The organism is Mycolicibacterium boenickei (assembly GCF_010731295.1).
Classification (GTDB): Bacteria; Actinomycetota; Actinomycetes; order Mycobacteriales; family Mycobacteriaceae; genus Mycobacterium; species Mycobacterium boenickei.
This window is the reverse complement of record NZ_AP022579.1, coordinates 4,153,693-4,209,825: the sequence shown is the minus strand read 5'-3', so window position 1 is coordinate 4,209,825 and position 56,133 is coordinate 4,153,693. Positions and strand designations below refer to the sequence as shown.

Here is a 56,133-nt window from a genome sequence, read left to right as displayed (position 1 = left end):
TTGCCCACTACCTGGTGTCGGCCGGTCTCGGTGTGCACACCGAGCGCGACGGGTTGGCCGGACACGAATCGGGCCAGGACCACCTCGGCATCTACCTGCGCAACGGCAACGAGTACCTCGAGTCGATGATCGGCAGCTACCGCGCCAGGGTGGCACCGTTCAACGTCAGCTACCGCTACGTGGAGGAGGAACTCCTCTACCTGCTCAAGGATTCGAACGCCCGGGCGGTGATCTACAACGCCGAGTTCGCGCCCCGGGTGGCCGCGATCCGCGACCAGCTGCCGAACCTGCAGGTGCTCATCCAGGTCGCCGACGAATCGGGCAACGACCTGCTGCCCGGTGCCGTCGATTACGAGACGATCCTGAAAACCCCTGCGCCACAGGCAGGGATGCCGGCTCCGTCGGGCGACGATCTCTACGTCCTCTACACCGGCGGGACCACCGGCATGCCCAAGGGCGTGCTGTGGCGCCAGCACGACATCTTCCTGTCCTCGATGGGTGGCCGGCCGTTCGGCAGCGACACCTTCATCGCGTCGTACGAGGAACTCGCCGAGCGGGCCCGCACCGCGGGTGGCGGATTGTCGCTGCTGATGATCCCGCCGTTCATGCACGGCGCCGCGCAGTGGGCCGCCTACAACGCCATCACCATGGGCGGAAAGCTCGTGATTCCCGACGATGTGGTGCGGATGCGCCCCGACAACGTGCTGGAACTGGCTGCGCGCGAACGGGTGCTGAGCATCCCCGTGGTCGGTGACGCGATCGCCCGGCCGCTGATCGACGAGATCGAGAAGGGCGACTACGACCTGTCCGGCCTGTTCACGATCAGCAACGGCGGCGCACCGCTCTCCCCGACCGTGCGGGAACGCATCCTGGCCGCGCTGCCGCACCTGATGCTGATCGACGCGGTCGGCGCGTCGGAGTCCGGCGCCCAGATGAGCACCGCCTCGACCGCAGGCACCGAATCCGAGGCCGCCACCTTCAACGCCCAGTCCGATACCGCCGTGGTCGCCGAGGACCTGTCCCGGGTGCTCGGCCCCGGTGAGGGCGGCGGCTGGCTGGCGCGGCGCGACCTGATCCCGCTGGGGTATCTGGGCGACGAGGCCAAGACGGCGCGCACCTTCCCCACCATCGACGGAGTGCGCTGGTCGGTTCCGGGTGACCGGGCAAACGTATTGGAAGACGGACGGATTCAGCTGCTGGGCCGTGACTCCGTCACCATCAACTCCGGCGGTGAGAAGATCTTCGTCGAGGAGGTCGAGCGGGCGGTCGCCGCACACCCCGCCGTCTACGACGTGGTCGTGGTCGGCCGGCCGTCGGAGCGTTGGGGCAACGAGGTCGTGGCGGTCGTGCAGTTCGCCGAAGGTGCCTCGGCCACCGACGAGGAACTCGCGACGGTGTGTGAGCGGACGATCGCGCGCTACAAGATCCCGAAGGCATTCGTCCGGTCCGAGCAGATCGTGCGCTCCCCCGCAGGCAAGGCCGATTACCGCTGGGCCAAGTCGGTGGCCACCGAGCACGCCGGGGCGGTCAGCGCTTCGTAGCCCGAAGGCTCAGGCCCCGAACAGTTTTCCGATCGCCGCGAGCATCGTGGTGTGGGCGGCGACCGCCTGCCCCACGGTGATCGCCAGCAATGGCCTCGGCGCCGCGATGGTCAAGTCCTCGGTGATCCGGGTTCCGGTCTCGGTCGCGGCGAAGTCGACCCGGCTGTCCAGGCGCACCTGCGGGAACTGCCGGGCCTGGGCGGTCACCGCACCCGCGGCGGGGACGATGAGCCGGGCCCGGTAGGTGATCGGAAGCGTGAATGGCCCCAGCGGGATTCGGTCGCGGACCTGATAGTCCTGCCGGTATCCGTCGGCCAGTTCGACCCGGGACGTGCGGCGCACCCACTGCACCAGGGGATGCACCTGGGAAATGTTGTCCAGATCGACGTAGAACGCCCGCACTTGTTCGGGCGGTGCGGGCACCTCGCCGCTGACGCTGCGCCGGGCCTGTCCGATCCAGATGTTCACGCCGCCCAGTTCACCACAGTCAGTTCACCGAGGCCGGTCAAACTACGATGCGCAGCTGCTCCCAACCGCGCACAGTCGAGGTGGGCGCGAGTTTCGCACTGTCGTAGTCGATCTCCCATTCCGGGAACCGGTTGAGCAGCTCGTCGAGCGCGACGCGGCCCTCCAGCCGGGCCAGGTTGGCGCCCAGGCAGTAGTGCAGACCCTTGCCGAAAGTCAGGTGGCTGAAGGTGGCGCGATGGATGTCGAAGGTGTCGGGGTCGCGGTACCGACGCGGGTCGCGGTTGGCCGCCCCGAACAGCAGCAGCATCGCGCTACCGGCCGGCACCGTGGTGCCGTCGTAGTCGAAATCTCTTGCCACCCAACGTGCCACGTGGGGGCCGGTGGGTTCGAAGCGCAGTGTCTCGTCGACCGCGCGGGTCAACAATGAGCGGTCCTGCTCCACCTCGCGACGCTGGTCGGGGTGTTCGGCCAACACCTTCGCCAGCCAGCCGATGAGCCGTCCGGTGGTCTCGTTGCCCGCGCCGGCGACCACCTGCGTGTAGTGCAGCACCTCCTTGCGCTCAAGCTTTCGGGTTACCCCGCGCTCGTCGGTGAACTCGACGTTCAGCAGCGCCGTCATCAGGTCGTCGGAGGGGTTGTTGGCCCGCCACTCGACGTAGTCGGCATAGATGCGGCCGTCGGCGATGCGGTCGGCCTGCACCACCTTCATCGGCGCACCGGGCTTGGTGCGCAGGTTGGCGTCGTTGGCGTCGCGCACCCCGATCTGCTCGGATTCGGGTATGCCGAGCAACATTCCGATCACCCGCATGGGCATCATCGACGCCAGTTCGGCGATGATGTCGAATCCGCCCGAGCCGACCAGTGGGTCCAGGCAGCGCACACAGAACTGCCGGATCTGATCCTCGATCTCGGCCATCCGCCGCGGTGTGAACACCCGCGACATCAGTCCGCGCAGCAGCGTGTGCATCGGCGGGTCTTCGAACATCATCACGCCCGGCGGCATGTCGAAGTCGGACTTGACCAGCTCGAGGATGTCACTTCGGCTGTTGGAGAAGGTTTCCCAGTCCGACAACGCCCGCTCGACGTCGGCGTGCCGGGACAGCGCCCAGAAGTCGTAACGCTCGTTGTGGTAGATCGGCGCCTCATCGCGAAGGCGGGCGTACACCGGATACGGGTCGGCGACGATGCCGACGTCGTAGGGGTCGTAATAGACGCTCATTTCAGGCAGCTGCCGGCGTCGACAGGGAGGGTGACCCCGGTGATGTAACGGGCCTCGTCCGAGGCCAGGAACAGGACCGCATTGCTGATGTCCTCGGGGGTGACCCATGGGATGGGCAGCATGTGGAAGGTCTGGCAGATCGGCGCGAGATCGTCCGGTCCGGGATTCTCGAGGTCGGGCCGGAACATGCGATAGGTCTTCTCGTTCATCAGCATCGGGCTGTTGACGTGGGTCGGATGAACGGAGTTCACCCGGATCGAGTGCTGGCCCAACTCGACGGCGAAGCTGCGCATCAGGCCCACGACGCCGTGTTTCGCCGCGACATAGTGACCGGTGAACGGGTAGGCCTTTGACCCGGCCACCGAGCTGGTCAGGATGATCGAACCGCCGCGCCCGCCCGCGAGCATATGGGGCACACCGGCTTTCACAGTCTTCCACACCCCGCTGAGGTTGACGTCGATCATCTCCTGCCAGAGATCCTCATCCATCCGGTCCAGCTTCACGCCGGTGGTGCCGATGCCCGCGTTGGCGGCGATGATGTCGAGCCGACCCAGCTGCTCGACACCGCTGTCCACGGCAGCCTTGAGCGCGTCGAAGTCGCGCACGTCGACCTCGGCGGTGACGATACGGCGACCGAGGTTCTTGACCAGGTTCGCGGTTTCGGCGAGATCCTCGGCGGTGGCGCCCGCGGCAGGCGACCGATCGAAGGTCGTGCAGATGTCGACGGCGATGATGTCCGCGCCTTCGTCGGCCAGGCGCACCGCGTGGCTGCGCCCCTGCCCGCGTGCCGCCCCGGTGATCAGTGCGACCTTGCCGTCGACCCGTCCTGTCATGGCCCACCTTCATCGCCGGTGCCGGGTGCCGGCACACTGCCCACTTTGGGCGATCGCCCAATAACTACACTCGGGCCATGTCTAGCAGCCGCCGCCACGCGTGGTCAAGGGTGCGATGAGCGCGCAGAGATCCGCCGGGCAGACCGGCGCCGGCCGCGACTCGACCACCCGCCGGGCCCTGATCCGGGCCACCGCCCAGGTCATGCTCGAGGAAGGCTATGCCGCGGCGACGTCACGACGGGTGGCCGCGCAGGCTGGGGTCAAACCCGCACTCGTGCACTACTACTTCCCCAGCATGGACGACCTGTTCGTAGCGGTGCTGCAGGCCGGCGCCGAGGCGAATCTCAGTATCCAGCAGGATGCCTTCGCCGACGACTCGCCGTTGCACGCGCTGTGGGAACTCAACAGCGCACAGGGTGCGGCGTTGTGGATGGAGTTCATGGCCCTGGCCAACCACCGCAAGGCGATCCGAAGCGAGATCGCCGGTTACGCCGACCGCTTCCGGGAGCTCGAGGAGGCCGCGATGGCCTCGGCGTTGCGGGCCCACGGCGTCGACACCGACATGTTCCCACCCGTGGTGATGTCGATGATCGTGGCGAGTCTGGCGCGAATCCTGGTGCTCGAACAGGGGCTGGGAATCAGCCGCGGCCATGCGCAGGCGCAGGATTTCGTGCGGCGCTATCTGGACCGGTTCGAGCTACCTCCAGGTGGCCGGGAATGACCCTGTTACACGAACTGATCACGGCGGCGGCCGCAGCCGCGCCCGAACGCCGGGCCGTGGTGACCGACGACGGCACCACCGCGACCTTCGCCGAGTTCGATCGCCAGATCCGCGGTGTCGCCGGCTGGGTGGCGGCCAGGACCGCTCCGGGTGACCGGGTGGCCGTGGTCGCCGACAACAGTGCCGCCTACGCCCAGCTGTACTACGCCGTGCCCCGTAGCGGGCGCGTGCTCACACTGATCAACCAGCGCCTCAGCCCGGCCGAGCAGGCCGCACAGCTGGCCACCGCCGCGCCCGCCCTGCTGCTCGGCGACGAGCGCTATCTGTCGGCCCTGGCCGGCATCAGGGCTCCGGTGCAGCAGGCCGTCACGTTCGAATCCGAGCAGTGGCAGGCGGCGCCGACGACCGATCTTCCCTGCACAGACGTCGCGAACCCCGACGATCCGGCCTGGCTGCTGTTCACCAGCGGATCCACCGGCGTGCCCAAAGCCGTTGTGCACAGCCACCGTTCGATACTGACCGCGGTGTGGGGCTCGGTCGCGGGTCGCTCGGTGCCGTCCGGCGGTGTGTACCTGTTGCCGTTTCCGATGTGTCACATCGCCGGTTACAACATGCTGGTCCAGCACGCGGTCGCCGCCACTGTCGTGCTGTGCGCGCAGTTCCGGCCGGAGTCTTTCGCACAGCTCGTCCGCACCTACGGGGTGACCTCGTGTTCGTTGGCGCCGACGATGCTGCACTCCCTGCTGGGCTATCTGGACCACTCCGGAACCGACCTGCCGAGCCTGAGAGCGATCGCCTACGGATCGGCCGCGATGCCGCTGGATCTGCTGCGCCGCGCGATCGACGTACTCGGCGTCGACTTCCATCAGGGTTACGGGATGACCGAAACCGGTGGGAACATCACATTTCTCGGCCCCGACGACCATCGGGCCGGAGCCGCGGACCGACCCGATCTGCTCGCCAGTGCGGGCCATCCGCACCGGGACGTCGAGATCGGTATCGTCGGCCCGTCCGGGGATCTGTTGCCGTGCGGCCAGGTGGGCGAGATCGTGGTGCGCGGCGCGCAGGTGACACCCGGACATCGGCCCGACGGTGCCGGCAGCCAGGACGGCTGGCTGCATACCGGCGACATGGGCCGCATGGACGCTGCCGGCAGGCTGTTCGTGGTCGACCGGCTCAAGGACATCATCGTCACCGGCGGCGAGAACGTGTCCTCGCGCGAAGTCGAAGATGTACTGTCCGGGCATCCCGGGGTCGACCAGGTGGCCGTGGTGGCAGTCCCCGACGACTACTGGGGCGAGACGGTGTGCGCCGTGGTGGTCCCGGTGCCGGGACCGCCACCGACGGCCGACGAGCTCATCGAGCATGTCCGGACAGAGATCGCGGGTTTCAAGCGACCACGCGTGGTGCTGTTCACCGAGGCACTACCGCTGACCGGCAACGGGAAGATCGCCAAGGACCGCGTTCGCGCCTTCGCTCGCGCTGCGGTTCTCGGTGGCGCCGAGGACGCGTGACACGTCCGGTTTCATCCGGCGCAGTTCCTCACCCCAGTAGCCCCAGCTGTGGATGCCGTCCGGGAAGTTGAACACCGCGTTGGTGCCGCCGGCCGCCCGATACGCGTCGGCGAAGGCCCGGTTGGAGGCATGACCACCGAGATCCCGCTTCCGGCATACCAGTCGAAGGCCGAGGTGTTGATGTCCCAGCCGTTGCGATCGTCTCCGGCCTCCATGCTGTCGAGCAGGTACAGCCCGTGCGAACCCGCTCCGCCGCTGAGGAACTCGACATGCACATCGCGCCCCATCGCGGCCGATGGCACGGTGAGAATCTCTATCGGCACGTTGGAATAGGCCTGGGCCGCCGGAAGCGCGACCTCACCGACGAGGACCGACGACACGGCAAGTGCCACTGTGGCGAGGAGTCGCCTCGTGCCCGCCACGATCGTCATCGCTGCCCCATCTCTGGCGCATCGTCCCTGGGGACGGCCGTGGCCAACCCCTCGAACGGCCCCGACACAGCGGACGATACGCCTGGTAGGCATGTTTTCCGCGTTTTCCGCCAAATGCCCCGGCAAATTTGACGTCCCGTCAACATATTTGCCGTTCCGGTAACCCCTGGAGTGCTAGCGTTCCGCGTTACCTGAGAGCGCATTGGGGGTTCAAATTGACCGCAAAAGATCCTGACTGGTCCAAGCCGGCCGCGATGGCCATCCCGCCGGAAGGCTACTTCGAACTGGAGCAGGGCCGCTATGGCCCGACCTACCCCAGAACTCCTGCCTGCCATGGTTTTTCCATCATCGCGAAGGTGAAGGAAGGTCGTGAGGAGGCCATCCGCGCGTACGGCAAACAGATCGAGGAAGCCGTCGCCGCGAGTCCGGAAGTGCTTGCGCCGCTGCGCCTGCACTACTTGCGTTGGCAGCTATTCGATGTCGGTTCGGGCCTGCATTTCCAGTACCAGGGCATCTTCGACACCGACTTCGACAAGTACACCGAAGACGCGGTGCAACTGTTCAGCAGCACCGGTATCACCACGGTGTTCACCAATCTGGAAGGCTTCCCAGAGGATTGGAAGGAGAACCCGGCGGCGTTCATCGAGTTCGTCCGGGCGCATCAGGTGCCCAGCTTCCTGGAATACGGCGAGTACCCGTACGTCACGGCCGACGAGATCAAGAAGGCCCTGCGCCTCAAGACCGCCTTCTCGACCATGCTCGACCAGATGCAATAGCCGTGCTCGAGTTCGACGAGATTCAGCACATCCTGCTGACTCGCACCCCGGCCATCACCGGACGCTACGAGTTCCTGACGTTCGACACTCCCGAGGGTGGCCGGGCCTGGCTGACCGAGCTGCTGGACAAGGTGTCGTCGGCAGCCGACGCGATGGCCACCTTGGCCGAGTCCGACCGGTGGGTCACGCTGGCGTTCACCTGGACCGGGCTGCGCGCGCTCGGCGTCGACGAGGAGTCGCTGGCGAGCTTCCCCGCCGCGTTCCGGGAAGGGATGGCGCGGCGTGCGCCGATCCTGGGTGACACCGGTGAGGCTGCCCCCGAACACTGGTTGGGCGGTCTGGCCGGTGAGGATCTGCATGCGATCGCGATCTTGTTCTCCCGCACCGACGAGCAGTGCCGCCGCTCCATCGAAGAGCACGACAAACTGCTGGACCGCACCCCCGGCGTGCGCAGTCTGTCCTACCTGGACCTGAACGCGACTCCGCCGTTCAACTACGCCCACGACCATTTCGGATTCCGGGACCGGTTGTCCCAACCGGTGATGAAGGGCTCCGGGGAGGCGCCGACACCGGGTTCCGGTGACCCGCTGGAGCCCGGCGAGTTCATCCTCGGCTACCCCGATGAGGACGGGCCGGTCGCCAATCTGCCGCAACCGGAAGTGCTTTCGCGCAACGGAAGTTACCTGGCCTACCGCAGGCTCGAGGAGCACGTAGCGCAGTTCCGGGACTACCTGCGCGAGCGGTCGGATTCACCGGAGGCCGAGGAGCTGCTCGCCGCGAAGTTCATGGGCCGCTGGCGCAGCGGCGCTCCCCTGGTGCTCGCGCCCGAGCACGACGATCCCGAGCTCGGCGCGGATCCCATGCGCAACAACGATTTCAACTACAAGGAGATGGACCCCTTCGGCTACGCCTGCCCGCTGGGGTCGCACGCCCGCCGGCTCAATCCACGTGATACCGCGCACTACATGAACCGGCGCCGGATGATCCGGCGCGGCGCCACCTACGGACCCGCCCTGCCCGACGGCGCACCCGACGACGGCGTGGATCGCGGCATCGCGGCGTTCATCATCTGCGCAGACCTGGTCCGCCAGTTCGAGTTCGCGCAGAACGTCTGGATCAACGACAAGACGTTCCACGAACTGGGCAACGAGCACGACCCCATCTGCGGCACCCAGGACGGAACGCTGGACTTCACGGTTCCCAAACGTCCGATACGCAAGGTACACAAGGGAATTCCGGCATTCACCACCCTCCGGGGCGGGGCCTACTTCTTCCTTCCGGGGATGTCGGGGCTTCGCTACCTGGCCACCGGCGACGGAAAGGCAAACCCATGACCGGTGCCCGCACCTACAACCAGACCCACATTCCGCGCCCGCACGACGGGCGTCGCCGGATCAGCATCTACTGGACGTGGAGTTACCCGTGGGAAGCCCAGCGCAACCCGGCCGCGATGGAGAACCGGTTCTCCACCATGACCGAGGTGCGCAACGTGCTGTGGCCGGCTTACGAGACACCCGAATACGACGAAGCCGCCTTCCTGCAGGGCATCGCAGGCACGCTGGAGTTGTTCCACCGGTCCACCCTGGCCTTCCAGGAGCTGGCGGGCGAGGTCACCGGCCATCCGGTGGCGGTGTTCCAGCGGATCGACCAGGCCGGTTACCGGCTTCCGATCGACGAGCGGATTCTCGACGACTGCGACACGCTGATGGTGTTCGGCCTCGACCACATCCTGTCCGAGCAAGAGGCCGACCCGGCCGAGATCGAGGCGATCCGCCGCTGGCTACAGCGGGAGGGCACCTGCCTGCTGCTCGCGCCGCACCACGATGTCGGCGACACCGACGACTATGCCCGCCGCCAGGTCGAGTACCTGCACCACGGCGATCCGCTGGTGCCACGCCAACAGCGGTTCGGGCAGTACACGCGCTCACTGATGCGTGCGCTCGACGTCCCGGTGCACAACGTGTGGGGGCTACGTCCGGCAGTCGTGGAGGGCACCACCGAGATCGCGCCGTTGACCGCCTCGCGCGATCTGGACTCCCCCGGGCTACTCACCGATGTCACGACCTTCAACTTCCACCCGCACCTGCCGCACTACGAGCTGACCGCGCCGGAAAGCGCGGCGCTGCGCGTGTTGGGACGCCAACTGGTCGACCCGACCCGGCCGCATCCTTTCACCGAGGCGGGCAACACCGCGTTCAACGCACTGATCTGGATGCCCCCGGCGACCGCGCGGGCCGGCGACATCGTGCTGGTCGATTCGACGAACTTCACGACGCTGTTCGGCGGCACGGACAGTCTCAGGCATTTCTGGAACAACCTGGCGACGATGCGGTAGTTCGGCCTGCCCTCTACGGCATCGCGGCGAGCAGCCACCCGCTGATGGGATCGGCCGGGGTTGCCGGCGCCGGTGCCGGTGTCGGCACTGGTGCGGATACCGGCGCGGGCATCGGGGCCGGTGCGAGTGCAGGGGCCGGTGCCGGATCGGCCGCAATGTGGGTCTCGGCGGCGGGCAGGTGCGACTGGGCAGCCGGCAGGTGCGCGGCGGGGACCCCGGCCGGCTGCTGCGCCGGCATGGTCGACGCGACCGGCGCCTGCGCGGGCACGGCCAGCTGAACCACTGAGACCGGCTGGGGTACAACGGTTTGCACCACAGCGACGGGCTGCGCCCGTGGTGCCGGAGCAGCCGGCTCGACGGGCGTCACGTGAGCGGCCACCGCGGGTTCGGCCGATTCGGCGGCAGGTACGTGTTCGACCGCCTCGGCGACCTGTTCCGGGACGCGTACCTCGGTGGGCAGCGCCGTCGCCGCTCGTTCCGACAGTCGCGGCGCGGCGACGGTGACCATCCGCGGCGCCGGGGCCGCCGCCGCGGTGATGTCGCCCTCGTCGGCGGCCGGAATCGGTGTGGGTTCGGTGAACTGCGAGCCGACCGTCAGCATGCCTGCCGCAACCGTCGCTGCCGCGGCGGCCACCACCCGCACCGCACGGTGCCTGCACGGCGCGGGCGGACGGTAACCGATCACCTTGGGTGTCGGGGCGACCGCGTTGGTCGCAACGGCTCGTGCGGCGGCCTGGGCATCGCGCACCTGCGCGTCATCGTCATCGAGCCCGTCGGGTCCGGTGTGCTCGGCAACCACGCGCACATCGTCGAATCCCGCGGCCGCGAGACGATCGAGAAGGTCGGCCAGGGGGTCGCCGTCGTCATCCTCATCGAGCCCATGCCAGGTCACGCCGATCGCGGCCACGTCCTGGCCGCTGGAGGCCGCGATGGCACGCGCACTCCGGGCGGCGGCCGCGGCCCTGGCAGCGAGCTGTTCGGCGAACTCGACGTCGAAGGCGTCGTCATCGAGTGGGGTGACGTCGCCGTCGATGAGCGCCCAAGCGATGCCGTGCGCAGTCACCGACAGCCCGAGCACTGTCCTCACCCTGCGACCTCGATTCCCCTCGTGCGGTCAACACCCGACCGCGATGAGCGTAAGTCGCCTCGCCCGCATCGGCATCTCGTAGAGGAATCGGTAACCGCATGGGCACCGAGAATTCATCTGGGTCAGGGTGCCGGCTCGCCCGCCACACCTGCGGTCAGCAGCCGGTGTGCCGCCGGGTCGCCGTTGAGCAGCCGGCTGGACCGGCGAGTGATCTGCCAGTGTCCTTCGGTGCGGGCAAGCTCGAAGTGGTTTGCCGTCGCCCGCCACACCACGTATTCGGCGGACCCGTCGGGGGTCTCGCGGCGCACCAGCACCAACGATTCGCACACCGCCACCGCGGCGTCGCCGTCGACCGTCACCACGGCAGGTCCGAGGAAGTGGCTGCAGCCCGAGGCCACCAGGGCGCGGTGGGACGTCGAGCTGACCATCGCGTGGACGTCCGCACGGCCGGCCATCGCCCAGCCCTCGACCTCGTAGCGACCGTCGGTTGCCCACAATGCGGCCGTGCCGTCGGCGTCGGCGGCGTCCACCTGCGGGCCGTAGGACGCGATCAACCGGGCGATGTCGCGTTCGTCCTCGAGCCGGCGCAGCCGTGCCTCAAGCGCCGCGATATCGGATGTCATTGCGGTGCCCGGTGATTGATCAGGTTGCGGATGGCGGCGTCGGACCTGAGCACCACCTGCGCGCGATCCGGTGCACTGTTCATCTCGGCGCGTTTCGCGTTGCCGCCTGCCACGTGCACCGGCCCCGCGCCGAGATGCTCCAGGCCTTCTGCGGCCACCTCGGCCGGATCGTTGATTCGCATTCCCGGTGCCTCGAAGTTCAGGCCTGCGCGTTCCATCGCCGGGGTACGGGTCACGCCGAGCACCAGTTCCAGCACGTCGACGTTGTACTCGCGCAACTCCAGCCACAGGCTCTCGGCGAACAGGCGGCCGTACGCCTTCACGCCGCCGTAGACGGTGTGCCGCATCGATCCCGCGTAGCCCGCCAGTGACCCCACCAGCAGGATTCCGCCCCGGCCTCGTGCAGCCATCGGCCGGCCGAAGTGCTGGACCAGCTCCATCATCCTGGTGATGTTGAGGTCGACGACCTTCTGGAAATCGGCCAGCGGCGCATCCAGGAAGCGTTCGCTGCAGGTGTTGGCGCCGGCGTTGTAGATCAGCAGGCCGATCTCCAGGTCGGCGGTCTCCTCCGCGATCCGAGCGGTCGACGCCTCGTCCACCAGATCCACCGCCACCGTGCGCACCTGCACGCCCAGGTCCCGGCAGCGTTGCGCGGTGGCCTCCAGCGGACCGGCCTTACGAGCCAGCAGGACCAGGTTGAACCCGTCCTCGGCGAGCATCCGGGCGAACTCTGCGCCGACCCCCTCGGAACCTCCGGCGATCACGGCCCACGGGCCGTATTTGGCAAGGTCGGTCATGCCTCGGATGCTATCTTTGGCCGCCGGACCGGCCCACGATCGGGCCGCAAGGAGGCGATCATCGGCACTTACGCGGTTACCGGGTCCGCATCCGGCATGGGATTGCAGGCGGCTCAGCGGTTGCGACAGCTCGGGCACACCGTGATCGGCGTGGACCTCGCATCCGCTGAGGTCGCCGCCGACCTGTCGACCCCGCAGGGGCGCCGGGCGGCCTCCGACGGTGTGCTGGCGGCGTGCGACGGGGCGCTCGACGGGGCGGTGCTGGCCGCCGGACTGGGCCCGGGGCCCGGGGCCGACCGGAACCGGTTGATCGCCGAGGTCAATTTCCTCGGCGTGGTGGAGCTGCTGGAAGCCTGGCGCCCGGCCCTGGCCAACGCCGATCGCGCCAAAGTCGTTGTCATATCCAGCAACTCGACGACCACGGTGCCGATGGTCCCGCGGCGGACCATCCGGGCACTGTTGGCGCATGACACCGACAAGGCAGTGCGCTCACTGCGCCTGCTGAGCCGCAACGGGTCGGCGCTCATGTACGCCGCTTCCAAGATCGCGCTCAGCCGCTGGCTGCGGATCCATGCGGTCACCGCGGCATGGGCAGGCGCCGGGATCCGGCTCAACGCCCTGGCGCCCGGCGCGATCCTGACCCCGCTGTTGGAGGCCCAGCTCGCCGATCCACGCGAGGGTCGCGCGGTGCGCTCCTTCCCGGTGCCCGTCGGCGGATACGGCGACGCCGGCCACCTCGCCGACTGGATCTGCTTCATGCTGTCGAATTCGGCCGATTTCCTCTGTGGCAGCGTGGTTTTCGTCGACGGCGGGACCGACGCGTTCTTCCGGCCGCAGGCGTGGCCGAAGGCCGTCCCGCTACGCGGGCTGCCGCGATACCTGTGGCGGTTCGCCCGCGGCGTGCGACATGAGTGAGACCGGCCAGGCGCCGGTGGTGACCGTGCCACCGGGACCGGCCGATGCGCACGGGCCACGACGGGCATGGGCCGCGGTCGCGCTGCTGACCCTGGTCGGCACGCTCAACTACGTCGACCGGTTCCTGCCCGCGGTGCTGGCCGAGCCCATCAAACACGACCTGGCCCTCTCGGACACCGCGATCGGGGTGATCAACGGGTTCGGCTTCCTGATCGTGTACGCGGTGCTCGGCATCGCGGTGGCCCGGATCGCCGATCGCGGCACGTACGGCTCGGTGGTCGCTGTCTGCCTGACGCTGTGGGGCACGATGACCATGCTCGGCGGCGCCGTGCAGTCCGGGTTTCAGCTCGCCCTCACCAGGGTGGGCGTGGCGGTCGGCGAGGCCGGTAGCACCCCGGCCGCGCATGCCTACGTGGCCCGCAACTTCGCCCCGCAGCGCCGGGCGGCACCGCTGGCGGTACTCACCTTCGCGATCCCGCTGGCCAGCGGTGCCAGCCTGATCGGCGGCGGCCTGCTGGCCGACAACCTCGGCTGGCGAACAGCTTTCGTGGTGATGGGCGCGGTCAGCGTCCTGTTCGCGCCGCTGGTGCTGCTGCTGGTCGGGGTACGCCAGTCGCTACCGGAGGTGGCGCTGCGGGACCCCGGCACGCAGACCAAGTGGTGGGCACTGCTGCGCAAACGCAGCTTCCTGTCGTTGGTCGGCGGCACCGCCTTCATCGCCGCCGCGGGTTACTCGCTGACCACGTTCACCCCGGCCTTCCTGATGCGGACCCGCTCCATGTCGCTCAGTGAGGTCGGGTGGGAGTACGGCCTGGCCACCGGATTGGCCGGGGTCCTGGGACTGCTGATCGTGGGACGGCTGGCAGACCGGCTGGCCGTCCGCGACCCGCGCTGGCTGCTGTGGATCGTGGTGCTGACCACGGCACTGCTGCTGCCGGCCTCGGTGTTGGCGTTCACGGTCTCCAGTCGCGGGGCATGCGTGTGGTTCCTGGCGCTCAGCTACATCATCGGCACGTCGTACATGGCCCCGTCGATCGCGGCCATCCAGCGGCTGGTGGTGCCGGAACAACGGGCGACGGCATCGGCGATCTTCTTGTTCTTCAACGCGACGCTGGGCGCGGTGGGCCCGTTCGTCACCGGCCTGATCAGTGACACGCTGACCCCGGACCTGGGCCCTCACGCGCTGGGCCGCGCCCTGCTGATCCTGGTACCGACGCTCCAGCTGATGGCCATGGGCTGCTACCTGATGGGCACCCGGTGGTACCGCGGCGACATCGTCGAGGACGATTCGAAGTCGGCCTAGCCGGCAGCCGGGGCCGTGGCGCGCGGCCCGCGGCGGGTGGCACCCCACAGACCGACCGCGATGCCGACCACCGCTCCCCCGAGGCCGATGACCTGCTGCGACCGCGGCAGCTGGTCGTGCACCGCCAGCCCGCCGAGCAGATCGGCGGCGTCCGCCCCGCCCGATGCCAGGAACCAGCCGCGGGTGTCCCTGCCGCGTAGTCCCGCCGCCAGCAGCAGGCCGCCGATCAGCGCATCGCGATAGCCCATCGACCGCCACATCAACTGCGCGGTGGCGTCCGGCGTTTCCCGTCCGCCCCATAACCGGTCGGCCCGCTTCGGGTCCACGAGAAACGAGACGCCCGACGCGAATCGGATGGCACCGGCGGCCAGTGCGGCCCGGTCGATCGACATGCCGTGCAGCCTAGAACCTGGACCCGGCGCCGCGGCGAAGTCCTGAGAAATCTCCCAACCGGCCTCGGCGCCGCTACTTGCCAGCAATGATTGGGGTACCCGAGTTCAGGAGCGCACACATGGCCACCATCGAAGCCAACGCACAGACCAACTCGTCATTCGACAGCGATGTCGAGGCCACCCAGGCCTACATCGACAGTCCTCGATTCGCGGGCATCACCCGGCTGTACTCGGCCCGGCAGGTCGCCGAGCAACGCGGCACGATCCCGTCGGACTATCCGGTGGCCCGCGAGGCCGCCACGGATTTCTTTCTCTACCTTCGCGATCTGTTCGCCCAGAAGCTGAGCATCACCACCTTCGGGCCGTACTCGCCGGGCCAGGCCGTGGTGATGAAGCGGATGGGGATCCGAGGGATCTACCTGGGCGGATGGGCCACCTCGGCCAAGGGCTCGATCAGTGAGGATCCGGGACCCGACCTGGCCAGCTACCCGCTGAGCCAGGTACCCGACGAGGCTGCCGGGCTGGTGCGGGCGCTGCTGACCGCCGACCGGAATCAGCAGTATCTGCGGCTGCGGATGACCCCCGAACAGCGTGCCGCCACCCCGGCAGTCGACTACCGGCCGTTCATCATCGCCGACGCCGACACCGGTCACGGCGGCGATCCGCATGTCCGCAACCTGATCCGGCGGTTCGTCGAATCCGGGGTGCCCGGTTATCACATCGAGGATCAGCGTCCGGGCACCAAGAAGTGCGGGCATCAGGGCGGCAAGGTGCTGGTGCCCTCGGATGAGCAGATCAAACGGCTCAACACCGCCCGGTTCCAGCTGGACATCATGCGGGTGCCCGGCATCATCGTCGCGCGCACCGATGCCGAGGCCGCCAACCTGATCGACAGCCGTGCCGATGAGCGTGATCAACCGTTCCTGCTGGGCGCGACGAACCTCTCGGTCCCGACCTACAAGTCATGTTTCCTGGCAATGGTGCGCCGGTTCTACGACCTCGGCGTCACCGACCTCAACGGCCATCTGCTGTATGCGCTGCCCGAGGGCGAGTACGCGACCGCCGAGGCCTGGCTGGAACGCCAGGGCATCACGAACACCATCGCCGACGCGGTCAAGGGCCACCGTCCAGGTGATTCCGTGGACACGATGTTCGACAAGGTCGAGTCGGCATTCGTCGAAGCATGGCAGGACGACGCCGGCCTCAACACCTACGGAGAGGCGGTCGCCGAACTTCTGGAGTTCCGGGAACGCGAGGGCGAGCCGGCCGCCATGAGTGCGGCCGACTGGCGCACCTTCGCCGCGCGCGCGTCGCTGTACACGGCGCAGCAGAAGGCGCACGAGCTGGGCGCCGACGTGGCCTGGGACTGCGAACGCGTGAAGACCCCGGAGGGCTATTACCAGGTCCGCGGCGGCATCCCGTATGCGATCGCGAAGTCGCTGGCGGCAGCGCCGTTCGCCGACATCCTGTGGATGGAAACCAAGACCGCTGATCTGGCCGACGCCAAGCAGTTCGCCGATGCCATCCATGCGGAGTTCCCCGACCAGATGCTGGCCTACAACCTCTCACCGTCGTTCAACTGGGATACCACCGGCATGACCGATGACGAGATGCGGGCGTTCCCAGCCGAACTCGGCAAGATGGGGTTCGTCTTCAACTTCATCACCTACGGCGGTCACCAGGTCGACGGCGTCGCCTGCGAGGAGTTCGCAACGTCCCTGCAGCAGGAGGGCATGCTGGCGCTGGCCCGGCTGCAACGCAAGATGCGGCTGGTCGAATCCCCTTACCGCACACCGCAAACCCTGGTCGGCGGGCCGCGCAGCGACGCGGCGCTGGCCGCCTCCTCGGGCCGCACCGCGACGACCAAGGCGATGGGTGCCGGCTCCACACAGCACCAGCATCTGGTGCAGACCGAGGTACCCAAGAAGCTGCTCGAGGAGTGGCTGGCGATGTGGAGCGATCACTACAAGCTCGGCGAGAACCTGCGGGTGCAGCTGCGGCCGCGTCGCGCCGGGTCCGACGTGCTCGATCTCGGCATCTACGGCGACGGTGAGGAGCCGCTGGCCAACGTCGTCGTCGATCCCATCAAGGACCGGCACGGCCGCAACATCCTCACGGTGCGCGACCAGAACACCTTCGCCGAGAAGCTGCGCAAGAAGCGCCTGATGGACCTGATCCACGTGTGGCTGATCCACCGGTTCAAGCCGGAGATCGTCTACTACGTGACGCCGACCGAGGACAACGTCTATCAGACCGAGAAGATGAAGGCGCACGGCCTGTTCAGCGATGTGTACCAGGAAGTCGGCGAGATCATCGTCGCCGATGTGAACCAAGCCCGCATCGACGAGCTGCTGGCACCGGATCGTGAGGCGCTGGGACGGTTGATCCGCAAGGAGGACTAAGGGCTTCGCGGGGTCGAGCGCCCATTCGTCGCGCGCCGTTTTCTACCGCAGGGTCGTGGCGAGTGTCTGCCAACAGCCCACGGGTAGAAAACCGTGCCGTCGTGGGCCACAGAACTGCGCAATCGACTCGGCCAGGCCGCCTGATGCCCGGCACTGGAGCAGGCATGGGATCGTCGCCCTCTTCGTTCTCCGGTGGATGAAAGAGGTCTTCGGGGTCCCCACAAGGGAATTAACCCTTGACAAGCCGCCCCGCACTGACCCGCGCGGCGACTGCGGCGACGACGAATCCGCCGAGCGCCGACCACCCCAGCACGCCGTCAAGACCGTTCTTGGCCATCAACGTCAGAGCCGCCCCGGCCACGCACAACAGCGCGCCGGTGAAAACCGACCGGGCGCCGCTGACCTGAACCGGGTCATCCCACCACGGCAGCGGACGGTGCTCCAGCGGAGACAGCAACCGGAAGGCCACCGCCATGAGAACCGCGAAAACGACTGCGCGCAAAGCCAGATGGGCCCAGAAGCCCGGAGCGTGCGGATCGAACGCGTCGAGGCCGACCGCGTGCAAGCTGAACGCGGCGATCGCGATCACCGGGATGTGCCACAGGTAGAGCGTCATCGCTCCCCCGTTACCCGTCGCCACCACGTACCAGACCCGTGGACGGGATGCCCAGCGCCGGATCGGGCCTGCGGCGGCGATGAAAAGGGATGGCATCCACGTGCAGTGCAGTGCCAGCAGGAGGGTCGGCGGCGACACGTTGGAGACGTGCTCGGTTCCGGTGACGACGAGGGACACGTCATAGATGCCGGTCAGCGCCAGGAGGACCTGCGCGGCGAAGGCGATGATCGCGATGCCCAGCGCCCGGCGCGCGCAGATCAGCTGCCCCGCGTACGCGACGCCGATCACCACCGGGATCAGCCAGACGATGATGAGGTTGGCGGTGCCCGCCTCGGGAGTCCCGACCGCGAACCGGACGATATCGATCACCCCGGACGCGACGATCAGTCCGACGACCACCCACGCCAGTGCCGGGCCGGTGCGCAGCCGCATCAGCGCGGGAATGAAGGCAAGGGCCACCAGGTAGACACCCAGGAACCACAGCAGCGCCACACACTCACGCCCGAGCGCCGCGGCGGACGCGGCGCCCATGGTCGCGTGCACCGCGAGCAGGGCCGCCGACCACACCGCCAGGTACCAGAACACCGGCCGGCACAGCCGCTGGGCGCGGGCGAACAACCATCCGCCCCAAGACCGTCCGGCATGCCAGCTGTAGGCGCCCGCGGCGCCGCCTGCCATGAAGAACAGCGGCATCACCTGCAGCACCCAGGTGATCGGGGCCAGGCCGGGCAACGCGCCGAGGATGTTGCCGACCCGCACGCCGCCGGAGTCGATGGTGGCCAGCAGCAGCGCGCAGTGCCCGAAAATCACCACCAGCAGCGCACCCAGGCGTGCGACGTCCACCGCGCGGTCGCGCTCGGGTTTGGTGTTGTGCGTGACGGCGACTGCCGACGGCACCACATCGGGGCTTGGCATGGGTTCAGTCTGCCGGGCGATGGCCCGGTTAGGGATGGGTAGTCCTACCTGGTTTACGGGTGCGTGGCCATACCGCCAGGCTCACCCCCAGCAGCAATACCGAGGGCAGGGCCCACACCACGAACCACGCCGAGCGCCCCGAGCCCTGATCGAGCGCCGTCTCGGTCACGGGTACCGTGCGCGCCCACACGATGAAGGCGTCTGCCACCGGGAGCACCCCGAACAGGTATCGCGTGGTACGCCAGCCCACGGGCAGCCCGATCAGCTCGACCTGCCGAGTCAGCCGACCGGACAGGTCATGGTCACCGTTGGCTCGCGCTGCCGCCAACCCCACCGCCGACGCACTGAGGCTCACTCCGAAGATCAACGGACCACTGTCGATATCTCCGTGGCCGCCGGTGCCCGACGGATACTCCAGAATGCCAACCAATCCCGCCCTGGTGGTCACGAACCTGCCGGAAAAACGCTGCCACTGATCATCTTCGACCCCGACTACGTCTCTGACCGCAGGCCAGAAAGTCTGGATGATCGCCTGGGACGATCCCCGTGGTCCCGTCACGGCGTGGCCCCGGTCATCGACCTGGTGTGGGAGCAGCCCCGTGCCCGGGTCGGCGGCGGCCAGAGCCCGCTTCCGCCAGGCGGCGAGATCCTCACTCCAGGGCAGATCGAGCAGCGAGATCGCCTGGGCCAGCGCGCCCGCTGCCACGACTGAATCACACGGCCAAAACTGACCCGGGTAGCTGGCCGGGAAGGGTGAACCCTTTTGTGTCAGAGCTGAATGCACGACGAGAGCCCGCTCCCGCACCGCTGTACGGTCCTCGTCGGAGCCCGAAGCCCGCGCGACTGCGACAGCCAGAGCGAGTGACCAGCCCGCCGCGAAGATCCCGTGGTCCGGGACCATCCCGCTGCCGAATACCGCCACGGATTGCAGGGTTTCGATGGCGGCGAGCCGGCTGCGGGCGCGGTCGAGGTACCCGGCGGATCCGGCGCCGGTTCCGAGCCGCGCGGCGACCTGGGCCTCGGCGAGACCGGTCAGCACCCTGGTGAAATATTCGCCCTCCGGGAACAGGCCCTGCATTTCGGTGTCACGACCGGATGCCAGCGCCGCATCGAGGAATCCGAGTTGACGTTCGGCACGGTCGGGCAGTGGACCGAACCCGGCATAGAGGACATGGACCAGCGACACCAGTCCGAGCACGGCGACCAACGTCGCGGCCACCACCCGCGCCCGTGTGAGCATCTTGGCAGTGTATGAGCCGCGGTCAGCTCGGGTGCCCCACCACCGCCACCACGACGCTATGGTCGAGTGCGTTCGCCGACCACACCCCGATGGCGGTGTTGGCGCAGTCGGACAGGACCGCGAAATCGACCGGGTCGTAGTACCACTGGTTGAGGATCTCGATGCCGTTGATCGCCAGTGCCGGGTTGGTGGCCACGGTTTCGGCCACCCGGCCACGGAATCCGGCTGCCTCGGCCCGCGACTGCGGCGTCGACCCGTCGGAGCCGATGTGGTCGTCCAGGTTGCGATTGGCGAGCAGGTCGTTGGTGTGCCACTCGGCCGCCAACCGTAGTTTCGGGTCAGCCACCACATTGTTGGTGCAGCCCGCCTGACGCTGGATCGTGTACACGTTGGCGATCACGCTGTTGTTCAGCCGCTGGTTGTCGGCATGGGCGGGCGCCGCGCCCAATGCCGGCGCGGCCAGGGCCGCGGCGACGGCTAGACCGGCTCGAACTGCGAAATGAGCCATCGGTTTTCGACCTTGTCGAGGGTGACGCGCACGCTGGAGGTGGATTTGGTCGGGGGCCCGGTGCCGATCGTCGTGGTCTGATCGACCAACACGAGAACCACCGCATGCCGGGCCGAGGCCGACACCGCTGCCGCGGCCGGAACCGACGCAACCGCCGAGATCACCTGTTGTTTGGCCCCGGGGATGACGACGTCGTCGATCAATTGCGTGTATTGGTCACGGAACTCGCCGGTGAGCCTGCCTGCCGCGGCCGGCAACTCGGTGTCCACCGTGTCGGGCCGATAGGACAGGATCGCGACGGTGCTGTCGCTGGCGGCGCGGACGGACTCCACGCCGGCCGTCTGCACCGCCCGCGCGGTGCCGTCCTGCCATTTCAGGAAGCCCGCCCCCAGCGCCAGAATCAACGCCAACGCCGGCAACACACCGAAAGCCAGCACCCGCGTCCAGCGCGCCGGTGCGGGCTCTGACTGCTCGTCGACGACGTCAGCGGGCTCGTCGGAGTCGGTTTCGTCGACAACCGGCTCCTGGATCTCCAGTTCAGTGGTCACGGCACGAACTCCACATTCGACACCTTGACGTCATCACCCACCTGCTCGACGCTGATCCGCATCCGCCATCGGCGCGGCTCTTGTTCGGGTGCAGCGCTGTTCGTGGTCTTCACCGACACCGCGACCAGTACGCGTGCCTCGCCGTCGGCCTCGGATTCCAGACCGGCCTCGGCGACGGTCCCCCGCGAGGTCGACTGGGTCCGTTTGACGACCTCGACGAACGGCGCCGAACGCTTCTCGAAGTCGTCGCGGAAAGTACCGGTCGCCGAATTCAGGATTCTCTGGACGTCGGCGTCGGCATCGTTGTGATCGATCGAGGTCAGGTTCACCGCGGCTTGACGGGCCACCTGCACGAACAGGTCGCTCTGCTCCTGAGCCGCGTGCGACCGCTGATCGCGGTAGCCCAGCCATCCGATGACGGCCGCCAGCGAGGCCACCACGACGAGCCCGATCGCGATCGGGATGCGGAGCCCTATCCGCTCGGCGGTGTCAGCATGCTCTGCCATGTCTTGCCTTTCGTGCTGTCGACGAGGTCGGAGTCGGTGTAGGCCTTGCCGTCCGGTGCCAGATAGGTTCCGGTGGCCGGGTCGTACGGGACGAACGCCACCGGTGGGGCGGTGCCGGTGCCCTGCGGGGGTGGCAGCCGGGGATCGGTGCCAGGGGCGTACTGCGGCACGCCCTGCCCGGAGAGCGTCGCGTTGGGGTCGCCCTTCCAGTTCAGCCCGTCGTTGAGCGGGACGTACTCCTCGTCGCTCTCGCACAGTTCGACGGTCGGCGCCCGTTTCCACGGTTTGGTCTCGCACGGGATATTCCGCACGCCACGGACATTGAGGTCCGAGTCCTGCGGCACCCGGCAGTACAGCTCACCCGCGGGCCGTTCCGGGTAGTCCTGGTCCGACGGTGACCTCTGCTGGCGAACCGGAAGGAAGCCCGTGTTGCAGGGTGGCGGCAGGTTGAGGTTCAGGTTGAAGTCGAGGTAGATGCCGCGGTAGGCCTGTTTGGTGTCGGCGTTGGCCAGGGTGATCGCCGACATCACCGCCGTCCCCTGCGGATACAGGACCAGCAGCTGCTCCAGGTCGTTGCGATAGGTGACGGCGATGTCGCCCAGGCTCACCATGTTGGCCAGCAGGACCGGCAGGGTGGGGGCCACCCGGTCGAACAATGCCTTGCCCTCGGCCAGCGCCGGTGCCCCCGAGGTCAGCAGGTCCGCGAATTGGGTGTCCCGATTCTTGAGCTGGCCGGTGATCGAGGCCATCCGCTGCGCCCACGTCTCGATCGAATCAGCGGTCTGTACTTGGGAATTGAGCACCGCCGGGGACTGGTCGATCAACTGGGCCAGAGGGTCGACCGTCTTACCGCCTTCGATGGCCAGTGCGGTCGACCCGTCGACGATGCGGGACAGCTCGGGTCCCAGCCCACCGACGGCCTTGGCCGACTCGTCGACCACCGTGCGCAGATTGTCCGGCGGAATGGCTTGCAGGGCTTTGTTGGTCGCATCGAGCAGGTTTCCGATGTCGGCGGGGATGCGCACCTTGTCCACGTTGATGACGTCACCGTCGCCCAAGGTGCCGGTCGCACCGCTGTCGGGGGTGAGTTCGAGGAATTGCTCCCCGACCGCCGACCGGCTGTGCACGGCGGCCGAAACCGGGGACGGCACCGCGATGTCCGAGTCCAGGGCCAGCACGGCGTCGACTCCGTCACGGGTGACGTCGATCGAGGCGACCCTGCCGATCTCGGTGCCGCGGTAGGTGACGACCGAGGTCGGGTACAGCCCGCCCGCGGCGGGCAGGTGGACGCTCACCGTGTACCGGCCGAATCCGAGCAGTGCCGGGACCTTGACGAACCCGAATGCCATGACACCCACGGAGACGACGGTGATGGTCGCGAGGATCGCCAGCTGGATCCACACCGGACGGGACAGTCGGATCATGTCAGTACGCTCCCCACCGGTAGGGAGCGATCAGCGGATTGCCTGCCGTATACGGGCTGGGCATCTGACCGATGGTGCGTCCCCACTGCATTTCGAGTTCGGTGAGGTTGCCTTCCCAGCGGGTTCCGGTGAACAGGCTGCTGTCGATCCGGCTCAAGGTGAGGTCGACGACCAGGGTGATGTTGGCGAAGTCACCGCGGAACCAGTTGGCCAGTGTGCTCTTGACCCACGGATAGGTCGACAGAAAGTCGAGGCCGCGAGTGAGGGCGGGCCCGGCGTTGGCCAGCTCCCGGAGCACCGGTGCGATGTTTCGGAGGTTGTTGACGAGCGATTCTCTGGTCTGGCTGACCGTCGATGTGGCGATCGCGCTGAACTTTCCGAGTGCGTCCACGGCGTCGGCGATCTTGGTGCGCTGCTCGGACAGCACCGCGAGCGCCTTCGGGATCGTGGTGAGCGCGGTGTCCACAGTGGCGTCCCGGGCCGCCACCTGACCGGCCAGCGAGTTCAGCCGCTCGGTGGCGGTGATGATGTCGTCGGTCTGTGCGTTGAGTCCGGCGATGAAGGTGTCCAATTGGCCCAGGAGACTGCGCATCTCATCCTCCCGGCCGGCGAGCGCCTTGGCGAAGGTCTGGTTGATCTCCTGCAGCTGGGCCAGCCCGCCGCCGTTGAGCAGCACCGACACCGACGCCAGGGTCTGTTCGGTGGTCGGATACGTGGCCGCCGCCGACAGCGGGATCACCGAGCCGTCGGTGAGTTCGCCGCGCGGCGCCTCGCCCAGCGGCGGCGTGAGCTCGATGTGCATCGACCCCAGCAGGCTGGTCTGTCCAAGTTTGGCGGTGCTGTTGGCCGGTAGGTGGACTCCTCCGTCGATGCGCATGGTCACCAGGGCGTGCCAGTCTTGGACTTCGATCTTGGTGACGTTGCCGACGTTGACGTCTCCGACGCGTACCCGGGTGTTCTGCTGGATGACCACCACGTCGGGCAGCTGTGCCTGAATCGTGTACGAACCGTCTCCGGTGCCCTGCGTTCCGGGCAGGCTCAGTGAATTCAGCCCGCGCCATTCGCATCCCGGGATCGCCGATACGCACACGATGACGAGTGCGGCGACCGCCGCCCGCCTCACGGGGTGCCTCCGGGAAGCATCAACCCGGGCAGCCCGAGGGCGGGATCGGTTTGGATCGGGCCTGGCACTGATGCCTGCGGCACCTCCGCCGCCGGGGGTGCGGCCGGCGGCGGCAGGTGCGGGTTGAGCCGGTCCTCGCTGTAGGTGATCTCGTTGGGCCGCGCTGATGCGCCGACGAACGGGTTGATCCCGAGCGGCGGGAAGTTGTACTGGCGGTTCTTGATGATGGGTGCGAGGTACTGCACGCACAATTTCGCCGATTGCTCGAAGTCCTTGCGGGACGCGGCTTGTATCGCGCTGCAGATGAACTGGACGGTGTTGGCGAAGTTGACCGGCGCCAGGATCCCCGTCACCGCACTCTGCGCGGGCTGGTAGATGTTCATGAAGTTCTGGAACACCGTGGGCGCGATGTGCAGGACCTGCTTGACGTCGGCACGGCTGTCGTTGAGCGCGGTCGTGATCGCGTTGAGGCGATCGAACGTCACACCGAGTCCCTCGCGGTTCTCGGCGACGAAGCCGCGCAGATCATTGACCGCGGAGTCCAGGCCCGTGGTCGCGGCGGCGACTTCATCGGGGGTGTTGCTCAACACGGTGCTGATGTCGGCCAGGTTGGTGTTGAACGAGGCCAGCAGATCACTGCTGGAGGACAACGCCGACACCAGCAGTTGCAGATTGCGGACGGTGCTGAAGATGTCGGTGCTGTGGTCGCCCAGCGCCGAAACCGCCTGGGACAGTTTGATCACCGTGTCCCGGGCAGTATCGCCCTGGCCGCGAAGATTGTCCGCCGCACTGTTGACGAACTCGCCGACGGCACTGGGCCCGCCGGGAGTGGTCGGCTGCAACGAATCGGTGAGCTTCTCCAGCTGCTGGCGCAGATCATCCCATTCGACGGGAACCGCGGTGCGTTCCCGTGGAATCGTCGCGCCGTCAGCCAGTTTCGGACCGCTCTCGTAGGCGGGGACAAGCTGCAGCGCGCGGGCACTGACCAGTGACGGGGACAGGATCGCTGCCTGAACCTCGGCGGGCACCGGGTACTGCTTGTCGACCGTGAAGGTGACCTTCGCGGAGTCGAGCTGCGGTTCGATGCTCTCGACGGTTCCCACCGCCACGCCGAGGATACGTACCTCGTCCCCGGTGTACAGCCCGTTGGTGTTGGCGAAGTACGCGGTGAACGTGTTGTCCCGGACCCGATCCCACCACGGGGTGGCGACAACCGTGATCGCGACGACCAGGATGACGGTCAGCGCAGAGGCGATACCGATCCGTAGCACACGTGGCGACATGATCACTGCCCACCTTCGGTCGGAACTGGAGGCCCGAAACTCGGCGGCGGCAATTCCCCGGGTGCCGGGGCCAGTGCCGGCGGCCCGGGTGGCGGACCACCGGGCGGCGGAGCGGGCAGTGGCTCCCGGTACGGGTATCGGGGATCTCCGGGCTTGCCGGTGATCGCGTCGGGCAGGTTCAGGTTCGGTTCCCCACCCTGTCCGGTGCGCGGGAAGGGCGTCGGCAGCGCCGGGGTGGCCGGCTGCCCGGTACCCGGGTCGACCAGCTGCGAAGGCAACAGCACGTTGGGATCCAGGCCCAGATCGGAGAACGCGGCATCGACGAAGGGTTGGGCGAACTGACCGGGCAGCAGGTTGACCAGCGAGGCCTTGAAGAAGGGACCGGCCCCGAGCACTTCGCCGAACGACATCGCGTAGCGGCGCAGCAGGTAGAGCGTGCGTTGCAGTTCGCCCTTGCGGTTGTCCAGGATCTCCAGCACGCCGTTGAGCTTGTCGACGGCAGGCTTGAGTTGGGTGCGATTGTCGGCGACGAGGCCCGAGATCTGATGTGACACCCCGGCGAGGTTGTTCATCAACGCGTCGACCGAGTCCCGTTGGGACAGCAGTTCGGCCAGGAGTGCGTTGGTGGTCACCACCAGGTTCGCGATCTGGTCGCTGCGCTTGGCGAGCACGCCGGTGACCTTGTTGGCGTTGGCCAACAGGTTGCGCAGTTGGGCATCCCGGGTATTGAGGGTGTCCGAGAACCGCGCCACGCCCTCCAGCGCGAGTTTGAGATCGGGCGGGGTGTCGCGGAACGTCTCTGCCAGCGTGGTGAGCGCCGAGGACAGCTGCGTGGTGTCCAGTCCGCTGATCGTGGTGGTCAGATCGCCCAGCGCAGAGGGCAGGTCGTAGGGCGACGTGGTCCGTTCGATCGGGATGGGTCCGGTCAGCGTGCCGTCGCCGCGGGAGGTCAGCTCGAGCACCTTGGTGCCGAGCACGGTCTCGGTCTTGATCGCCGCCTCCGTGCGCTCCCCCAACTCGACGCCGTCGCGGACGGTGAAATCCACCAGAACCCGGGCGCCCTGCAGCCGGATCTCGGAGACCCGGCCCACGCTCAGCCCCGAAACCCGCACATCGCTACCGGTTTTGATCCCGCCGGCCTCGGCGAAGTAGGCGGAGTGATCGGACGTGCCCTTGATGAACGGAATCTTGTCGTAGGAGAACGCCGCCACCACTGTCGCGACGAGCAGGAGGATGGCCACCGCGCCGACGACGGGCCGGTTGCGCTCGGCCAGCGGCTTGATCGTGGGCCGCTTGAAGGTAGGCCTCTTCAGGGTGAGTCGCGTCATTTCGGCGTGCACCGTCCCGAATCCTGGCCGGCCAGTTTGACGTACACCGGCTGGCCGCCTTTTCCGTTGAGCTTGAGAATCGCGTCGCACAGGTAGAAGCCGAAGTAGTCGCCGTAGAGGCCGTTCCGGGCCAGCACCTGATAGGCATCGGGCAGGGTTCTGACCAGCTCGTCGACATAATCCCGATCGGCCATGACCTGCCCGGCGAACCGATCCGTCTGGGCCACGGCCTCTTTGATCGGCTCGCGGGCGGTCGTCAGCAGATCGGCCACCGAGCCGGCCGCAGCGTTGATGTAGGCGGTTCCGGTGGCGATGTCGGACTTGCGTTCGGCCAGTCCGGCGACCAACTCCGACAGCTTGTCCAGCCCGTCGGCGAACTGCTCGTCGCGCTCGGCGAACGTGCCCAGCACGGTGTTGAGGTTGGTGATCACCTGGCCGATGAGCTGATCGCGGCCGGCCAGTGTGGTCGTCAGCGCCGAGGTCTGGGCCAGCACCGACGAGATGGTTCCGCCCTGGCCCTGGAACACCTTCAGCAGTTCCCCGGACAACGCGTTGACCTGGTCGGGATCCAACGCGCGGAACAACGGCCGGAATCCGCCGATCAGTGCGTCCACATCCAGTGCGGGTGCCGTCCGCTCCAGCGGAATCGCCTGGCCCGGTTGCAGTTTCCGCACCGACCCGGGCCCCTCTTCCAGGGCCAGGTAACGATCGCCGATCAGGTTCTCGTAGCGCACTTTGGCGCGGGTGCCCTCGGTGAGCGTCAATCCCTTGTCGATGGCGAAATCGACGGTGACCGTCCCGTCCTTGTGCAGGGTGAGATCGGAGACCTTGCCGACCTCGACACCGGCGACGCGCACGAAGTTGCCGCCCTTGAGCCCCGAGACATTGGTGAACACTGCGCTGTAGGACGCCCGTGAGTCGAACCGGAACTGCCCGAACACCGTCACCAGAATGAACGTGAAGACCAGGCTCAGAGCGGTGAACAGCACCACCCGCGTCGCGACCCGGGCCGTTGCGCGTCTCATGGCGGTCCTTCCTGTGCCTGCGGCAGGCCTGGCGGAGGCCCCGGTGGCGGCGGGTAGAGGGGCGCGCCGTCGGGCCCGTATTCCGGTGCGCCGTAGGCAGGTGCCCCCGGGTAGGGCGGCAACGGCCCCGGCGCCGGAGCGCCCGGATAGCGGATGCTCGGCGGTTCCGGCACCGCACGGGTGACGGGGAAATAGTTGGCCCACCCGGGGAACCCGATTCCGGGATTGGGCCGGACATCGAGGCCGGTCCCGAATCCGGTGTCGGTCACCAGATACTTCACCGGGAAGTTCTTGCTCACGTCCGGCAGCGAGCCGCAACTGGGCTTACCGCCCGGTCCGCCCTTGGCGTTGACGGTCGGCAGGTTGTCCGGAAAGCGGTAGGGGTCGTCGCCGGCCAACAAGGCCGCGTCCATGATCACCGATTTCCCGTTGCCGCCCAATGCATCCCGGCCACCGTGTTCGAGAAACCAGACCGCACCCTGGAACAGGCAGGTGTAGGTCGGCGAGTACTTCATGAACAGTGCGGTGGTCGGATCGAGCTGGTTCAACGCACGCACCAGGTTGGGTTGGTTGGCGCCGAGGGTGTCGATGCCCGACCGGGAGAAGCCGACCGCCGACAGCAGGAGTTCGTCGAGCGCACCGGCGTGGCTGCTGATCGTGTTCGACGTCGTCGAGAAGGAGTCGAGGATCGACAGGATGTCCTGTGCAGCAGCGGAGTATGCCTGCGTGGTCTTGCCGAACAGCTGCCAGTCCGCACGGATGGTGTCCATCCGGGGATTCACCGCGAGCAGCACGTTGTTGGCGTCGGTGATGGCCTGGCCGATGGTTTCTCCCTTGCCCCGCAACGATTCCCCGACGGCGGAGAGCACCGCGTTGAGTTTGGCCGGGTCGATCGCCGTGACCACCGACTGCAGGTTCTCGAATACGGTGTTGACCTCGACGGTGACGTTGCGCGAGCGCAGCACCGCCCCGGGTCGCAGCGGCTCGGGGCCGGCGCCGGTCTCCGGGACGATGAGGTCGACATATTTGGCACCGAAGGCGGTGCTGGACTTGATCTCCGCCTCGACATTGCCGGGGAGGTAGGCGAAGTCGTCGGGATCGATCTTGAGCCTGAGCCTCGCCCCGGCGTCCCGCGACGCCCCGGATTCGACTGCGATGGACGATACTTCGCCGATCTGAACACCTCGCAGCTTGACCTTCGCACCGTCCTCCATCACGAGCCCGGCCCGATCGGAGACCAGGGTGAGCGGCACGGTGCGGCGCAGCGCGCCGGTGAACAGCAGGGCGGTCAGGGCGGTCACGGCGACGATCACGAGGACCAGCACCGGTGCCCACCAGATCGGATCGATCCTTTCTCGACGGGGTGAATTCGTCATCGCCGCTACCCCGAGAGGTGGAAGTTTCCGGACTGCCCGTACACGGACAGCGTGATGGTCAGCAGGATGAACACCCCGGCGGTGATGGATGTGCGGACCGCACGGCCGACCGCTTCGCCGACGCCGGCAGGCCCACCGGTGGCGGTGTAACCGTAGTAGGTGTGGATGGCCATCACGGCGGCCGCCATCGCCAGTGCCTCGGTGAACGACCACACCAGGTCGCCGGGATGCAGGAACGTGGTGAAGTAATGGTCGTAGACACCGCGGGACTGGCCGTAGATGATCGTGGTGCCGAATCTGGTGGCCAGAAACGACATCAGCACCGCGACCGTATAGATCGGCACCACCGCCATCACTCCCGCGACTATGCGGGTGGACGCCAGGTAGGTGATCGCCCGGATACCCATCACTTCCAGCGCGTCGATCTCCTCGTTGATCCGCATGGCGCCGAGTTGCGCGGTGGCACCGGCGCCGATGGTGGCAGCCAGGGCCACACCCGCGGTCGCCGGGGCGATGAACCGTACGTTGAGGAAGGCGCCCAAAAATCCCGTGAGCGCTTCGATTCCGACGTTGGACAGCGTGTTGTAGCCCTGGACGGCGATCAGCGCCCCTGTGGTCAGGGTCAGGAACCCGACGATCACCACGGTGCCGCCGATCACCGCCAACGCCCCCGTACCCATGCCCATCGTCGCGATCAGCCGGAGGACCTCGCCCGGATAGCGTCGCAACGCATCACCGGTGGACAACAGCGCATGGCCGTAGAAGGCGGTCTGCTCCCCCACCCGGCGCGTGCCGTCGACGGCCCGGTTCAGGATGTCCGGTCCGCGGTCCTCGGAAGTGGTTGTCACGGAGCCACCTTCACGCCGAAGGCGGTGGCCAGGATGTTGATGAAGAACAGCGCCATGAAGGCGAACACCACGGTCTCGTTGACCGCGTTGCCGACCGCCGTCGGCCCGCCGCCCACCGAAAGGCCCTTGTAGCAGGCGATCAGGCCGGCCGACAGCCCGAACAGCAGCGCCTTGACCAGGGACACCACCACCTGCGGCAGGCCGGTCAGCAGGGTCAGGCCGGCGACGAAGGCTCCGGGCGTGACGTGCTGGACGTAGACCACGAACACGTAACTGCCGGTGAGCCCGACCACCGCGACCACCGAATACAACATCAGCGCAACGAAAGTCGCGGCGATCACGCGTGGTACCACCAGCGCCTGGACCGGGTTGACGCCGATGACCTTCATCGCGTCGATCTCCTCGCGGATGGTCCGCGCACCCAGGTCGGCGCACATCGCGGTGGCCGCCGCGCCGGATACGACGATCGCGGTCACCACCGGACCCACCTGAGTCACCGAGGCGAGAGCCGCGCCGGCACCGGACAGGTCCCCCGCACCGACCTCGAGCAGAACGATGTTGAGGGTGAACACGATCAGCACCGTGTACGGGATGGACAGCACCACGGTGGGCACGATCGACACCCGGGCCACGAACCAGATCTGATCGAGCAGTTCACGCCAGGCGAACGGCGGGCGCACCATCGCCGCGAAGGTCTCGCCCGCGAGGACGACGAAATCACCGACGGCGAAAGCAGGCCTGGTCCAGGCGATCCCTGTCACGCCCGGCCACCCAGGATGGGAGGCATCGGCCTACCCCGATCGCCGTGGGACGTCGACGCGTGACGACGGCAGCGGCGTCGTTGCCGCGCTGGACGAGCACTGCTGTGCGGATCCCACATTCATTCCTAACGTCGCCTGGCCTGGGCGGGAGGTTAGGAGTGGGCTGATTAGCTGTCAACGCAGGTCAGCGCGAAACGTCGCCGTCAATTACCGATACGTGCTGGCTGAAACGTTTGCGCTGATTCGGCTCAGCCCGATCAAATCAGACCGATCGGAGTCATTGCGGAATGAGGCATTCAGGCGCATCATCCGCGCGCCATGCCACCGGCGTGGAGCCGCTACACCCCGACGGCGGGCCTCGCGAGCTCCGCTCGCGCGCGGCGCTCCACGAGCAGCGGCACGAACTCACGAATGGGGCTGGACTGGAAATGCTCCTGGGCGTTGCGGACGCATCGCTCGACTTCCCCGGCGGGCGACTCTGGATAGGCCGCCCCGAGGCGGATCAGAACTTCGGCGATCATGATCTCTTCGCTGATTCTGACCATGACTTCAGAATCCGCTGCACCCACCCGGTAGTCAAGGCATCGCACGATGAGCGGAATGAAGACACAGATGGCACGATCCGTTACGTGAATCACTCCGCGGACACCGCGCAGGCTCAGTCGCTCCTGAGTGAGTTGTGGCGGCATGTGGAAGACGTATCGGTGCGCCTGGAGAAAGCGGAGCGGCGCATGCGCCGGTCGTCGGCGTGTGATCGCCGCGAGGTCAGCAAGCTGCGTGCCGATCTGTACCAGACACATCATCTGATCGATGCCCTTCACCGCCGCTTTCCTGAAACCTGCCCACACCGCCTGCCGACCGGTACCGCGCCGGGCAATCCCTGACAGCGAGGATTCGGCCAACTCCGGGTGGCGGGAAGAAAGACACGGGGTTGCCGGAGGCGGTTCCTGTCCCGCCGGACTTGCGAGCGCAGTAAATTGCTGCCGTGGGGAAAAGACGGTTGGCCGGCACCAAGGGCCGGTTGCTGGCGCTCGCGGCCTCGGTCACCGTTGCCGCGGGCATGGTCTACGTGCAGAACACCGCGCCGAAATTCCCCGCCGACGTTCCCGCCGTCACGCCTCCCGCCGGCCAGCAAGCACAGGCACCGGTGCCCGCTCAAGCCGAGTTGGTCGCGGCGAGTGCGCCCGTCGTTGCCCGCGACTTCCAGTTCTCTCTGCCGAAGGGCCCGGCGCCGGAGGGCGGCCTGCAGGTCAAGACCATCTGGGTGGCCCGCGCCATCGCGGTGATGTTCCCCGAGATCACCACCATCGGCGGATACCGGCAGGACGCGCTGAAATGGCATCCGAACGGCCTGGCGATCGACGTGATGATCCCGAACTACCACTCAAAAGAAGGCATCGAACTCGGTAACCAGATCGCCGGTTTCGCCCTGGCCAACGCCAAGCGCTGGGGTGTGCTGCACGTGATCTGGCGCCAGGGGCTCTATCCGGGCATCGGCGCGCCGCATTGGACCGCGGATTACGGGAACGAGACCCTCAACCACTTCGACCACGTCCACATCGCCACCGACGGCGGCGGCTACCCCACAGGCCACGAGACGTATTTCATCGGCTCGATGTCGAAGTAACCGGTCGCGCTCCGGCGCGACGCGTTCGGCAGCTCCTACGCCGCACTACTGACGTGCACCGCCGACGCCCCGATGGTGGCCTGGTTGTCGCCGATGATGGTGCGCAGCAAGGCTTGTTGCTCGCGTCGCCCGCGACCGACGGCACGGTCCATGCCACCCGGCGATGTGATCGCCACCGCGCTGCGGATCAGATTGACCGGCATCTTGACGAGGGGGTACCACGGCGGCATATACGCAGGCAGGCCCAGGATGCGCATCGCGCTCGGTCCGAGGAATGCGCTGGTGATCGACAGGTGTTGCGCCCACGCCAGGCGGCGGCGCAGACCCCGGATGCCGCGATAGTGCCAGGCCAGCGGGTCTGCGGCCATCGGCACCGACAGTTGCCGGGTGGTCTCATCGGGAACCGCCAGCGCGGTGGACGTGTGGTAGAGCACCCGAACGCTGTCCCGGAAGCTCCGGGGCAACCATTCGTCTTCGACGCCGATGAGCCAGCCGACATAGCGGGTCAGGTGAGCGATGGCGTCGAGTTCGCCTGGGGCAGGAAGGATTCCCATTGCAAGCGAGGCGATCGGAGGTGCGACGAGCGCGCCGACCAGGGTCGCCGCCATGTCGGTCTGATTGACGGGTAGGCCCCATTCGTCAGCACGCCAGTCCGGCAGCTCCGCGACGTGCCTGCGCACGAAGGCGTGGATCAACCGCACGTGCAGGGTCGATCGGTATCCGACGCCCAAAGGGTCGAGACCGCCGTCGGAGATGACGTCCATCGCCCACTGCATGGTCTCGGCGAAGCGCTTGTTGGAGCCCTTCTCCAGCGCGCCCGTGCGCAGCAGGGTCTTGTTGAACCCGGAGAACTGGTAACCACCGAGCAGGGACACGTCGCGCGCGATGGACATCCCGTCGGAGCCACCCCGCTGCAGCGCGCGCTGCGCCTTTCGTAGCGTGTCGCGGTCCACCCACGACGGCGTTGTCTCGACGCCGATGAAGAACTCGCGCAACGGTTGCGGGGCATCTGCCACGTTGTCGATGCCTTCGGCGAGCGCCTTCTCGAACAGCGGACGCATCTGCGCCATCCCCGCTGAGGACATCCAGTCGACCAGACGGTCCATGGGCTCATCCCCGACGGTCAGTCGCTCGCCGAGCCGACGCCACTGTTGTGCGTCCGGGTTGCGAATGCCCAGCAGCATCGCGAACGTCCGCATGGCACCGGGGACGGCGACTGGTCCCTCGGGATGGCGAGCCGGGATGTTCAACGCGGACCCCCTTGGACAGAACCGGCCAACGACTGACTACATATGTAGTCAAAATCTAGGCGCCCGGTAAGGTGCTGTCAATGAAGCGCGTACAAGTGGTGCGCGGCTACGGCGGCGTCAGTGCGGCCGATCGCCGCACGGAACGACGGAGCAAGCTGCTCACCGCCGGGCGGCAGATCTGGGGCGAATCCGGGATCACCGAGGTGACCGTGCGCGCCGTCTGCACCGCCGCCGGGCTGACGTCGCGCTACTTCTACGAGCAGTTCGAGAGCCGCGACGCGTTGCTGTTCGCCATTTCCGACGATGTGCGGGACCAGTTGCTCACCGCGCTGGTGAACGCCGGTGTCGGCGACCCCGGCTCGCTGACCGACAAGCTGCGGTCCGCGCTGACCGCGTTCCTCGACATCATCGCGGCCGACCCGCACATCCACCGCATCGCCACCGGCGACGTCAGCAGCGTTCCCGGCCTGGCGCAGCACCGCACTCACATCCTGGACATGATCACCGGCCTGATCATCCAGCACGCGCCGGATGTGCTGCCTTCCGCGACACCGGGTCCCGCCGACTTGCGCCGGGGCGCACAGTTCATGGTCGGTGGGGTGAACCAGATCATCGAAGCCTGGCTGGCGGATCCGACGGAGACCCCCGAGGAACTCGCAGCGGAGTGCGCGGACCTTTGCGTCGCCGTCGTGCGCGGGGTCACGCGGGCGAGCGACTAGCGGGCGCCCGGTACGGCCTCACATCCAGCTCGGCGGCCTGATCGAATTCGCCACGTCGACAAGCCGGTAGCGATGTCGTCGCCGTGGCGAGTGCCGAGCGAGCTCCCGCAGCACCTCCTCGATGCCGACGCGCATACCGTTCTGGTCGAAGGGCCGGTCGAGAATCGGGGTGTCAGTGGATGTCACGCCGCCGGACCTGAGCCAGTCGAGTGCGATGCCGAGAACGAATGCGCGGATCTGCAGCACGCGCGGCTCGGTCTCGGGCAGAGCACCCACGCGCCGTGCGGCGTCGCGCAGGTCTGCTTCGGTGATCTCCGCGCTGGTACGACCCTCTAGCAGCATCACCACCGACGTCAGCTGGGCTTCGCCATAGTGGCGCGAGGTCACCGGCACCTGATCGAGCACCTCGATCGCGGCGGGCCGATTGCCCTGACCGGCGAGTAGCCGGGCCAAGCCGAACGCCGCGCTGACCATCGCGTGGTCGGTGCGCCACAACGTTCGGTAGCAGCGTTCTGCCAACTGCCGCAAGCGTTCCGCGTTCGGCCCGTCCTCCGTGGCGAGTCGCAGTTCAGCTGTCGCAGCCGCCGCGAGCTTGGGGGCGGCCTCGCCGGGAAGCATGGCGATGACCCGCTCGAAACACGTCAGCGCCGCCCCGAGATCATCGGACGACAAGCCGGTGATCCCGTCTTCCCAGTCCTCTCTCCAGTCGTCGTCCGGCTCCTCGACCGGTACCGGTTCCGGCAGTGCACAGGCGACGTCGCGGGCGTCCAGCGCGACGGTGCGCCGACGGCCGTCGACGAACACATCGGTGCCCTGCAACGCCAGGTCCGCGCCGAAGGTGGAGCGTGGCGCGCTGAAGAGTGTCGACGTCCGCGGGCACGGTGTGCCGGTCTGCTCGGCGAGGATTTCGTGCAACACGCCCCGGCACTGGTCGGCCATCTCGTCGACCGACGAGAACCGTTGCGCCGGCCTGGAGTTGGTCGCGCGGACCAGCAGTCGGTAGAAGGATTCGTACCGCTCGAACAGCGGCACCTCGTCGCGGGCGGGCAACGTCTCGGCGTAGCGATCGTTGGGCAGGTCGACGGTCAGCTTGGCCAGGGTACGGCCCACCGTGTAGACATCGGTGGCGATCGACGGGCCGGTCCTGACGATCTCGGGAGCCTGAAACCCCTTGGTGCCGTAGATGTATCCGAAGTCCCCGACACCCGACACCGCGCCCATGTCGATCAACTCGATGTTGTCCTCGGTGAGCATGATGTTGTCAGGCTTGAGGTCGTTGTAGATCAGGCCGAGTGAGTGCAGGTAGGACAGCGACGGCATGACGTCGAGCAGGTAACCCAGGGCCTGCTCCACCGGCATCATCTGCTTGGCCGCGCCTGACGCCTGCTGTTTCTCGGCGATGGCCTCCAATGTGGTCCCGCCGATGTACTCCATCACGATGTATCCCACGGGGCGTCCGTCGAACCCGGGGTGCTCGACGAAGTTGTAGATCTTGACGATCCCCGGGTGGTTCACCATGGCGAGGAACTGGCGTTCGGCGACGGCGATCGCCTGCGCCTGCTGCCCGCCGGGCTGGAGCAGGCCCTTGAGCACCACCCATCGGTCGCTGACATTGCGGTCGATGGCCAGGTAGATCCAGCCCACACCGCCGTGGGCGATACAGCCCTGGATCTCGTACTGGCCCGCGACCAGCTCACCGGTCTCCAGTTGCGGCGAGAACGAGAACACCGCGCCGCAGTCCGGGCAGACCCCTTCGCTCGGCCCCGGCCCGCCGCCACTCCCCCGTCCCACCGGTCGCCCGCAACCGCCGCACTCCCGTTTGGACTCGGCGACAACCGGATTGGTGAGGATCGCGCTGGCCGGCTCGATGTCCTGCCGAATTGGGATCTCGACCAGGCCGTCCCCGATCCGCCTGCGCCCGGTACGCAGCCGCGGGCGGGTAGGTGTGCTCTCGACCTTGGCCGGTGCCGATTCGGTCACCAGCACCGCTCGCGTCCCTTCCTGACCCGCCATGTCAGTCCCGGTACCTCGGCGACGGCGGGGCCGGCGGCGGGCCGAGCACCGTGAGCCATTTCCGGTACAGCGACAACCAGGTCCCGTCCCGCCGCATCCGGTCCAGACTCGCGTTGACCGCCCGCACCAGATCCTCTCGGGATTTGTTCATGCCGATGCCGTAGGGCTCGTCCTCGAGACTGGGACCGACGAGGTGCAGGTACGGATCCTGCACGGCCATTCCGGCCAGTATCGAGTCGTCGGTGCTGGCCGCATCCGCCTGTCCCTGCTGCAGCGCTACCAGGCAATCGTCCCAATTCTGAACGGCCAGCAGGATCGCCGCCGGTGCGACCCGGGCGACCGTGGCCAGCGATGTCGTGTCCACCTGCGAGCACACCCGTTTCCCCGCGAGGTCCGCCGGCCCCCGGATCGGCGAGTCTGTGGGGACCAGGAGCCGTTGGTGCGCATCGAAATACACCGTGGAGAAAGCGATCTGCTCCGCACGTGCGCAGGTGATCGTCATCGCCTTCACGACGATGTCGACGGTGCCGGCCCGCAGTGCGGTGATGCGCTCGGGTGAGGTCAACAGGCGGAACTCCACCTTGCCCGGATCGCCGAGCAGATCGCGGGCCACCTCGTGCGCGATATCGACGTCGAATCCGGTCAATTCACCTGACACCGGATCGCGGAAACTCATCAGATTGGTGTTCTGGTCGATACCGACCACCAGCCGGCCGCGCTGCCGGATCGCCTGCACCGCCGGGCCGGACAGACCGGATGGACGCAAACTCGCGGTGGCATCGCAACTCTCGACCGGAACACCGGGAACCCCCGAAGCCACCGCGGCACCACTCGGCGTCGGCATCGTGGTGAGCGAGGCCGGCACCTGGACCAGCGGCTGGGTCGTGGAACAGCCGACAACGACGGTCGCGGCGAGGCAGAGAAGTCCGGCGGCGGCCCGCATCAGTGGTACTCGCTCAGCCTCGGCGCGACACCCGCGGCTACGGCGAGCGCGGCCAGCACACTGATGGCTGCGGCCCCGGCGGGCAGTGCGTTCAACGCCGCGTACGCACGGGTGATCCCGTCGCGCTGCCGATCACGTAGTCGTGCGATGTCGTCCCCCAACGTCTGATCCAGCCGGGCGAACTGCGCCGTCGACCCACGCTGCCCGTCGTCGCGCGCGATCGCCACGGCACCGGGATAGTCACCGCCGGTCAACTTGGCGCGAATCTCAGCATGAGCGTCTCTCCAGCCGTGCAGCGCCTCTTGCGCGCCGTTGACCGCATGCCCGTCGAGAATCCGTCCGACCTGCGTGGTCCGGTCCTCGAACCGGATATCGGAGAAGGCGTCCGACCCTCGTTTGAGCAACCCGAGGATTTCGTCGGCACGGGCCTGCTGGACCAGGATCCGCGCCGTCACCGCCGATTCCAGCGGTTCCCCTCCCTCCGTGCGGGCTCCGTTGACGGCGTGCAGCACAACGAGTCCGGCCACCGTCAACCACACCGCGAGCACCGTCATCAACACCGATGCCAGCACCAGGCCGAGGTTGAGGCGACGATGGCTGCGCCTGGCGAGGAACACCTGCGCGAACACCAGCAATCCGACCGCAAGCGCGGCTCCCGCCACCAATGCGGGCGGCGCCGCCGCCGACCGTCCCGCGGCCGTTACGGCATGAGCCTGCGCCCGGTACAGCCGCTCGGCGTCGGGGAGCATGGACTCCTGCAACAGCGTGGACGATTCACTGAGATACGCGACGCCGATCGGTCGGCCGTCGCGGTTGGCCGCACGAGCGGTGCCCATCATGCCGGTGTAGACCGCCAGCTGATTGGACAGGTCGGTGAGCAACGTCAGCGAGTGGATGTCGTTGGGCGACACCCCATTTGCCGCGGTAATCAGGCCGGCCGACGCCTCTCCGACGGCCGCGTCGTAGCGATCGCGGACGTCGCGAGGTTCGACACCGCCTGCGAGAAACGCGGTGGCCGCGGTGGTATTGGCGGACGACAGGGCACTGTAGATCCGTTGCGCCGCATCGGCCAACGGTTCGGTGTGCAGCCGAAGAGTCTCAAGCTCACGCTGGCGATTGGCCGCGGTCACCGACGACGTCACTCCCACGGTGAGCACCGCCGCGATCAGGACGACGGCCATCACCGCTATCCGGCCGGGGGTGGCTCGCAGGAAGTCGACGACCGGACGGTCCGGTTCCTCGGCATCGACCAGCACGGACTCGTCGAGCGTGAGGGTCTGCCGACTCTCCGACTCACCGCTGTGCACTCGACATCACCTCGCCGCAGGCTGTCCCGGACCAGCGGAACCGGGCTCGATCGAACGCCGACGATTTGCACGGTAGCCCCCGGCAACGCGCCACGTGGGGTTTTGCTACGCAGCCACCACACTCTCGGCGGCCATCACCTCCGCGGCAGCGCGCTCACCCGAGCGAACCGCGCCGTCGATCCAGCCGCACATGATGGCCGAACTCTCCGTGCCGGCCCAGTGAATACGCCCGCACGGGGCCCGCAGCGCGGGCCCGAACTCGGTGAGCACGCCCGGCGGGGCGTGACTGATCATCCCGCCACCCGAATACCGCTCGACCGTCCAGTTCTGCTCGTGATAGCTCACCGGGGAGGCGGCCTTGGGGCCGAACCGATCGATCAACTCACCGACCACCACGGCTTTACGCTCGGCGGCGTCGAGGAGCCCGAGCCGACGTGCCGCGGGACCTTCGGTGATGACGCACATGATCCCGGGCGTGCCGGTGTCGGTGCAGGCATCGATGGTCAACGTCGCGGGGCTGCCCGGAGCCGCGGACTGCCCGCACAGACCGTCCTCGCGCCAGAACGCCGTGTCGTAGACGATCGAGATCTTGAAGACGGCGCCGCTGGGCATCCGTTGATGGAGAAACATCCGATCCACGGGAAGCATTGGCTCATAGACGATCTGGTTCGCCACGGCCAACGGGACGGCGACGACCGCCTGCCGCGCGCGCACGGTCACATCAGGGGCGTACACCGTCACACCGTCGTCATCGTGTGCGATGAGGTGTACCGGTTGTGAAAGATGCAGCGCACCACCCAGTTCGGCGACCATCGGCCCGTAGATGGCCCCCATGCCGCCGCGCACCCGCGCATCCTGGGCCCCGCCCCGGTTGGAGATGACGAAGACCGGACCGCCCCCCGATCCCATCTGATGCAGCGCCCACAACAACGACACCTCCGATCCCGCCGAGGTGTAGATGCCCGCGAGGGCCATGTCCAGCATCTCGCGCGCATGCTTCGAGCGCATGTGGCGATTGATCCACTCCCCCAAGCTGATCCGGTCCCACTCGACCGCCTTCTTGGCCTCCCACGGGGCCTCGAACGGGATGGTTCGGCACATGAGTTCCACCTCGAGCAACCCGGCGCCGAGATTGGCGATCGCCCACGGGCTCATCGCCCAGGGAATCGTGCCGGAATAGCGGTGCTGCTTGCCGTCGAGAACCATCATGGCGTCGCCGTCGACATACTCCTTGTATTCCTCGACGCCGAACTCGGCCATCAGGGCCTTGATGCGGTCCTGGCCCGGTCCGATCCAGGCCCCGCCGCGGTCGATCCACGTGCCGTCGTCGAGCACCTCGGTGAAGGTCCGGCCACCGACCCGGTCTCGCGCCTCGAGCAGGGCCACGGAGCGGCCCGCCTGCTTGAGCCGTAAGGCCGCGGTCAAGCCCGCGAACCCCGCACCCACCACGCAACAGTCGACATCTGTCATGGGTCACCCTCCCCGTTTTCGACGGGCCAGATTCGCTCAAATTACGCCGTCGTCAACTGTCCCGTGGGCACTGTTGACGGACAAATGTGGTAAAGGCCATAAATTTTGCTCCGGCAGGCGCAAGTCACCCCGATCCGGCTCGATCAGACCCGCACTGAACGCTCCTGAAAGCAGGGACCCCCGCAGCCTGTGCGATGATTTCTGACCTGCTCATTCGTCCGGGTTCACCGGTCGTTCATCTCATGTTCTCCCGACCCCGTCGCCGTCAAGCCGCGGTTGACGCCCGATCGCTGTGTTGGTTGCCATCGGCAGTACCAGACAACTTTGCGATTCCGGGGATGATCCGCCCCGCCGGTAGGGTCCGGTCCTCGTGGGTAGACACCGATTGAAAAAGGATCGGCGCCGCCGGTCTGCAGCCATGGCTGCGGTCGTCGCGCCTGCCGTCGCACTCGTCGTCGTCGGCGCAGACGCCGGGCCGGCCACCAATGGCGTTGCCGAGGTCGTGCCGGCTCCCGCCGTTCAGCCCGCGGCCGCCCCTGCCGCACCGCCCGTACCCGCCGAGCGGGCCGTGCGCCGCAACATGAGGTTCCCGCTCCCGGCAGGCCGGGCCTCAGAGAAGGGCCTTCAGGTCGAGACCATCCTGGCTGCTCGCGCGGTCAGCGCACGGTTCCCCCAGATCCTGGACATCGGCGGGGTCCGCGCTGATTCCATGAAGTGGCACCCGAACGGGTTGGCGATCGACGTGATGATCCCGAACTACGGCACTCCGGAAGGCAAAGCCCTCGGAGACAAGATCGTCGCCTACGTCCTCGACAACGCCGACCGGTTCGGCGTGAACCACGTGATCTTCCGGCAGCAGATCTACTCCCGCGGCAAGGCACCCCGAATGATGTCGGACCGCGGCGGGGTGACCGCCAACCACTACGACCACGTGCACATCGCCACCAACGGTGGCGGATTCCCGACCGGGCACGAAACGTACCTCACGTAATTCCGGCCGAGCAGCCGGGAATTGCTGGTTCGTCGGCGCGCCAGCACCATCAACGACAGCAACGGCGCGATGATGCAGATGTGGTTGATGATGCGAATGTGACTAACGACGTGCCGGGACCCCAGCCGTCCGCGCCGCAAGCTGACAGCGCGAAGGGTGAATCGCAGCCGGAGCCGCAGCGCGTGTGGTCGATGCCCAAGCCCGCCGTGACGCGCAAGCAGGCCGACGAGGTGGGACGAATCGCGCGCGAGGCCTGCACGGCCGTCATCCGGTTCATCGCCGACGTCGCGCGGTCTGTCGGCCGAGCCTTGCGGCAGCTGTCCGGCGCGATCGCCGCAGTGCCGCCGGCCGTGCGCCTGGCGGCCGCCGTGGGCGTGATCATGCTGCTCGGCATCGTCGGCGCGATCGCGCTGCCGAGCTCCCTCGGGGTGGCCTGCATCGTCGTAGTGGTCCCGGTGTGCTCGTTCGCTCTCGGCGCGCTCGCACACCGTTGGTACAGCGGGCTCGGGGTTGAGCCTGCGGCACGCGTCGAAGGCCCCTCAGCCACGGCGCCGGAACTGCAGCGTTCGGTCGAATACGTCGACAAGAAACTCGCGGTCGCCCTGAACGCCTTCGGTGCCGAACGTCAACAGCACGCGATGATCGCCCTGTTCCAGGCCAAGACGGCCGTCGAACTCACGCTCGGGACCGAGCAGGACGAGGCGAGCCACATCGACGCGCTGTTGGCCGTGGACGGCCACGACACCCGGCCGCGCATCAGGGCCGGCTCCGCACCCAAATCCTTGCGAGAAAGCAATTCCCTGGCGGCGTCATGACCAACCGCCTCTCCGGTCAGGTCGCACTCATCGAGGACGACTACACCCTCGTCATCAATCGCGGCGCCGAGGCAGGTGTCGTGCCGGGCATGGTTTTCGCCGTGCACTCCGACTCGGATGAGGTGATCACCGATCCCGAATCCGGCCGGGAATTGGGCAGACTCATGCGCGAGAAGCTTCGGGTGCGGGTGTTCGATGTGCAGCCGCTGTTCTCCCGCGCCCACACCTTCGCCAGGACCGACGACTTCTACGGCCTGTTCCAGGCGACGGCCGTGGTCACGATCGACGTCGGCGACAGTGTCGAAGAGATACCCGCCGCACGCGAGTCACGCCGTACCGCATCGGGATAGTGCCGAACGAGTTCGGATGCACGGCAGGACTGCCGTGCATCCGAGCTCCGGAGACCGCGATCAGTTGCCCGTGGGCAGCGCGATGTTGAACCCGTCTTCGGCGAGTTGTTCTCTCAAGTACTGGAACCTCTGGTACTGCGTGACGGTGATGGGGCCCGAATAGCCTTCGCTCTGAAGTTTCCGTGGCGGGTACTTCAGATACGTCTGCATCAGCTCCTTGATCGCCTCGTTGATGGTCACCAGGGTCCAGGTGTGTTCGGTGTAGTTGTTCATGAAGATGTCGTAGCGCTCCTGCGGGTCCTGCCAGAGATCGAAGATCTGCGGCACGGTCGCGACGTAGGCCTCCGCGCCCTTCCAGCCGAGGTTCGTGTCGACGGCGAGCCCTCCGGTGCTCGCACCGTTGTCACCACGCAAATTGAAGACCGCCTTGTAGTGGCCGACCCGCGCGGCCCCTGGCGTGAGTTCGTTCTCGCTGAAGTAGAACCAGGACTTGCGCTCCGACTTGCCCGTGCCAAGCAATACCGGTGACATGTCGTAGCTGTCGAAGATGATGGGCTCGCCCTCGCGGTCCTTGTCGGGCAATTGCACACCCGCGAGCGCGGCAAAGGTCGCCAGGTAGTCGAGGCCGCCGACGATGTCGGAGTTGCGTGATCCCGCCTTGATCCCGGGACCCCAGGCAATCGACGGAACGCGATTGCCACCCTCGCGGACGGTGCCCTTGGTGCCGCGGAACGGTGTATAGCCCGCGTCAGGGTAGACGTCCTGCCAGGCACCGTTGTCGGTCGTCCAGAACACGTACGTGTTGTCGGCGAGGCCGAGGGAGCGGATCTTGTCGACGATGTTGCCGATGCGGGCGTCGTTCTCCACGATCGAATCCGCATACTTCGACTTCGAGAGCGATTTGCCCTTGAAATCCGGGTGCGGCATGTTCGGCTGGTGCACCTTCATGAAGTTGACGTGCAGGAAGAACGGGTCGTCTGACTTCGCGTGGGCGTCTAGGTACTCGAGCGCATCCTTCTCGACGTATTCGTCGTAGAACGGAATGCCGACGACGCCCTTCTCCGGTGTGTTGACGTACTGGCCGTTGACCTTGAAGTCTTCCTTCACCTCCTCGCCGGCCTTGCCCGACAACGCTCCCTTGGTCACGCGGGCGAACATCTCACGAAGCTCGTCGTCCATGTCCGGGAACCATTCCGCGTCGGCATAGGTGTACGCGTTGAGGTGGTACAGACCGCAGTGCCGCATTTCGTCGTAGCCGTGCGCGGTGGGCAGTGCGTAGTCGGATTCCCCGAGGTGCCACTTGCCGGTGAAGAACGTCTGGTAACCGGCCGTCTTGAGGACGGATGCCAGCGTCCATTCGGCCGCAGGCAGGCCACCACCCTGGCCCTGGAAGGCCACCGTGGTCATGCCGCTGCGGTTCGGGATACGGCCGGTGAGCATCGCCGCGCGTCCCGGCGTGCAACTCGGTTGGGCGTAGAACGACATGAACTGCATGCCGTCCTCCGCCAGTTTGTCGAGATTGGGGGTGGGCATCCCGCGGTTATCACCACCGCCGTACACGCCCGCATCGCCGTAACCGAAATCGTCGGAGACGATGAGGACGATGTTCGGCTTGGCCTTGTCTGACGTCGTTGCCATGTGTACCTCCGGGTGACGTGCCGTCAACGCGCGGACCGCAATTGGTTCTGGTCGATCGATGACGGCGTGGATACGAGGAACTCGTAAGCGGACCCAGCGCAGTGGTGCCGAACCGGCGATGGCGCGCCGACGCTCCTTGTCTGGGTCACAGTCGCCACCCTGCCATCAATTCGTGAGCGACGACGCCAACTGCCCGAGGTTCTTGCCGCCCGCTGCCAAAATCGTTATGTCCTAATCCAAAATGGGTGAGCCGATGAGCCGACCAGCCGGCGCGTTGGCTGACATTTCCACCGCGGGTGAGTGAACCGTTGTGCCACTTCGACTTTCGGCACTCACCGGTTCGGGCACTCGGTAGACGAGTCGCGACGGCGATGTTCTCGTCTGGCGTGCCGGCAGTGTCGAACTGTGCGCCGAATCTGCCGGACTGGCAAACTTTGCCCGGTACCTCGCCTTGCCGCATGATGCGCTGGGCGCGCGAGCGGTCACACCGCCACAGCGCGTACGAGCCCCATCAATGTCGGGAAGAATCAGTTCTTCGAAATTCGCATCCAGCAAACTTCCGCATTTGGCAGACTCAGCCCATGACCCTCAAAGAACGGCTGTACATCGGCCGGCTGTACAACCCCATCGGTTGGAAGCTTCTTCCCACGATGACCAAGTACAGCTACCCATGGATGACCCGCCGGCTCGCCGCCCACGACGTCGTGATGATGAACAACGGCTACGAAGAAGACCCTCCACTGGGGCTGAAACTGGAAGAGTCCGACGAACCCAGCCGCTACCCGCTCCAGCTTTATCACGCCACCGCCACGCAAGCGGGCGGCCTCACCGGTAAACGAGTACTGGAGGTCGGTTGCGGTCACGGCGGCGGCGCTTCCTACCTCACCCGCACCCATCGGCCCGCCTCCTATACGGGGCTGGACTTGAACCCTGCCGGCATCGAGTTCTGCCGCCAACGCCATCAGATACCCAACCTCGACTTCGTCCGCGGGAACGCTGAAGACCTGCCCTTCCCGGACGAATCATTCGACGCTGTGATCAATGTCGAGTCTTCCCATTGCTACCCACACCTCGGGGTTTTCCTGGACGAGGTGGCGCGCGTGTTGACCCCGGGCGGGCATTTCCTCTACACGGATTCGCGACCGAAGGAACTGCTCGACGAGTGGGACGCGGCGCTGGCCAAGGCTCCCCTGCAGATGATCTCGCAACGCGACATCAGGATCGAGGTGATGCGCGGGATGCAGACGCGCTGGGAGCTGTCCAGCATGAGCAAGGGCGACCAGCGGGCGCTGAGGCAGCTGTTCGGACTACGCGACGACATGGACATGCGGAACGGGAAGGTCTACCGCGAATTGGAAACCGGGGGCTTCGCGTACCGTCTCTATCTCTTCACGAAACCTCGCGCGAACTGATCCGCCACGCCACCCGCAGCGCAGGCCGGTGACAACCTGCGACTCCGAAACCAGCCGACCGACGGCGTGCCGCCGACAGCGCAAAGGCGGCTCCCGATTCTCTCGGAAACCGCCTCTCACCTGCGTAAATCTTGGTCGGGCTGACAGGATTTGAACCTGCGACCACTTGACCCCCAGTCAAGTGCGCTACCAAGCTGCGCCACAGCCCGTTTGCTTCCGGCTTGCACCGGCAGCGAGTCGAAAGCTTACCGTAGCCGCCCGCCGTTCTTCTAATCCGCCCCACCCGTCACGCCGCGGGTTCGGCGATCGACGCCTCGGCCTCGTCGACCGCGATCTCCGGTGGCAGCACCTTGAAACCGCGACTGGTCACGGCCAGCACCACGATCCCCAGCCCGAGCCAGCACAGGCCCAGGATGATCGCGCGGGAGTCCAGCTGCAGCAGCAGATACGACGTGATGACTGCTCCGACCGCCGGGGCCACCAGGTAGAGCAACGGGTTGTGTGCCTCACCGGCAGCGCGCCGCCGGAAGTAGTAGACGATCACCGAGATGTTGACGAGCGTGAATGCCACGAACGCGCCGAAGTTGATGAACGACGTCGAGGTCGCCACGTCGAGGAACATCGCCAGCAGGCCCACCGCGCCGACCATCACCAGGTTGGCCGAGGGGGTGCGGAATTTCGCGCTGAGGGTGCCGAACACCCGCCGGGGCAGGGTGCCGTCGCGTCCCATCGCGAACAGCAGCCGCGACGCCGACGCCTGCGCGGCGATGCCCGAGGCGAACTGGGCGAGGATGAGGCCGGCCAGGAACACCGCCCCGAACAGATTGCCGCCGATCTGCTTGGCGATCTCCAGCGCCGCGGACGACGAATCCGCGAATTCCCCACCGGGGTGCACCAATTGGGTGGTGTAGGCGATGACGAGGAATATGAAGCCGCCGATCAACGCGATGAGCATGATGGCGCGCGGCATGTTCTTGCGTGGTTCGACGGCTTCCTCGGTGAACGTGGTAACGGCATCGAATCCCAGGAATGAGTAGGCCGCGATGGCCGCACCGGCCGTCACTCCCCCGATGCCGGCGCCTGTGCCGGTGAACGGACCGGCACTGACCAGTCCGCCCGCGCCCGCACTGCCGATCACGGAGGCCACCGACAATGCCACGAACAACACGATGACCAGCAACTGGAAGGCCATCAGCAGATAGTTGGCCTTGTCGGCGACCTTGATGCCGATGACATTGAGGACGGTGGTGATCAGCATGAACCCGAGCACCCACAGCCAACCGGGCACCGCGGGGTACTGAGCTTCCAGGTATGCCGCTCCGATCAGCCAGATGACCATCGGCAGGAACAGGTAGTCCAGCAGCACCGCCCAGCCGGTGAGGAATCCGACGCGTGAGTCGATGGTGCGGCGCACATAGGTATAGGCCGATCCCGAGACCGGATATGCGGCTGCCATCCTGCCGTAGCTGGATGCGGTGAAGAGCATGGCCGCCAACGCGATCAGGTATGCCGACGCCGACGCCCCCGCGGTGGTAGACGCGATCACCCCGAAGATGCCGAGGACGATCAGCGGCGTCATGTAAGCCAGGCCGAAGAGCACCAGCGAGCGCAACCCGAGAGCGCGCACCAAAGTCGGCTGCCCCGCGGAGGGTGGTGTCATGGCAGTGCCTTTCATTCGGCGTGGTCGTTCGACGGTGACCAGCGCTGCGGCTCGATACGGCCCTCGTACATGGGCAACGGGATCGGTCTGTCGGACGACCCGAACTGATCCCACATCCGGTTGGTACCCGCGGTACCCCGCTCCCGCACGGCGGCGACGGCACCGAAGTCGATGCGCTGACAGAGCACCCCCGGCGCCTCGTCCGAGCTCTCCTGCAGCACAGCACCTTCCGGGTCGACGATGATGCTGCGGCCTTTACCGACCGGGCCGGCGCAGTTGACGCTCACCGTGAATACCTGATTCACAATCGAATTGGCGCGCGCAAGCACCAACTCCTGGCCGCGGTCCTCGGACGTGGTCTTGACGACGTTCACGATCACATCAGCGCCCATCCAGGCCAGGTGACGGCTCACCTCGGGGAACCAGGCGTCATAGCAGATGGACAGCCCGAGTCGGCCCACTTCGGGAATATCCGCGGTGACGAATCGGCTTCCCGGCGTGTACTTTTCGAACGGACGCCACGGGAAGATCTTGCGATAGGACGCCACAAGTCGTCCGTCGGGCGCCAGAACCGGTGCGGTATTGAAGAATTCGCCTTCGCTCCCCCGCTCGCACACCGACCCGGGAATCAGCCAGGCGTCGGCCTCCCGGGCCACCTGCCCGAGGGCCGCCATGAGCGGACCGTCCAGCGGCTCGGCCGAGGCGGCCAGCGTGTCGGCGTTGTCGGTGCCGAACAAGTGGATCTCCGGATACACGATCAACGCCGGGCCCGCCACCGCCGACCGCACCCGGAGCACGTCGGCCGCGAACTGCCCGATGGTGTCTTCCCGGCCGAATACCGGCAGGCCGGCCACGTCCAGGGGTGCCGCCTGGACCGCGGCCACCGTGATCGATCCGGACACCGGGGACCTCCGAAGAATTAATCACTCAGAATGAGCGAATTTACCGAGATATTAGTTCGGCATGAACAAATAGGGCAAGAGCTGCCGTACCCTGGTGCCATGACGCCGCAGGTCAGTGACGCGCATCCGGCGCTGAGTGCGCCCGCGGTCGCCGGCATCACCCGCCTCAGCGCAGCCGACACCGTGCGAGCCCGGCTCGAATTGGCGATGGAGTTGGAGCTCATGTCGGGCGGAGAACGGCTGCCCGCGGAGTCCGACATCGCCGAAGCACTCGACGTCAGCGTCGCCACCGTCCGCCGTGCCCTGCAGTCCATGGCCGACGAGGGACTGGTGGTCCGTCGCCGTGGCCGGGCGGGCGGGACCTTCGTCGCGCGCAGCGGTGCCCAGGTCACCCCGGGACATGATCGCCCGTCGTCCACGTTTCGCGCGGATGCCGCGGAAGTGCACCGCCTCATCGACCTGCGCGCACTGGCCGAGGACGCGCTCAGCGCCGCCGCCGCGCAGACCGCCTCCGACGCGGATCTCGATGCGCTCGAGGCGATCGTCGCGGAGGCCGCCTCGACCACCGACTGGACCGGCTTCCACAGCGTCGATCAGCGATTCCACGAATCAGTAGCCGCGGCAAGCGGTCTCGACTGGGCGATGGGCACCTACTGCGAGGTGCTGCACGGGCTGTACCGCTACTTCATCCCGTACCCGATCAGCTATCTACACGAGTCCAACCGCGAGCACGCCCGGTTGGTGGCGGCCCTGCGCCTGCGCGACAGCCGGGCGGCGTCCGAGATCGCCCGCCAACACGTGCTCTCGCTGCACAAGACCATGTACGTCGGTCTGCCGCAGCCCGCCACCGGAACCGGCTAGGTCCGCGCCGCAGGCTCCTCGACCGCGGTGATTACCGCATCCTCGACATCTCGCGGCTTCCGCGATGTCTGCCAGGCACGGACCACGAGTGCCGCCCAGGCCGCCACGATGATGGTGTAGATCCCGGTCGACCACGGCCACTGCACCCCGAAGTAATGCACCAGCTTCTGGCTGTTGGTCAGCAGGATGACCCCGCCGACGGCGGTACCGAGCAGGCCCGGGTTCACCCGGCTGACCAGCCAGGCGGCGAAGGGGGCCGCGATCACGCCGCCGACCATCAGGCCGAGGACCACGGGCCAGTTCTCCAGGAACTGCTGGCGCAGGCCGACCAGGAAGCCGACCGATGCCGAAACCGACACCAGGAATTCCGAGGCACTCACCGAACCGATGACGGTCCGCGGAGCCGTCTTGCCCTGTGACAGCAGGGTGCTGGTGGTCACCGGGCCCCAGCCGCCGCCGCCCGATGCGTCGATGAACCCGCCGAACAGTCCCAGTGGGGCAAGGAACTTCGCGCTGTGACTGGTGCCGTGCTCCCCCAGCGTCAGCGGCGTGCCCAGCGAGAAACGCAACAGCACATACAGCCCGATGCCCAGCAGGATCGCCGCCATGAGCGGTGCGGCCGACTCCGTCGACAGCGACGACAGCACCGTGGCACCTACGAACGCACCTGCCGCACCGGGAAGCCCGAGCTTGGCCACCAACGGCCAATCGATGTTCTTGAAGCGCCAGTGCGACACCGCCGACGCCAGCGTCGTGCCCACCTCCGCCAGGTGCACCGCGGCGCTGGCTTGCGCCGAGGCCACCCCGCTGAGCACCAGCAGGGTCGAAGCGGTGACACCGAAGGCCATCCCGAGCGCGCCGTCGACGAGCTGGGCGCCGACGCCGACGAGCGTGAAAATGAGGAGCGAACGCATGGGTTCGGCTGCTTTCGATTGCGGTCGCGAAGCGACCTGGTGACTGGCTGGCGCGGATCAGATGCGCGCGCGACACCATTCGTCGAAAGCCATCAACCGGCGCGAGGGCCAGAACGGCTCGAGAGCGGCAAGGGCAGACGGCGCGGTGCGGTAAGCACGTTCGGCCACCGGTCACCCCTCTCCCTCGTCGTTAGACAGACTTCGCAAGCCTACAAGAGCCGGGACGGGATCCCGCCGACGGCCTACACCGTCAGCAACCGGTACAGCCCGATCAAGCCCACCACCACGATCACGGCCCGCAGCGCGTTCGGCGACAACCGCCTGCCGTAGTGCGCGCCCAGGAAGCCGCCGATCAACGAACCGACCGCGATCAACCCCGCCGCTTCCCAGCTGATCCGGTCGAACGCGACAATGGTGTAGGCGAGCGCGGCCACGATGTTCACCAGCAGCGACAGCAGGTTCTTCGCGGCGTTCATACGCTGCATCGACTCGGGCAGCAGCGCACCCATCACAGCGATCAGCAGGATTCCCTGGGCCGCGGTGAAGTAGCCGCCGTAGACACCGACGGCGAACGTGCCGATCACCAGCACCGCCATGCGACGGGGGCTGACGTGGTCGGCCGACTGACCGGACGCCTCCGCGCGTTGCCTGGCCCACGCCTGAATTCGCGGGCCCACGACCACCAGGACCAACGCCAGGATCAGCAGGACCGGCACGACCGTGACGAACACCTTCTCCGGAAGGTGCAGCAGCAGCCAGGAACCCAGCCCGGCGCCGATCAGCGACCCGGGGATCTGCCAGCGCAGCCGCTTCCACTGCCCACGCAGCTCACGCCGGTAGCCCCAGGTGCCCGAAACCCCGCCGGCGACCAGTCCGACGGCATTGGACATCGTCGAGGTGACCGGCGGAATTCCCAGCGCTACCAATGTCGGGAACGTGATGAGCGTGCCGGAACCGACAATGGCGTTGATCGCGCCCGCCCCGACGCCGGCCAACGCGATCAGGATCATGTGGGTGACAGACACTCGGGCCACCCTATCGGCCCGACTCGGGTGCGTTCACCGGCGCCCACCGCCGCTGGATGCACCAAAATCGCGGGCTACCGCTTCTTGGGTGCGCCCCTCTTCTCCCGGACCCGGACGTTGATCCGCACCGGGCTGCCCTCGAAACCGAACTGCTCACGCAGCCGGCGCTCGATGAACCGGCGATAGCCGGCCTCCAGGAACCCAGAGGTGAACAGCACGAAGGTCGGCGGCCGCGTTGCCGCCTGGGTGGCGAACAGGATCTTGGGCTGCTTGCCGCCACGCACCGGCGGCGGTGTCGCGGCCACGATTTCCTTGAGGAAGTTGTTGAGCTGGCCGGTCGAGATCCGCTTGTCCCAGGACGCCAGTGACGTCTCCAGGGCAGGCACCAGCTTCTGCACAGCCCGGCCGGTCATCGCCGAGATGTTGACCCGCGGCGCCCACTGCACCTGCACCAGTTCCCGGTCGATCTCTTTGTCCAGCAGATACCGCCGGTCCTCGTCGACCAGGTCCCACTTGTTGAACGCGATGACCAGTGCCCGCCCGGCCTCGATGACCATCGAGAGCACGCGCAGATCCTGCTCGGTCAGCGGCTGGGAGGCGTCGATCAGCATGATCGCCACTTCGGCCGCATCGATCGCGCCGTGCGTGCGCACCGAGGCGTAGAACTCATGCCCGCTGGCCTGGCCGACCTTGCGCCGCAGACCCGCGGTATCGACGAAACGCCAAGTCTTGCCGCCCAATTCGATCAGCGAGTCGACGGGATCGACCGTGGTGCCCGCGACGTCGTGCACCACCGAGCGCTCGTCGCCGGCCAGCCGGTTCAGCAGCGAGCTCTTGCCGACGTTCGGCTTGCCCACCAGCGCCACGCGGCGAGGACCGCCGGCACCGCTGCCGGCCACCTCGGAGACCTCGGGCAGCTTCTCCATCACGGTGTCGAGCAGATCGGCCACGCCGCGGCCGTGCATGGCACTGATCGAGTGCGGCTCGCCGATGCCGAGCGACCACAGAGCCGCGGCATCGGATTCGCCCCGCTGGGTGTCAACCTTGTTGGCCGCCAGGAAAACCGGCTTACCCGACTTGCGGAGCATCCGGGCCGCCGCCTCGTCGGCAGAGGTGGCTCCGACGACCGCGTCGACCACGAGGATGATCGCGTCGGCGGTGCGCATCGCCACGAGCGCCTGATCGGCCACCAGCTGCTGCAGGCCCTTGGCGTCGGGTTCCCATCCCCCGGTGTCCTGCACCATGAACCGGCGTCCGAGCCAGTTCGCGTCATAGGACACCCGGTCGCGGGTCACCCCGGGGATGTCCTGCACGACGGCTTCGCGACGCCCCAGGATCCGGTTCACCAGCGTCGACTTTCCGACGTTGGGCCTGCCTACGACAGCCACCACGGGCGGCGGCGCGGCCGCCTCCTCCAGAACCTCGGCGACCTCGTCGCTGAGCTCCCAGTCGGTTTCATCCGACCAGGTGCCGTCCCCGTCCGAGACGCTCATCGCCGTACCCCCGCATGCTGGGTCACCAGGTCGAGAAGATGTGCCACGACCTGTGTTTGGTCCATATCACTGGTGTCGACCACCAGGGCGTCGTCGGCCGCCCGCAGCGGCGAAACGGCCCTGGTGGAATCCAGGTGGTCGCGCCGCTGCACGTCGGCGAGCACCGTCTCGTAGTCGTCGGGCAGCCCACTCGCGATGTTCTGGGCATTGCGGCGCCGGGCCCGCTCTTCGGCCGAGGCGGTCAGGAAGATCTTGACGTCGGCCTTGGGCAGGACCACGGTGCCGATGTCGCGGCCTTCGACCACCACCCGCCCGCCGGAGGACGCCAACTCGCGCTGCAGGTCGACCAGCCGGGCCCGTACCCCGGGCACCGCCGACACCGCCGACACCGCGCGGGTCACCTCGTCGCCGCGGATCTCGGCGGAGACGTCTTCGCCGGCCAGGTAGGCGCGGTCCTCAGCGGGATCCGAACCCACCCCGATCACCGCGCCCGAGGCCACCGCGTCGATCGCCTCGGCGTCGTCCAGGTCGGCGCCGGCCCGCAGCACCGCCAACGTCACGAGGCGGTACATCGCGCCGGTGTCCAGGTAACTGGCACCCAGGGCTTGTGCCAAACCTCTTGAAACCGAAGACTTCCCGGTTCCGGCCGGTCCGTCGACCGACACCACCAGAGATCCGCTCACATTCCCACCGCCTGATAAAGCTCGCCGACTTCCTTGCGGCTGAGCGCTCTGATACTGCCCGGTCGCTGCTCGCCGAGCGCCACCGAACCGATGTCGGTGCGGACCAGTTCCTGCACCGGGAAATCCACTGCGGCCAGCATCCGCCGCACGATGCGGTTGCGGCCCTCGTGCAGGGTGACCTTCACCAAGGTCTTGCCGGGAACCGTGTCCACCACCGCGAAGTCGTCGACGTGCGCCGGGCCGTCGTCCAGTTCGACACCGGCGCGCAGCTTCTTGCCGAGTCCGCGCGGCACCGTGCCGATCACCGTCGCCACATAGGTCTTGGGGATCTCGTAGGACGGGTGCATGAGCCGGTGGGCGAGCTCGCCGTCGTTGGTCAGCAGCAGCAGGCCCTCGGTGTCGGCATCGAGCCGCCCGACATGAAACAGCTTCTTGTTGCCGCGGACCCGATGCTCGACCAGGTCTCCGACACACGGGCGGCCACGCTCGTCGGACATCGTGGACAGCATGCCGCGCGGCTTGTTGATCGCCAGGTACACCAGGGTGTCGTCGAGTATGACGCGCGAACCGTCCACCCGGATGTCGGCGACCGCCGGGTCGACACGGGTACCCAGTTCGGTCACCAGCCGGCCGTCCACCTCGACACGGCCGTCGGTGATCATCCGCTCGGCCACCCGCCGGGACGCAATTCCGGCCTGCGACAGCACTTTCTGGAGTCGTACGCCTTCGTCAGCCATGTCAGTCCTTGTCCACGTCGAAGGCCAGCGGCTGATCGCTGCCGGATGAGCCGCCGTTGAGTTTGGCGAAACGCGGCTCGTCACCGAGTGATTCGCTCAGATCGTCGATCACGTCGACATCGGGCAGCAGGGGCGCGATGTCGGGCAGATCGGACAGCGAGGTCAGGCCCAGCCGTTCGAGGAACAGCTCGGTCGTGGCGAACGCCGCCGCGCCGGAGTCGGGGTCGGTGCCCGCCTCGGTGATCAGGCCACGCGCCACCAGAGTCCGCATCACCGCGTCCACGTTGACGCCGCGCACCGCACTCACCCGCGCCCGGGTCACCGGTTGCCGGTAGGCCACCACGGCCAGGGTCTCCAGCGCGGCCCGGGTCAGCTTCGACCTGGCGCCGTCGAGCAGCAGCCGCTCGACGTACGGGGCGTAGCGCGCCCGGGTGTACATCCGCCAGCCGCCCGCGGCCTCGCGCAGGTCGATGCCGCTGTCGCGGGAGGCGAACTCCTCGGCCATCAGGCGCAGCTTGGCCATCACCCGGTAGGCGGGCTGTTCGGTCGCAGAGGCGAGCGCATCGACCGTCACCGGCGTGTCCACTACCAGCAACAACGCTTCCAGCACGGCACCCAGTTCACCGTCTTCGAGCTCGGGAACCGTCGCCACATCGATGCCCAGGTCATCTCCGACCGGGATCGCATCACCCGGGGCATCGTCGGACCGCTCTCCGGAATCGGAGATCTCGTCAGTCATTGTTCTCGCTATTCTTCCGCATCAGCGGTGGCCAGATGTTCGCTGGTCGGGCGATCTCCGGTCCACGAAACCTGGAGCACTCCAAGCGGTTCTGGTTGCTCGAATGCTACCGCCCTGGCCCGGAACAGTTCGAGCAGCGCCAGGAAGCGGCCGACGATCTGAAGTCCGTCGGTGCACTCTGCCACGAGTTCGGAGAAAGTCGCCCATTCGCCGATCCCGCGCTGTTCCAGCAGGGCGATGATCCGGTGGGCCTGTTCGGGCACCGACACCTTGGGTGCATGGATGTGGTCGATGCCGACCGTCGGCACCGGGCGCGGAGTGAAGGCTGCGGCCGCGATCTCGGCGAATTTGCCGGCGTCGACGCCGAGCATGACCTCGGGCAGCAGGTCCGAATAGCGGTCCTCCAGCGACACCGCGCGCGGGTAGCTGCGCAGTGCCGCGGCCTCCAGTTCGGCGAACATCAACGCGACGTGTTTGAACGCGCGGTACTGCAGCAGCCGCGCGAACAGGAGGTCGCGGACCTCGAGCAGCGCGAGATCCTCCTCGTCGTGCACCTCACCCGAGGGCAGCAACCGGGCCGCCTTCAGGTCGAGCAGGGTCGCCGCGATCACCAGGAACGTCGTGGTCTCGTCCAGCTCGAGGCGTGCGCCGATCTCCTTGGTGTAGGCGATGAAGTCATCGGTGACCTGGTGCAATGCCACTTCGGTGACGTCGAGGCGATGCGCGAAGATCAGCTGCAACAGCAGGTCGAACGGCCCCTCGAAGTTGGTGAGCCGAACCTGGAAGCGGTTCTGCTGGTCACCGGCAGTCGGCTCATCCCCGACGGCGGCAGCTGGTTCTGCAGCATCGCCGGTCGGAGTGGCCGGGGTGTTCAGGACATCGTTCACGCGCCGAACCGGTCGATGACTTCGCGTGCCAGCGATCGGTAGGCCACGGCGCCGCCGGACTTCGGTGCCCAGGTGGTGATCGGCTCGCCGGCCACGCTCGTCTCGGGGAAGCGCACGGTCCGGGTGATCACGGTGTCGAACACCAGGTCGCCGAACCGCTCCACGACGCGGGCCATGACCTCGCGCGCATTGACCGTGCGCGGGTCGTAGCGGGTGACCAGGATGCCGCTGATGGACAGTTTCGGGTTGAGCCGGTCGTGCACCTTGTCCACGGTGTCGGTGAGCAGGGCCAGCCCGCGCAGCGAGAAGTACTCGCATTCAGTGGGGATGATCACGCCGTCGGCGCACGCCAGCCCGTTGACCGTGAGCAGACCCAGCGACGGCTGGCAGTCGATCAGCACATAGTCGTAGCGGTCGAGCACCGGGTACAGGGCGCGGGCCAGCGACTGTTCGCGGCCCACCTCGTTCACCAGCTGGATCTCGGCGGCCGACAGGTCGATGTTGCTGGGCACCAGGTCCATGCCGCTCACCCGCGTCTTGATCACGACGTCGTCGATCGACACCCGCGGTTCGACAAGCAGGTTGTGCACCGTGTGCTCGAGTTCGTAGTGCGGAACTCCGAGACCCGCCGACAGGGCGCCCTGCGGATCCAGGTCGACCAGCAGCACGCGGCGGCCGTACTCGGCCAGGCTGGCGCCCAGGTTGATGGTCGACGTGGTCTTGCCGACCCCGCCCTTCTGATTGCACATCGCGATGACCTTGGCCGGGCCGTGGTTCGATCGCGGTTGCGGTTCGGGAATGTCGCGCGGCGGCCGGCCCGTCAGGCCGAGTTCTGGCGT

54 protein-coding genes and 1 tRNA gene (2 of these 55 cut by a window edge) are annotated in these 56,133 nt (G+C 67.3%); 16 read left to right on the top strand and 39 right to left on the bottom strand.

Annotation, left to right across the window (positions count from 1 at the left end; genetic code table 11):
- Window positions 1–1,541, top strand: the 3' portion of a protein-coding gene (locus G6N57_RS19935; protein WP_077741963.1) for an acyl-CoA synthetase. It extends 133 nt beyond the left edge of the window; 1,541 of the gene's 1,674 nt are visible here — the last part of the coding sequence; the start codon falls outside the window, past its left edge; it ends in the stop codon at window positions 1,539–1,541.
- Window positions 1,542–1,550: 9 nt separating this feature from the next.
- Here the strand turns inward: G6N57_RS19935 and G6N57_RS19930 are convergent, their stop codons facing one another.
- The 3 genes from G6N57_RS19930 to G6N57_RS19920 are packed head-to-tail and all read right to left on the bottom strand — an operon-like array spanning window position 1,551 to window position 4,061.
- Window positions 1,551–2,009: an SRPBCC family protein gene (locus G6N57_RS19930; RefSeq protein WP_077740907.1), complete on the bottom strand. Its 459-nt coding sequence runs from the start codon at window positions 2,007–2,009 to the stop codon at window positions 1,551–1,553.
- Window positions 2,010–2,046: 37 nt separating this feature from the next.
- Window positions 2,047–3,228, bottom strand: a complete 1,182-nt coding sequence (locus G6N57_RS19925) for a cytochrome P450 (protein WP_077740908.1) — start codon at window positions 3,226–3,228, stop codon at window positions 2,047–2,049.
- On the bottom strand, window positions 3,225–4,061 hold the full coding sequence (locus tag G6N57_RS19920) for a mycofactocin-coupled SDR family oxidoreductase (protein WP_077740909.1): 837 nt from the start codon (window positions 4,059–4,061) through the stop codon (window positions 3,225–3,227). The genes G6N57_RS19925 and G6N57_RS19920 overlap by 4 nt, the downstream gene beginning before the upstream one ends.
- A gap of 202 nt (window positions 4,062–4,263) precedes the next feature.
- Between G6N57_RS19920 and G6N57_RS19915 the strand changes: the two genes are divergently transcribed.
- Window positions 4,264–4,782, top strand: a complete 519-nt coding sequence (locus tag G6N57_RS19915) for a TetR/AcrR family transcriptional regulator (RefSeq protein WP_234815690.1) — start codon at window positions 4,264–4,266, stop codon at window positions 4,780–4,782.
- Window positions 4,779–6,296, top strand: a complete 1,518-nt coding sequence (locus G6N57_RS19910) for an AMP-binding protein (RefSeq protein WP_077740910.1) — start codon at window positions 4,779–4,781, stop codon at window positions 6,294–6,296. Before G6N57_RS19915 ends, G6N57_RS19910 begins: the two co-directional genes overlap by 4 nt.
- Before the next feature lie 11 nt (window positions 6,297–6,307).
- Here the strand turns inward: G6N57_RS19910 and G6N57_RS32255 are convergent, their stop codons facing one another.
- Window positions 6,308–6,727, bottom strand: coding sequence for a hypothetical protein (locus tag G6N57_RS32255; protein ID WP_174814499.1), 420 nt, complete (start codon window positions 6,725–6,727; stop codon window positions 6,308–6,310).
- Between the two features lie 254 nt (window positions 6,728–6,981).
- Between G6N57_RS32255 and G6N57_RS19900 the strand changes: the two genes are divergently transcribed.
- The 3 genes from G6N57_RS19900 to G6N57_RS19890 are packed head-to-tail and all read left to right on the top strand — an operon-like array spanning window position 6,982 to window position 9,838.
- Entirely contained in the window at window positions 6,982–7,503 is a 522-nt protein-coding gene (locus G6N57_RS19900; protein WP_077740911.1) for a hypothetical protein, read from the top strand.
- 2 nt (window positions 7,504–7,505) lie between these two features.
- Window positions 7,506–8,837: a Dyp-type peroxidase gene (locus G6N57_RS19895; RefSeq protein ID WP_077740912.1), complete on the top strand. Its 1,332-nt coding sequence runs from the start codon at window positions 7,506–7,508 to the stop codon at window positions 8,835–8,837.
- On the top strand, window positions 8,834–9,838 hold the full coding sequence (locus G6N57_RS19890; RefSeq protein ID WP_077740913.1) for a hypothetical protein: 1,005 nt from the start codon (window positions 8,834–8,836) through the stop codon (window positions 9,836–9,838). Before G6N57_RS19895 ends, G6N57_RS19890 begins: the two co-directional genes overlap by 4 nt.
- Before the next feature lie 13 nt (window positions 9,839–9,851).
- Here G6N57_RS19890 and G6N57_RS19885 read toward each other — a convergent pair whose 3' ends face one another.
- The 3 genes from G6N57_RS19885 to G6N57_RS19875 form a co-directional block, all read right to left on the bottom strand.
- Complete coding sequence (locus G6N57_RS19885; protein ID WP_163646548.1) at window positions 9,852–10,925, bottom strand: DUF7159 family protein; 1,074 nt, start codon at window positions 10,923–10,925, stop codon at window positions 9,852–9,854.
- Between the two features lie 122 nt (window positions 10,926–11,047).
- Window positions 11,048–11,548 (bottom strand): nuclear transport factor 2 family protein, encoded by a 501-nt coding sequence (locus tag G6N57_RS19880; protein ID WP_077740915.1) that lies wholly within the window; start codon window positions 11,546–11,548, stop codon window positions 11,048–11,050.
- A complete protein-coding gene (locus G6N57_RS19875; RefSeq protein WP_077740916.1) occupies window positions 11,545–12,345 on the bottom strand; it encodes an SDR family NAD(P)-dependent oxidoreductase in 801 nt (266 codons plus the stop codon). Before G6N57_RS19875 ends, G6N57_RS19880 begins: the two co-directional genes overlap by 4 nt.
- 60 nt (window positions 12,346–12,405) lie before the next feature.
- On the opposite strand from G6N57_RS19875, the gene G6N57_RS19870 reads away from it, so the two are divergent.
- Complete coding sequence (locus G6N57_RS19870; RefSeq protein ID WP_109552035.1) at window positions 12,406–13,260, top strand: SDR family oxidoreductase; 855 nt, start codon at window positions 12,406–12,408, stop codon at window positions 13,258–13,260.
- The gene (locus G6N57_RS19865) at window positions 13,253–14,563 is read left to right on the top strand and encodes a spinster family MFS transporter (RefSeq protein WP_077740918.1); all 1,311 of its coding nucleotides are present in this window, start codon (window positions 13,253–13,255) and stop codon (window positions 14,561–14,563) included. Before G6N57_RS19870 ends, G6N57_RS19865 begins: the two co-directional genes overlap by 8 nt.
- On the opposite strand, the gene G6N57_RS19860 is transcribed toward G6N57_RS19865, so the two are convergent.
- A complete protein-coding gene (locus G6N57_RS19860; protein WP_077740919.1) occupies window positions 14,560–14,955 on the bottom strand; it encodes a DUF4267 domain-containing protein in 396 nt (131 codons plus the stop codon). The two genes, G6N57_RS19865 and G6N57_RS19860, sit on opposite strands and share 4 nt — an antisense overlap.
- A 119-nt stretch (window positions 14,956–15,074) precedes the next feature.
- Here G6N57_RS19860 and aceA point away from each other — a divergent pair, with 119 nt between their 5' ends.
- Entirely contained in the window at window positions 15,075–17,357 is a 2,283-nt protein-coding gene (aceA, locus tag G6N57_RS31840; protein WP_077740920.1) for an isocitrate lyase ICL2, read from the top strand.
- A 229-nt stretch (window positions 17,358–17,586) separates the two neighbouring features.
- Here the strand turns inward: aceA and G6N57_RS19850 are convergent, their stop codons facing one another.
- The 14 genes from G6N57_RS19850 to G6N57_RS19785 all read right to left on the bottom strand — a co-directional run bounded on the left by G6N57_RS19850 (window position 17,587) and on the right by G6N57_RS19785 (window position 31,679).
- A complete protein-coding gene (locus G6N57_RS19850; protein WP_077740921.1) occupies window positions 17,587–18,888 on the bottom strand; it encodes an acyltransferase family protein in 1,302 nt (433 codons plus the stop codon).
- A gap of 28 nt (window positions 18,889–18,916) precedes the next feature.
- Window positions 18,917–20,128, bottom strand: coding sequence for a hypothetical protein (locus tag G6N57_RS19845; RefSeq protein ID WP_077740922.1), 1,212 nt, complete (start codon window positions 20,126–20,128; stop codon window positions 18,917–18,919).
- A 22-nt stretch (window positions 20,129–20,150) separates the two neighbouring features.
- Window positions 20,151–20,636, bottom strand: a complete 486-nt coding sequence (locus G6N57_RS19840) for a CAP domain-containing protein (RefSeq protein ID WP_077740923.1) — start codon at window positions 20,634–20,636, stop codon at window positions 20,151–20,153.
- Entirely contained in the window at window positions 20,606–21,184 is a 579-nt protein-coding gene (locus tag G6N57_RS19835; RefSeq protein WP_097926031.1) for a hypothetical protein, read from the bottom strand. Before G6N57_RS19835 ends, G6N57_RS19840 begins: the two co-directional genes overlap by 31 nt.
- Window positions 21,181–21,690 carry an Rv1363c family protein gene (locus tag G6N57_RS19830; protein WP_077740924.1) on the bottom strand — a complete coding sequence of 170 codons (510 nt, stop codon included), beginning with the start codon at window positions 21,688–21,690 and terminating at the stop codon, window positions 21,181–21,183. The genes G6N57_RS19835 and G6N57_RS19830 overlap by 4 nt, the downstream gene beginning before the upstream one ends.
- Complete coding sequence (locus G6N57_RS19825) at window positions 21,657–23,114, bottom strand: MCE family protein (RefSeq protein WP_077740925.1); 1,458 nt, start codon at window positions 23,112–23,114, stop codon at window positions 21,657–21,659. Before G6N57_RS19825 ends, G6N57_RS19830 begins: the two co-directional genes overlap by 34 nt.
- Before the next feature lies 1 nt (window position 23,115).
- Window positions 23,116–24,237 carry an MCE family protein gene (locus G6N57_RS19820; protein ID WP_077740926.1) on the bottom strand — a complete coding sequence of 374 codons (1,122 nt, stop codon included), beginning with the start codon at window positions 24,235–24,237 and terminating at the stop codon, window positions 23,116–23,118.
- On the bottom strand, window positions 24,234–25,520 hold the full coding sequence (locus tag G6N57_RS19815) for an MCE family protein (RefSeq protein ID WP_097926045.1): 1,287 nt from the start codon (window positions 25,518–25,520) through the stop codon (window positions 24,234–24,236). Before G6N57_RS19815 ends, G6N57_RS19820 begins: the two co-directional genes overlap by 4 nt.
- Before the next feature lie 2 nt (window positions 25,521–25,522).
- Entirely contained in the window at window positions 25,523–26,803 is a 1,281-nt protein-coding gene (locus G6N57_RS19810; RefSeq protein WP_077741966.1) for an MCE family protein, read from the bottom strand.
- 41 nt (window positions 26,804–26,844) lie between these two features.
- On the bottom strand, window positions 26,845–27,873 hold the full coding sequence (locus G6N57_RS19805; protein WP_077740928.1) for an MCE family protein: 1,029 nt from the start codon (window positions 27,871–27,873) through the stop codon (window positions 26,845–26,847).
- A complete protein-coding gene (locus G6N57_RS19800; RefSeq protein ID WP_077740929.1) occupies window positions 27,870–29,249 on the bottom strand; it encodes an MCE family protein in 1,380 nt (459 codons plus the stop codon). Before G6N57_RS19800 ends, G6N57_RS19805 begins: the two co-directional genes overlap by 4 nt.
- Window positions 29,250–29,254: 5 nt before the next feature.
- Entirely contained in the window at window positions 29,255–30,097 is an 843-nt protein-coding gene (locus G6N57_RS19795) for an ABC transporter permease (RefSeq protein WP_077740930.1), read from the bottom strand.
- Complete coding sequence (locus G6N57_RS19790) at window positions 30,094–30,780, bottom strand: MlaE family ABC transporter permease (RefSeq protein WP_234815691.1); 687 nt, start codon at window positions 30,778–30,780, stop codon at window positions 30,094–30,096. Before G6N57_RS19790 ends, G6N57_RS19795 begins: the two co-directional genes overlap by 4 nt.
- A gap of 416 nt (window positions 30,781–31,196) precedes the next feature.
- The gene (locus tag G6N57_RS19785; protein WP_133118323.1) at window positions 31,197–31,679 is read right to left on the bottom strand and encodes a three-helix bundle dimerization domain-containing protein; all 483 of its coding nucleotides are present in this window, start codon (window positions 31,677–31,679) and stop codon (window positions 31,197–31,199) included.
- Window positions 31,680–31,843: 164 nt separating this feature from the next.
- On the opposite strand from G6N57_RS19785, the gene G6N57_RS19780 reads away from it, so the two are divergent.
- Complete coding sequence (locus tag G6N57_RS19780; protein ID WP_077740932.1) at window positions 31,844–32,485, top strand: VldE C-terminal domain-containing protein; 642 nt, start codon at window positions 31,844–31,846, stop codon at window positions 32,483–32,485.
- A 35-nt stretch (window positions 32,486–32,520) separates the two neighbouring features.
- On the opposite strand, the gene G6N57_RS19775 is transcribed toward G6N57_RS19780, so the two are convergent.
- Window positions 32,521–33,684: an oxygenase MpaB family protein gene (locus G6N57_RS19775; protein ID WP_077740933.1), complete on the bottom strand. Its 1,164-nt coding sequence runs from the start codon at window positions 33,682–33,684 to the stop codon at window positions 32,521–32,523.
- Window positions 33,685–33,815: 131 nt separating this feature from the next.
- Between G6N57_RS19775 and G6N57_RS19770 the strand changes: the two genes are divergently transcribed.
- The gene (locus tag G6N57_RS19770; protein ID WP_077740934.1) at window positions 33,816–34,454 is read left to right on the top strand and encodes a TetR/AcrR family transcriptional regulator; all 639 of its coding nucleotides are present in this window, start codon (window positions 33,816–33,818) and stop codon (window positions 34,452–34,454) included.
- An 18-nt stretch (window positions 34,455–34,472) separates the two neighbouring features.
- Here the strand turns inward: G6N57_RS19770 and G6N57_RS19765 are convergent, their stop codons facing one another.
- From G6N57_RS19765 to G6N57_RS19750, 4 genes are all read right to left on the bottom strand, one after another.
- Window positions 34,473–36,467 carry a serine/threonine-protein kinase gene (locus G6N57_RS19765; protein ID WP_077740935.1) on the bottom strand — a complete coding sequence of 665 codons (1,995 nt, stop codon included), beginning with the start codon at window positions 36,465–36,467 and terminating at the stop codon, window positions 34,473–34,475.
- A 1-nt stretch (window position 36,468) separates the two neighbouring features.
- Entirely contained in the window at window positions 36,469–37,410 is a 942-nt protein-coding gene (locus G6N57_RS19760) for a glutamate ABC transporter substrate-binding protein (RefSeq protein ID WP_077740936.1), read from the bottom strand.
- Window positions 37,410–38,717, bottom strand: coding sequence for a GlnX family signal transduction membrane protein (locus tag G6N57_RS19755; RefSeq protein ID WP_077740937.1), 1,308 nt, complete (start codon window positions 38,715–38,717; stop codon window positions 37,410–37,412). The genes G6N57_RS19760 and G6N57_RS19755 overlap by 1 nt, the downstream gene beginning before the upstream one ends.
- Window positions 38,718–38,822: 105 nt before the next feature.
- Entirely contained in the window at window positions 38,823–40,187 is a 1,365-nt protein-coding gene (locus G6N57_RS19750) for a flavin monoamine oxidase family protein (RefSeq protein ID WP_077740938.1), read from the bottom strand.
- Window positions 40,188–40,605: 418 nt separating this feature from the next.
- On the opposite strand from G6N57_RS19750, the gene G6N57_RS19745 reads away from it, so the two are divergent.
- The 3 genes from G6N57_RS19745 to G6N57_RS19735 all read left to right on the top strand — a co-directional run bounded on the left by G6N57_RS19745 (window position 40,606) and on the right by G6N57_RS19735 (window position 42,343).
- Complete coding sequence (locus tag G6N57_RS19745; RefSeq protein ID WP_097926033.1) at window positions 40,606–41,178, top strand: VldE C-terminal domain-containing protein; 573 nt, start codon at window positions 40,606–40,608, stop codon at window positions 41,176–41,178.
- A 98-nt stretch (window positions 41,179–41,276) separates the two neighbouring features.
- Window positions 41,277–41,993: a hypothetical protein gene (locus tag G6N57_RS19740; RefSeq protein WP_234815687.1), complete on the top strand. Its 717-nt coding sequence runs from the start codon at window positions 41,277–41,279 to the stop codon at window positions 41,991–41,993.
- A complete protein-coding gene (locus G6N57_RS19735; RefSeq protein ID WP_077740940.1) occupies window positions 41,990–42,343 on the top strand; it encodes a hypothetical protein in 354 nt (117 codons plus the stop codon). The genes G6N57_RS19740 and G6N57_RS19735 overlap by 4 nt, the downstream gene beginning before the upstream one ends.
- Window positions 42,344–42,403: 60 nt before the next feature.
- On the opposite strand, the gene G6N57_RS19730 is transcribed toward G6N57_RS19735, so the two are convergent.
- Window positions 42,404–43,981, bottom strand: coding sequence for an arylsulfatase (locus G6N57_RS19730; RefSeq protein ID WP_077740941.1), 1,578 nt, complete (start codon window positions 43,979–43,981; stop codon window positions 42,404–42,406).
- Window positions 43,982–44,631: 650 nt separating this feature from the next.
- On the opposite strand from G6N57_RS19730, the gene G6N57_RS19725 reads away from it, so the two are divergent.
- Entirely contained in the window at window positions 44,632–45,393 is a 762-nt protein-coding gene (locus G6N57_RS19725; RefSeq protein WP_162563985.1) for a phthiotriol/phenolphthiotriol dimycocerosates methyltransferase, read from the top strand.
- 132 nt (window positions 45,394–45,525) lie between these two features.
- Here G6N57_RS19725 and G6N57_RS19720 read toward each other — a convergent pair.
- From G6N57_RS19720 to G6N57_RS19710, 3 genes are all read right to left on the bottom strand, one after another.
- Window positions 45,526–45,602: transfer RNA gene (locus G6N57_RS19720), tRNA-Pro, on the bottom strand.
- A 77-nt stretch (window positions 45,603–45,679) separates the two neighbouring features.
- The gene (locus G6N57_RS19715; protein ID WP_077741967.1) at window positions 45,680–47,053 is read right to left on the bottom strand and encodes an APC family permease; all 1,374 of its coding nucleotides are present in this window, start codon (window positions 47,051–47,053) and stop codon (window positions 45,680–45,682) included.
- A gap of 11 nt (window positions 47,054–47,064) precedes the next feature.
- Window positions 47,065–47,955: a carbon-nitrogen hydrolase family protein gene (locus G6N57_RS19710; protein ID WP_077740943.1), complete on the bottom strand. Its 891-nt coding sequence runs from the start codon at window positions 47,953–47,955 to the stop codon at window positions 47,065–47,067.
- 99 nt (window positions 47,956–48,054) lie between these two features.
- Here G6N57_RS19710 and G6N57_RS19705 point away from each other — a divergent pair, with 99 nt between their 5' ends.
- On the top strand, window positions 48,055–48,816 hold the full coding sequence (locus tag G6N57_RS19705) for a FadR/GntR family transcriptional regulator (RefSeq protein WP_077740944.1): 762 nt from the start codon (window positions 48,055–48,057) through the stop codon (window positions 48,814–48,816).
- Here the strand turns inward: G6N57_RS19705 and G6N57_RS19700 are convergent.
- From G6N57_RS19700 to G6N57_RS19665, 8 genes are all read right to left on the bottom strand, one after another.
- Entirely contained in the window at window positions 48,813–49,730 is a 918-nt protein-coding gene (locus G6N57_RS19700) for a sulfite exporter TauE/SafE family protein (RefSeq protein ID WP_077740945.1), read from the bottom strand. The genes G6N57_RS19705 and G6N57_RS19700 overlap by 4 nt on opposite strands.
- Window positions 49,731–49,972: 242 nt before the next feature.
- The gene (locus G6N57_RS19695; RefSeq protein WP_077740946.1) at window positions 49,973–50,740 is read right to left on the bottom strand and encodes a sulfite exporter TauE/SafE family protein; all 768 of its coding nucleotides are present in this window, start codon (window positions 50,738–50,740) and stop codon (window positions 49,973–49,975) included.
- 89 nt (window positions 50,741–50,829) lie between these two features.
- Window positions 50,830–52,248, bottom strand: coding sequence for a ribosome biogenesis GTPase Der (gene der, locus G6N57_RS19690; RefSeq protein ID WP_077740947.1), 1,419 nt, complete (start codon window positions 52,246–52,248; stop codon window positions 50,830–50,832).
- Window positions 52,245–52,931 (bottom strand): (d)CMP kinase, encoded by a 687-nt coding sequence (cmk, locus tag G6N57_RS19685; RefSeq protein ID WP_077740948.1) that lies wholly within the window; start codon window positions 52,929–52,931, stop codon window positions 52,245–52,247. The genes der and cmk overlap by 4 nt, the downstream gene beginning before the upstream one ends.
- Complete coding sequence (locus tag G6N57_RS19680; RefSeq protein ID WP_077740949.1) at window positions 52,928–53,668, bottom strand: pseudouridine synthase; 741 nt, start codon at window positions 53,666–53,668, stop codon at window positions 52,928–52,930. Before G6N57_RS19680 ends, cmk begins: the two co-directional genes overlap by 4 nt.
- 1 nt (window position 53,669) lies before the next feature.
- A complete protein-coding gene (scpB, locus tag G6N57_RS19675; RefSeq protein WP_097926035.1) occupies window positions 53,670–54,407 on the bottom strand; it encodes an SMC-Scp complex subunit ScpB in 738 nt (245 codons plus the stop codon).
- A gap of 8 nt (window positions 54,408–54,415) precedes the next feature.
- Window positions 54,416–55,294 (bottom strand): segregation/condensation protein A, encoded by an 879-nt coding sequence (locus tag G6N57_RS19670; protein WP_077740950.1) that lies wholly within the window; start codon window positions 55,292–55,294, stop codon window positions 54,416–54,418.
- On the bottom strand, window positions 55,291–56,133 hold the 3' portion of the coding sequence (locus tag G6N57_RS19665; RefSeq protein WP_077740951.1) for a ParA family protein. 42 nt of this gene lie beyond the right edge of the window; 843 of the gene's 885 nt are visible here — the last part of the coding sequence; its start codon lies off the right edge, out of view; the stop codon is at window positions 55,291–55,293. Before G6N57_RS19665 ends, G6N57_RS19670 begins: the two co-directional genes overlap by 4 nt.

What these genes read in the sequence shown, in the direction of transcription:
- G6N57_RS19925 (WP_077740908.1), bottom strand. Translation starts at nt 3,228, where the DNA reads ATGAGCGTCTATTACGACCCCTACGACGTCGGCATCGTCGCCGACCCG.
- G6N57_RS19920 (WP_077740909.1), bottom strand. Translation starts at nt 4,061, where the DNA reads ATGACAGGACGGGTCGACGGCAAGGTCGCACTGATCACCGGGGCGGCA.
- G6N57_RS19915 (WP_234815690.1), top strand. Translation starts at nt 4,264, where the DNA reads ATGCTCGAGGAAGGCTATGCCGCGGCGACGTCACGACGGGTGGCCGCG.
- G6N57_RS19910 (WP_077740910.1), top strand. Translation starts at nt 4,779, where the DNA reads ATGACCCTGTTACACGAACTGATCACGGCGGCGGCCGCAGCCGCGCCC.
- G6N57_RS32255 (WP_174814499.1), bottom strand. Translation starts at nt 6,727, where the DNA reads ATGACGATCGTGGCGGGCACGAGGCGACTCCTCGCCACAGTGGCACTT.
- G6N57_RS19900 (WP_077740911.1), top strand. Translation starts at nt 6,982, where the DNA reads ATGGCCATCCCGCCGGAAGGCTACTTCGAACTGGAGCAGGGCCGCTAT.
- G6N57_RS19890 (WP_077740913.1), top strand. Translation starts at nt 8,834, where the DNA reads ATGACCGGTGCCCGCACCTACAACCAGACCCACATTCCGCGCCCGCAC.
- G6N57_RS19880 (WP_077740915.1), bottom strand. Translation starts at nt 11,548, where the DNA reads ATGACATCCGATATCGCGGCGCTTGAGGCACGGCTGCGCCGGCTCGAG.
- G6N57_RS19875 (WP_077740916.1), bottom strand. Translation starts at nt 12,345, where the DNA reads ATGACCGACCTTGCCAAATACGGCCCGTGGGCCGTGATCGCCGGAGGT.
- G6N57_RS19865 (WP_077740918.1), top strand. Translation starts at nt 13,253, where the DNA reads ATGAGTGAGACCGGCCAGGCGCCGGTGGTGACCGTGCCACCGGGACCG.
- G6N57_RS19860 (WP_077740919.1), bottom strand. Translation starts at nt 14,955, where the DNA reads ATGTCGATCGACCGGGCCGCACTGGCCGCCGGTGCCATCCGATTCGCG.
- aceA (WP_077740920.1), top strand. Translation starts at nt 15,075, where the DNA reads ATGGCCACCATCGAAGCCAACGCACAGACCAACTCGTCATTCGACAGC.
- G6N57_RS19850 (WP_077740921.1), bottom strand. Translation starts at nt 18,888, where the DNA reads ATGCCAAGCCCCGATGTGGTGCCGTCGGCAGTCGCCGTCACGCACAAC.
- G6N57_RS19845 (WP_077740922.1), bottom strand. Translation starts at nt 20,128, where the DNA reads ATGCTCACACGGGCGCGGGTGGTGGCCGCGACGTTGGTCGCCGTGCTC.
- G6N57_RS19840 (WP_077740923.1), bottom strand. Translation starts at nt 20,636, where the DNA reads ATGGCTCATTTCGCAGTTCGAGCCGGTCTAGCCGTCGCCGCGGCCCTG.
- G6N57_RS19830 (WP_077740924.1), bottom strand. Translation starts at nt 21,690, where the DNA reads ATGGCAGAGCATGCTGACACCGCCGAGCGGATAGGGCTCCGCATCCCG.
- G6N57_RS19825 (WP_077740925.1), bottom strand. Translation starts at nt 23,114, where the DNA reads ATGATCCGACTGTCCCGTCCGGTGTGGATCCAGCTGGCGATCCTCGCG.
- G6N57_RS19815 (WP_097926045.1), bottom strand. Translation starts at nt 25,520, where the DNA reads ATGTCGCCACGTGTGCTACGGATCGGTATCGCCTCTGCGCTGACCGTC.
- G6N57_RS19805 (WP_077740928.1), bottom strand. Translation starts at nt 27,873, where the DNA reads ATGAGACGCGCAACGGCCCGGGTCGCGACGCGGGTGGTGCTGTTCACC.
- G6N57_RS19800 (WP_077740929.1), bottom strand. Translation starts at nt 29,249, where the DNA reads ATGACGAATTCACCCCGTCGAGAAAGGATCGATCCGATCTGGTGGGCA.
- G6N57_RS19790 (WP_234815691.1), bottom strand. Translation starts at nt 30,780, where the DNA reads ATGGTGCGCCCGCCGTTCGCCTGGCGTGAACTGCTCGATCAGATCTGG.
- G6N57_RS19775 (WP_077740933.1), bottom strand. Translation starts at nt 33,684, where the DNA reads ATGCGGACGTTCGCGATGCTGCTGGGCATTCGCAACCCGGACGCACAA.
- G6N57_RS19770 (WP_077740934.1), top strand. Translation starts at nt 33,816, where the DNA reads ATGAAGCGCGTACAAGTGGTGCGCGGCTACGGCGGCGTCAGTGCGGCC.
- G6N57_RS19765 (WP_077740935.1), bottom strand. Translation starts at nt 36,467, where the DNA reads ATGGCGGGTCAGGAAGGGACGCGAGCGGTGCTGGTGACCGAATCGGCA.
- G6N57_RS19760 (WP_077740936.1), bottom strand. Translation starts at nt 37,410, where the DNA reads ATGCGGGCCGCCGCCGGACTTCTCTGCCTCGCCGCGACCGTCGTTGTC.
- G6N57_RS19750 (WP_077740938.1), bottom strand. Translation starts at nt 40,187, where the DNA reads ATGACAGATGTCGACTGTTGCGTGGTGGGTGCGGGGTTCGCGGGCTTG.
- G6N57_RS19745 (WP_097926033.1), top strand. Translation starts at nt 40,606, where the DNA reads ATGGCTGCGGTCGTCGCGCCTGCCGTCGCACTCGTCGTCGTCGGCGCA.
- G6N57_RS19735 (WP_077740940.1), top strand. Translation starts at nt 41,990, where the DNA reads ATGACCAACCGCCTCTCCGGTCAGGTCGCACTCATCGAGGACGACTAC.
- G6N57_RS19730 (WP_077740941.1), bottom strand. Translation starts at nt 43,981, where the DNA reads ATGGCAACGACGTCAGACAAGGCCAAGCCGAACATCGTCCTCATCGTC.
- G6N57_RS19725 (WP_162563985.1), top strand. Translation starts at nt 44,632, where the DNA reads ATGACCAAGTACAGCTACCCATGGATGACCCGCCGGCTCGCCGCCCAC.
- G6N57_RS19715 (WP_077741967.1), bottom strand. Translation starts at nt 47,053, where the DNA reads ATGACACCACCCTCCGCGGGGCAGCCGACTTTGGTGCGCGCTCTCGGG.
- G6N57_RS19705 (WP_077740944.1), top strand. Translation starts at nt 48,055, where the DNA reads ATGACGCCGCAGGTCAGTGACGCGCATCCGGCGCTGAGTGCGCCCGCG.
- G6N57_RS19700 (WP_077740945.1), bottom strand. Translation starts at nt 49,730, where the DNA reads ATGCGTTCGCTCCTCATTTTCACGCTCGTCGGCGTCGGCGCCCAGCTC.
- G6N57_RS19695 (WP_077740946.1), bottom strand. Translation starts at nt 50,740, where the DNA reads ATGATCCTGATCGCGTTGGCCGGCGTCGGGGCGGGCGCGATCAACGCC.
- der (WP_077740947.1), bottom strand. Translation starts at nt 52,248, where the DNA reads ATGAGCGTCTCGGACGGGGACGGCACCTGGTCGGATGAAACCGACTGG.
- G6N57_RS19680 (WP_077740949.1), bottom strand. Translation starts at nt 53,668, where the DNA reads ATGGCTGACGAAGGCGTACGACTCCAGAAAGTGCTGTCGCAGGCCGGA.
- scpB (WP_097926035.1), bottom strand. Translation starts at nt 54,407, where the DNA reads ATGACTGACGAGATCTCCGATTCCGGAGAGCGGTCCGACGATGCCCCG.